Raw genomic sequence first — 56,103 nt, forward strand, 5'->3', positions numbered from 1 at the left:
GCGCTCGACTTCCAGATCCTGTCGACGTCGTGGAGGCCGACGGACCGCAGGATGCCCTCGGACCTCTCGATCGCCTCCTTCGCGCTCGTCTTCCGCACCCCGTTCAGCACGGCCGTGAACTGCTTGCCGATGGTCGAGACCGGGTCGAGCGACGACATGGCGTCCTGGAAGATCGTCACCACGCCCGGCACCCGCGGGGCGATCAGGGTCTTCTGCTTCGTCGCGCCGATCGGGACGCCCTGGAACGAGCGCTCCTCGGACGAGATCGTCGCGTTGCGCGGCAGGAACCCGGAGATCGCCATGCACACCGTGGTCTTGCCCGAGCCCGACTCGCCGATGATCGCGTAGCGCTCGCCGGAGGAGATGCTGAAGGTGACGTTCTGCACGGCAGGCTTGCCGTCGTACGAGACCGACAGGTTCGTCAGCTGCAGCATCGGGCTGGTCGACGTGCGGACGGGCGCCTCGATCGTCGCGGACGACATCAGAACGCCAGCAGGTTCTCGCGGAGGGTCTCGCCCTCGTACGACGAGCGGATGAGGCCGCGCTTGCGGAGGGCCGGGCACAGGCCGTCGGCGTACTCCGAGATCGTGCGGCGGGTCATCTCCGGGTAGAAGAGGAAGCCGTCGCCTCCCACGTAGTCCATGATCTCTCCCATCTTCTCGGCGACGGTGTCGGGGGAGCCGATGAGGCCCAGGTCGCCGATCTGGCGGATGCCGGTGGCCACCTCCCGCAGCGTCTTGTCCTCGTTGCCGGTCACGTACTGGCGCATCGACGACTGCTCGCCGTTGCCGACGATGTCGGGCATCTTCGCGTCGAGGTCGAACTTCGAGAAGTCGACCTCTCCGCCCGAGATGTACGACATGTTCCAGAGCACCTCGGCGATCGCCTCGGGCGTCGACGCGCGCTCGACACGGGCCCGCTCGCGCTCCTGGGCGTGCTCGTCGGTCTCGCCGAGCATCGGCGTGACCAGGAACATCACCTTGAGGTCGTCGGGGTTGCGGCCGTGGGCCGCGGCGCGAGCGCGCATGTCGTCACGGAACGCCTTCATCTGCTCGGGGTTGTGGCCCATCGCGAGCATGGTGTCGGCGTTGCGGGCGGCGATCTCGCGACCGGGCACCGAGTTGCCGGCCTGCGCGATCACCGGGCGACGCTGCGGGCCGGGGATCGTGTTGAGCGGGCCGCGGACCGAGAAGTGCTCGCCCACGTGGTCGATGGTGTGGACCTTGGTGTGGTCGGCGTAGACCACGTTCTCCTGGTCGTGGACCAGCGCGTCGTCCTCCCACGAGTTCCAGAGCTTCGAGACGACGTCCAGCCACTCCTCGGCGCGGGCGTAGCGCTCGTCGTGCGGCGGCAGCTTGTCGTAGCCGAAGTTCTGGCCGACGCGGTGCGTCACGCTCGTCACGATGTTCATGCCGAACCGGCCCTCGGTGAGGTGGTCGATGGTGACGCCCTGGCGGGCGGCGAGGTACGGCGGGTACTGGGTCGTCGAGATCGTCGAGATGACGCCGATGTGCTTCGAGCCCTGCACCATGAGCGGCACGAGCGGCATCGGGTCGTTCTTCGGGGCCATCTGGCCCTTCGACAGGGCGTGCTCGGCGGTGCCCTGGTAGGTGTCCTCGATCATGGCGGTGTCCTCGATGAAGACGAAGTCGAACCCTCCGCGCTCGAGGGACGAGGTGAGGTCGCGGTAGAGGTCGGGCTTCGTCCAGTCGGTCATGCTCGTGCCGGCGTACGTGCCGTGCCACGGCTGGATTCCGAATCCGTTGCCCAAGAACCATCCGAGGTGAAACATGCGGCGAGACCTTCCGAAAGACCGTTGAGGGGTGATGTCGAACGAGTCTGTCGGGGGCTCTGACGCCCACGTTTTCGATCCCTTTACTTTTCTATTGCGCGCCCAGGGGGCGTGGATTCCCGGGCCTCGGAGGGTTCTAACGCCGCGGAAGCGGTGTCTTGCGCGCGATTCAGACGGCGGTCGTCGCGGTCCGGATCGGCGATGTCGACGGCGCCGGCGTGTGCACGTGAGTGATCGGGAACGACACGATGTCGGCCCGGTAGTGAGAGAACGTGTACTCCTGCACGTCGCCGTCGACGTCGTACAGCTTCTGCTCGCGCATGAGCACGGTCGAGCCGGGTGCGATGCGCAGGATCCGAGCCGTCGCCTCATCCGACGCCACCGCGTCGACGATGGTCTCCACGAGCCCGAGCGCCTTGCCGAAGGCCCGCTCGAAGCCGACCGCGAGGCTCGGGCAGGTCGCCCACGAGACGGGCTGCTTGTGCTCCGGCCGGTAGTAGGCCGTGCGGAGGCCGACCGGCTCGGAGCCGTCGAGGGTGGTGTGCTCGAAGACGTGCTCGATCATCCCGACCATGTCGGTCGAGACGCCCAGCGCCATGCGGATCGACGGCATCGAGCGCACGAGGCGGTCGTCAAGGGTGCGCACCATGAACCCGGGAGGGGCGTCCTTCGGCAGGATGTCGTCGAGGGGGATCTGGTAGCAGGGGTGGCTGACCCGGGTGCCGAGGCGCCTCTGCCGGATCACCAGTCCCTCGTCGGCGAGTTGCACGAGGGCCTGCCGGATGTTGGCCCGCGAGAGGCCGAACATCTTGATGAGCTCGTCCTCGACCAGCTGGTCGTCGGAGACGAGCATGCCCGAGCGGATGAGAGAGCGGACCATCTCGTAGGCCCGTCTCGTGTGGTTCGCCGGCTGGTGGCGCGGGCTGGGGAACGTGGTGGGTGCTGCGGATGCTGTCGACACGCGGGGCTCCAGTGAGTTGGCGGTGCACGGATTCAGTTCTCTCGGTTACCGGTGTAATCGACGAGTGTTTCCTCCGCGGGCCATGTCGCGTTACGGCGCGATTAAGCGACCCGTGCGCAAACCGTCTTGCTTTATCGATTGAGCTGGGCTAATTTAATCGATCAAGCACGTGTTTAAACGTGTAAGCATCGGGTCGGCCCCTGATCCGCCGACCCGGTGCCCACACCCTCGAGGAGGCGGGCCATGGTCAAGAGCGTCACGCTCAAAGACGTCGCGAAGCGAGTCGGCGTCACCGCGGCCGCCGCGTCCATGGCGCTCTCCGGCAGCGACCGCATCAGCGACACGACCCGCGAGGCCGTGAAAGAGGCGGCGCGCGAGCTGGGCTACGTCCCGAGCTCGGCCGGCCGGGCCCTGCGCAACCAGCGCGCCGGAGCCGTCGCCCTCATCGTGCCGAACTCGTCGCAACACGTGTTCGGCCACATGTACTTCATGCACGTGCTCACCGGTGTCTCCGAGTCGGCGAACGCGCACGACACTCAGGTGCTCGTCTCGACCAACGCCGACGAGGCGCAGGGTGTCGCCGCGTACGAGCGCGTCATGCGCTCCCGCTCGGCCGACGGGGCCATCGTCACCAGCGCCGCGATCGACGACGACAACATCCAGCGCCTCGTCGCCTCCGGCCTTCCCGTCGTCCTCATCGGCAACTTCCCGTACCTCGACGACGCGGTGAGCGTGGGCATCGACGACGTCACCGCGACCCGTCGCATCACCGAGCACCTTGTCGAGGTCCACGGGCGCCGCAACCTCCTCCATGTGACCGGCACCCTCGACCACCAGACCGGCGTCGACCGCCGGCAGGGCTTCCTCGACGCCGTCCAGGCCGCAGGAGCCAGGGGCGACATCATCGAGGGCGACCTCAGCGAGCAGTCGGGCGCGCTCGCCGTCGAGCTGGCGCTGTCGTCGGCCGAGGCCGGTACCCCGGGTGTCTTCCCGTACGACGGCGTCGTGTTCGCCAACGACGACATGGCCCTCGGCGGCATGAGGATCCTGCGCTCGAAGGGGGTCGCCGTGCCGACCGATGTGAGCGTCGTCGGATTCGACGACTTCGGTCTCGCCCGCGTCACGACCCCCGGCATCACGACCATGCGGATCCCGGCCGAGGAGATGGCCCGCATCGCCACCGAGCGCCTCTTCGGCCTGATCGACGGCACCGCCGACCTGGCCGCGCCATCGCACCTCGAGCTTCCCGTCGAATTCATCGCCCGCGCATCGTGCGGGTGCGCCGACGGCTGAAGGCGGTTCCGCGACCGCACTCGCATCACCCGAATTCCCCCGCATCACATCACCGCAGAAAACGTGAAGGAGCGTTTCGCAATGAAGAAATCCCGCACGGCCGCCCTGGCCGTCGTCGGTGCGATGTCCGTCGCACTGGCTCTCTCCGGTTGCTCGTCGTCGTCAGGGTCGACGTCGTCGGGCCCCGTCACCCTTCAGCTCTGGACCGGCTTCACCGGCGGCGACCGCCCCGGCTACGCCCAGATCGTGAAGGACTTCAACGCCTCGCACAAGGATGTCCAGGTGAAGCTCACCGTCGAGTCGTGGGACACCATCACCCAGAAGCTGCCCTCGGCGTGGCTGACCGGCTCGGGCCCCGACATCGCCGCCCCGTCGAGCGACCCCAATGCGATCGCCGACTACGTGAAGACGAACTCGCTGCTGCCCATCACGAACACAGGGTCGGGCGACTCGAAGATCAACACCTCCGACCTCATCAAGTCGACGATCGACGAGTATACGTACAACGGCAAGCTCTACGCGGTGCCGGCGAACTACACGACGCTGAGCCTCTACTACAACAAGAAGCTCTTCGCGGCCGCCGGCATCACGAACCCGCCGACGACCGTGGCCGAGATGGCGACCGACGCGCAGAAGCTGACGAAGGGCGGCGTCTACGGCATCTCGCTCGCCGACAACGCGACGATCCAGATGTGGCCCGTGCTGCAGTGGCTCGAGGGCGGCGACATCGTCAACTCGAACAACTGCTCGGTAGTGCAGACCGCGGCCGGCCAGAAGAGCCTCGAGACGTGGGCCAACCTCGTCGCGAAGGACAAGGTGAGCCCGGTCGGCCAGACTGGCGCCCAGGCCGACTCGCTCTTCTCGGCGGGCAAGGCCGCGATGGAGATCAACGGCCCCTGGGCCGCGCCCGGCTACAAGTCGGCCGGCATCGACCTCGGCATCGCGACGATCCCCACCGGCGTCGACGGCAAGTCGGTCACGCTCGGTTCGACGGCTCCGCTCGCGATCAGCGCGAAGACGAAGTACCCGAAGCAGGCGCAGGAGTTCCTCGCGTACTACACGTCGAAGGCGGTCCAGAAGAAGTTCTCGCTGACGACCGGGTTCCCGTCGGTGCGCACCGACCTCAACGACGACCCGCAGATCAAGGCCGACCCCACGATCTCGACCTTCTCCTCGCAGGAGGCGGACGCCCGGCTGTACCTGCCCAAGGTGCCGAACGCGACCAAGGTCGACACCGACGGCGAGACCACCCTCATCGGTCAGATCACCCGCGGCACGTCGATCGCCACGGCCACCAAGGCGGCGCAGTCGACCATCAACGGTCTGACGGGCTGCTCGCAGTGACCAGTGAGATCACCGGCACGGCCCCGTCGCGCGTCACGCGCGGCGGGGCGGTGCCCCCCGCTTCCGCCGAGAGCCCCGCCCGTCGTCGGCGCAGGCGCCCCCGCATCGCGCCGTGGCTGTTCATGGCCCCGTCGGCGATCATCCTCGGCGTCTTCGTGCTCTTCCCGATCGTCCGCTCGCTGTACTACAGCTTCTTCGACTGGACCGTCGGCGCGTCCACCCAGCCGTTCGTGGGCTTCGGCAACTACATCAAGCTCTTCCACGACTCGCAGTTCTGGAACGCGCTCCGGGTCACGCTCGAGTACACCGTGGTGTCCGTGGTCCTGCTGCTGGTCCTCGGCTTCATCACCGCTCTGCTGCTGCAGGGCGAGTCTCTCGCCAACCGGATCGTCCGCTCGGTCTTCTTCTTCCCGACGATCGTCTCCCTCGTCACCATCGGCATGGTCTGGAAGTTCCTTCTCGACCCGTCGATCGGTCTCGTCGACGGTCTCGCCGCGACCCTCGGGCTGCCGAGCGTCGCCTGGCTCACCTCCGTGCACCTGGCCCTGCCGACCGTCATCTTCGTCGGCGTGTGGAAGAGCACCGGGTTCGCCATGATCCTCTTCATCGCCGGGCTCAAGGGCGTCCCGCAGGAACGCTACGAGGCGTCGAACCTCGACGGCGCCGGCCGCTGGCAGACCATCTGGTCGATCACGCTGCCGTCGATCCGCCCCACGCTCCTGTTCACCAGTCTGATCCTGACGATCCAGTCGTTCCAGGTCTTCGACCTCGTCTACGTCATGACCGGCGGCGGGCCCCTCTACGCCACCGACTCGCTGGTGAACCTGCTCTACCGCGACGGCTTCGTGAACTTCCAGACCGGGTACGCGTCCGCGATCTCGTGGGTGCTGTTCGCGATCATCATGATCATCTCGCTCCTCCAACTCAGATTGTTCCGGTACAACGATGTCGACTGACGTGACCCGCGCCCCCGCCGCGGTGCAGCCGAAGGCGCCCGCAGGGCGCCGCACCCCCAGCGGCGGCGACAGCGCCCGCTCCACCGCCAAGTGGATCTACCTCGGCATCGGCCTCGTGCTGGCCCTCGTGCCGTTCATCTGGATGGTCTCCGGCTCGTTCCGCTCCGAGGCCGACCTGTTCAAGAACCCGGCGAGTCTCTTCCCGACGAGCATCACGCTCCACGGCTACATCGGCGTCTGGCAGCAGCTGCCGTTCCTCCGGCTCCTGGTCAACTCGTTCGTCTTCGCCGGCGTGACGACCGCGCTCACGATCCTGTTCGACTCGATGTGCGCCTACGCCCTCGCGCGCCTGCGGTTCAAGGGCCGCAACATCGCCTTCATCCTGGTGCTCGCGTCGCTGATGGTGCCGTTCCAGGTGACGCTGATCCCCGTCTTCATCGAGCTGTTCCACTTCGGCTGGCTGAACACGTACCAGGGCCTCATCATCCCGCGCGCGACGAGCGCCTTCGGCATCTTCCTCTTCAGGCAGTTCTTCATCGACATTCCGCCGGAGCTCGACGAGGCCGCCCGCCTCGATGGCGCCTCGCACTGGCGCATCTACTGGCAGGTGATCCTGCCGCTCGCGAAGCCGGCGATCGCCACAGTTGCGGTGCTCAACGGCATGAACCTCTGGAACGACCTGCTCTGGCCGCTCGTCGTGTCGACGTCGAACACCATGCAGACGCTGCCGGCCGGGCTCACCCTCTTCGGCGGGAACCACGTGACCGACCACGCGATCCTGCTGGCCGGCGCCGTGATCTCGCTCGTGCCGATCGCCGTCGCGTTCTTCTTCGCCCAGAAGTACTTCGTCGCCGGCGTCGCGCAGACGGGCCTCAAGTGAGCGCCACACCCGTCGGGGGCGGGAGGCGTTCGGACATCGCCGGGAGCGAGGCGTTCCGTGCGGGCGCACTCACCTGGATCCTGGGCATCGAGGACACCTGCGTGTACCCGCCGTCGCGGTTCGACATGAGCCCGCTCGACGAGCACGCGCTCACCGGCCACGACGAGCACTGGCGCGACGACCTCGACCTGGCGCGCTCGCTGGGGGCGACGGCGCTGCGCTACGGCGTCGACTGGCCCCTCGTGCACACGGCGCCGGGGGAGTTCGACTGGTCGCGGCTCGACGAGCGTCTCGCCTACGCGCACGAGATCGGGCTCACCGTGATCGCCGACCTGGTCCACTACGGCACGCCGACCTGGCTGGACGGGTCGTTCGCCGACCCCGGCTACGCCGACGCGATCGCCTCGTTCGCCGGGGCCTTCGCGGCCCGCTACCGCGGCGTCGTCGACCACCTGACGCCGTGCAACGAGCCGATCACCACGGCGTCCTTCGCGGGGCTCCGAGGCGTCTGGCCGCCGGCGCTCACCGGCTGGGCAGGCTGGGTCTCGGTCGTGCTCGGCATCGCCGACGGCGTCGTCGCCACCGTCGACGCCGTGCGGCGCGCGAACCCCGAGGTCGTCGTCGTGCAGGTCGAGGCGTCGTCGATCTTCCGGGCCGGCCACGCCGACCTCGACGACCACGCCCGCCTCCTCACCGAGCTCGGCACCCTCCCGACCGACCTCGTGCTCGGCCTCGTCGACGCGACGCACCCGTCGTGGGCGTGGCTGCTGTCGCAGGGAGCCGACCCGAGTCGGCTCGCAGCGCTCCAGGCCAGGGCGCAGGAGCTCGCCGCACTCGCCCCCGTCATCGACGTCCTCGGCGTCAACTACTACCCCGACCTCTCGCCCCGCACCCTCGTGCAGGACGGACCCCGCGTCGCCCAGATCGCCACCAACGACTGGGCTGACGGCCTCCGCGAGAGCCTCACGGCGTTCGGCGCAAAGTACGGGCTGCCGATGATCGTCACCGAGACGAGCATCGAGGGCGACGACGACCTGCGTGCGGCGTGGGTGCGCGACTCGGCCCGCGAGGTCGCGGAACTGGCCGCCGAAGGGCTCGACATCCGCGGCTACACCTGGTGGCCGCTGTTCGACTTCGTCGACTGGTCGTACGCGTCGGGCGGGCGCAACGTCGAGGAGTTCGAGATCCCCGCGTCGGTCGTCGCCGCGCGGCAGGCCGTCGGCCCCGACGGCACGGTTCCGAAGGAGCCGTACCTTCGCCGCATGGGCATCGTCCGCCTGGAGGAGGGCCCGGACGGCGACCTCCGGCGGGTGCCGACGGCCGCGGCGGCCGAGTTCGCGCGTGCCGCCGGTGCCTCGGCGCCGATGGCCCCGCGGAGTAGCGTGGCGGGATGAGCACTCGGGCCACGACCGTCGTCGAGACCTCGTCGGGATCGGTGAAGGGCGTGGCTCGCGACGCCGGGGTGACGGCGTTCCTCGGCGTGCCGTACGCAGCGCCGCCGGTCGGCACTCTGCGGTTCGAGCCACCGGCCCCGCCCGCCCCGTGGAGCGACGTGCGCGACTGCACCGAGCACGGGGCGACGGCGCCGCAGCCCGCGGGCGAGGGGGAGGTCGCCGAGCTCCTGCCCAATCGGATCTCGCCGGGCGACGACCACCTGCTCGTGAACGTGTGGACGCCCGACGTCGACGGCAGCGCGCCGGTCATGGTCTTCGTGCACGGCGGATCGTTCGTGACGGGCTCAGGATCGGTGCCCCTCTACGACGGGGGCTCGTTCGCCCGCGACGGCGTCGTGCTCGTCACGATCAACTACCGTCTCGGCGCCGAGGGCTTCCTGTGGACCGGTACCGGCACGCCCAACCTCGGCCTGCTCGACCAGGTCGCCGCGCTCGAGTGGGTGCGCGACGAGATCGCGGCGTTCGGCGGCGACCCGGTGCGCGTCACCGTCTTCGGCGAATCGGCCGGCGCCATGAGCGTCGGAGCCCTCATGGCCATGCCTCGGGCCGCGGGACTGTTCTCGCGGGCGATCCTCGAGTCGGGCGCCGGCGTCAGCGCGATCGCCCCGGCATCGGCGCAGCGCGTCGCCGGGCGGTTGGCCTCGATTCTGGGAGTCGATGCGACCCTCGAGGGCTTCCGGACGGTGCCGCCCGCCGCCCTCGTGGCCGCGTCGTCTCAGCTGGCCGCCGAGGTGGCGCGCCGCCCCACCCGGAAGTACGGGCGCGACGTCGGCCGCAACCTCATGATCTTCGAGCCCGTGGTCGACGGCGACGTGCTGCCCGGCCTGCCGGAAGACGTCATCGCCGCAGGAGCCTCGCGCGACGTCTCGCTCATGGTCGGCACGAACGCCGACGAGGCGCGGCTGTTCTTCGTGCCGACCGGCGCCGACCGCCGGCTCTCCGGGCTCGCCGGCCGCCTGTTCGCCTGGACCTTCGGCGCCCGCGGCCCCGGCGTCGTCCGTCGGTACGCGCGGAATCGGCCCGGCGTCGCTCCGGGGCTGGTCGCGGCGGCGATCCTGACCGACGGGTACTACCGGGTGCCTGCTCTTCGTCTCGCGCTGGCGCACGGTCTCGCTCACGTGTACGAGTTCGCCTGGCAGGCCCCCGCCTACGACGGTCGGCTCGGCGCGTGCCACGCCCTCGAGCTGCCGTTCGTGTTCGACACGCTGGCCGAGCCGGGTGCCGCCGAGCTCGTGGGCGACGATGCACCGCAGGAGCTGGCGACTGCCGTCCACGACGCGTGGGTGGCCTTCGCGACCACCGGCGACCCGGGGTGGCCGCGGTACACGGCGTCGGAGCGCGCGAGCAGGCGGTTCGCGGGGCCCGGTGACGGTGCCGCCGGAGCCGACGGCGTCACGGTGGACGACCGGGCCGACGAGCGTCGTCTATGGCGCCGACCGCGCGGCCTGCCCGGAGAGTCGGCCGCGCGCCGGGGAGTCCGCGCATGAGGTTCGAGTTCTCCGGTGAGGTCTACCGCTGGGCGGCCCGCAAGGAGCTCTGGACCTTCGTCGCCCTTCCCGACGACGCCAGCGACCAGATCGTGGCGATCGTCGAGGACATGACGAACGGCTGGGGCTCGGTGCGCGTCGACGCGTCGGTCGGAGCGACCCGCTTCCGCACCTCGATCTTCCCCGACAGGGAGAAGGCGTCGTACGTGCTGCCGATCAAGAAGGCCGTGCGCGAGGCCGAGGGCGTCGGCGTGGGCGACACCGTGCGGGCGTCGGTGACGCTCGTCGACTTCTAGCCGGCGCCACGCCTCCCGAAAACGACTCCGCGCACGTGTTTCGCGTCTGCGGAGTCGTTTTCGGGAGGGCGCGCTCAGCGCAGGCGCGCGGCGAGCGCGGCGAGCTGCGCGTCGCGGACGGCGGACGTCTGCGCCTGGACGAGGAGGAAGTGGGCCGAGCGCAGGAAGTACTGCGCGTCGTCGTCCCGCGCGAACCCCCGGCCCGAGCGCGCCACCACCAGAGCCCTCGCCGCCGACGTGACCAGCTCGCCGACTTCGGCCCGGACGGCGAGGCGCTCGGGCACACGATCACGGCGGTCGGGCGAGTCGGCGAGGGCGTAGGCGCGCCTCCGCAGGGCGGCGATCCGGGCGGAGAAGGGCTCGGCGAGGTCGCGTGCCCGCTGCTCCTGCGACCGGGTGAGGCTCTCGACGATCGACCTGGCGAGTCCGAAGAGCTGGGGCTTGGCGTCGGGGGAGCTCTGCTCGTCGCTCGTGCGCCACTCGGCCAGCGGGATCGTGTCGACGACGAGGGCGTCGGGCACCGTGGCGCCGCGCAGCTCGACGCGGGCGGTGAGGCTGCCTCCGAGGGCCGCGAGGTCGAGTGGCGTCGCGTGCATCGCCGGCGAGACGGGCAGGAGCGCGAGTACCACCGTCTCGCTCGTCGGGTCGACGCCGGCGGTGAGCAGCACCGTGTTGAGACCCCAGCCGGTGACCCACGAGACCGTGCCGTCGAAGCGCCAGCCGGGGCCGTCGCCCGCTGCGTCCGTCGCGTCGGTGACGCGCGTCGCCCGAACGTACCGCTCGGGGTAGTGCCGCACGTCGCTGAGGGCTGCTCCGGCGAAGATCTCGCCGTGCAGGAGCCCGCGGGTCACCTCGTGCCCCGGCTCTGCGCCGCCGAGCCACGTCTCGAGCTGCCCGGGGAGAGGCGCGTGCTGGCACCAGACCAGCCAGGTCGACAGGCACGCCGCGGCGAGGTCTTCGTTGATGCGGCGGTCTTCGGCCGGCCCGAGTCCGGCGCCGCCGTGCTCGGGGCGCGCGAGGTGGTTGAGGGCGCCGAGGTCGCGGAGGCGGTCGATCGTCTCGGCGGTCACGCCGCTGCGATCCGTCTCGATGCGGCGCGGGGCGAGCTCGTCGCGGGCGAAGTCGGCGACGGCCGCCACGAGGGGTTGCTCGGCGGCCCGGTCGACGGCGTCGGCCGATGCCGAGGACACGTCGGAGTCCCCGTCGGCCCGGGCGTCGTCGCCAACCGGGTCGTCGAGTGCGGGGCCGGAGGTCACGGCTCCCATTCTCCTGCGGCTCGCGGTGTCGCCGTGTGCGCGTGACGCCCCGTTGCGCTTCGCCCGGCGCCGCTCGCTCGGCCCGCCCTCCGCGACAAAACGCGACACCTGCGACGTCGTGGGGCGTCGCAGGTGTCGCGTTTTGTCGCTGGGGCGGGGCGGAGCGGGGCGGAGCGGGGCGGACGGGGCGGGGATGGGATGGGGGAAGGCAGGGGCTCAGCGCACGACACGGATGTTGAAGTCGCCGCCGCGGAACTGCTGCATCATCGCCGCGAACAGCAGGAAGTAGTGCTCCGCCGCCTTCGCCGTCGCGATGCCGCCGAGGTCGATCTGCGCCTCCGCGGGCCAACCGAGGTCGACGAGGAGCGACGAGACGAGGGCCTTCGCATCCTGGTCGTCGCCCGAGAGGAAGACGCTGGTGGGCTCGGCGAGCGACCCCGGCGCGACGGCGATCGTGCCCGGGAGCGTGTTGAGCGACTTCACGACCTTGGTGTCGGGCAGCGCCTTCTGCAGGAGCTCGCCGAGACTCTCGTCGGGGTGCATCAGCTCGAACGCGGGCGTGACCGCGTTGCCGAGGTCGAGGAGCGTCTTGCCGGCGAGCTCGCTCGCGAGGCCGGGCAGCACGTCGAGCGTGAAGGCGGCCTGGAGGGCGTTGACGACGAGGTCGGCGTCGCGGATCGCGTCGGCGGTCGAGGCGACCGGGGAAGCGAGGTCGCCGTGCGACGACGGGTCGCGCGAGCCGAAGACGACATCGTGGCCGGCGGCGAGGAATCCGCCGGCGAGGGTGGTGGCCATGTGGCCGGTTCCGAGGACTGCGATGCGCATGGGGTTCTCCTCCTGCTAGGGTTTAGTCGTTCGAATTTGAACAACGTCGACGCTAGCACTAGTTCGAATTTGAATCAAAGTGTTTCGCCCGTTTTTTATTGGGAGACCCCATGGCCGACGCCCTCAACCCCGACGAACTCGGCGCCTACTTCGCGCTCGTCGCCGCCGGCGACCTCCTGCAGCGGGCCGTGTCGACGCAGCTGGCCGAGCACGGGCTGACCCCGCTGCAGTTCTCGATCCTGGCGACGCTGTTCGAGGCCTCGGGCGCAGCGCCCGAGAGCCCGGGGCTCCGCATGAGCGACCTCGCCGACACCCTCGTCGTCTCCCGCAGCGGTCTCACGTACCAGGTGACTCAGCTCGAAAAGGCCGGGCTCGTCTCGCGCTCCTCGTCGTCGGCCGACAGCCGCGGGGTGGTGGCGGCGCTGACGCCTGAGGGGCTGGCGTTGATCGAGGCGGTGTTCCCGGGGCACGTGGCTCTGGTACGGGCAAAGTTCCTCGATCTCGTGTCGGCCGACGAGCTCGCGACGATCCGCTCGGCACTCGGGAGGGTCTCCGCCTCGCTCCGCTGACGTCCGGCGCTCCGCTCCCGGCGCCTCTCGTGACGCCGTGTGACGCTGTCGGTCGCGACATGACGGGCGCAGGAGCAGCAGAGACCCGCCCGGTGTCAGCATGAGCGCATGAGCGACTACTTCGACCGCGACGCCGACAAGACCTACACCAGGGTGTACAAGGCGCAGACGCCCGACATCCTGCAGAAGTTCTCGGAGTTCGACGCCGCCGTGTTCCAGGCGGAAGGGCGTGAGATCCCGCTGAAGTACCGCGAGCTCATCGCGCTCGCCGTGGGCATCACGACGCAGTGCGTCTACTGCATCGACGCGCACAGCCAGAACGCCGTGAAGGCCGGCGCCACCGAGGGCGAGCTCGCGGAGGCCGCGTGGGTCGCGACCGCGATCCGGGCGGGCGGCGGGTACGCCCACGGGCGTCTCGCGTTCAAGCTGTCGGGGGCGTCCGAGCCCCACGCGCACGGGTGAGCGGATTCACGGCAGGAGCCCTGCCCGACGTCGCCAGGCGGCCGGCCGGCGAACCACGAGGAACGGTGCTCGTCGTGGGCGGCCTCGACGAGAGCTCTGACGACTTCGCGCTGCTCACGGACCTCCTGGTGCTCGCAGGATTCGCGGTGACGGTCTTCGGCGACGTGTCGGTCGACCCCGACTCGGGCCTCGGCGGCGTGCGGGCGGCCCTCGCCGAGGTGAGTATCGCCGCGCCCGTGACCGTGGTGGGGTCGGACTTCGGCGCCGTCCTGGCGCTCACGCTCCTCGTCGCGGAGCGGCGACCGATCGACGCCATCGTGATCGGAGGGCTCGTGACCCGGCTCTCGCGGGCGTCGACTGTGCCCGTGGCCGACTTCGAGGCGCTCGGCGGCGTCGACCGTGCGGGCGGGGGCGCCGACCCGGCGCTCGACGGCGCCGAAGCCGTGCCCGCGACCGTGTCGGTGGCGCGCATCCCCGCCGGCTTCCGCCTGCCGCAGCCCGCGGAGGTGCGGGTGCCGGTGCTCGTCTTCCACGGCGACGCGGACGACGTCACGCGGGTGGCCGATGCCGTGTCGTGGGCGTCGCTCCTGCCGTTCGGGTCGTTGCGGCTCGTGCCGGGCGGCGATCACCGGGTGCTGACCGGTGAGGCGCGGCGGACCGTCGCCGCCGCGATCGTGCTGTTCCTCGAGCGGCAGCGCGCCGGGCGGCCCGTGCTCGTCGACGGCTTCGCGTCGACCGGTGTCCGCGCGACGTAGCGACTGAGCGCCGCAATGAACCCCCGAGCGGCCAAGAAACCATCGCGCGCGGAGGTTCATCGGCCGCACGGAGGTTCCTAGCGGCGGGGAGCGCCGGGCGGGGTGCGCCGGGCGGGGCGCAGGAGCAGCGGTCAGCCCACGGGGTAGCCGACAAACGCGAAACGAGAGCTGTCGGGCGCCCAGCTGTTGACGTTGATCGTTCCCTGTCCGCCGAGCAGCGGGAACGAGGCCACGGGAGTCGACCAGTCACTCGTCCGCACGAGGTGCACGACGACGTCGAGGTCGGCGGGGTGGCCAAGCGTTCCGGCCGGGAACGAGATGTACGTCGCCCACTCGCCCGACGGCGACGGGTGCGGGAACCAGTCGACGGTCGTCGACGTCACGAGGCGCTCGACGTCCGCGGCGCCGTCGCCATCACGGATGCGGGCGAGCTGCGCGTGCCCGGGCTCGGTCGCCCAGCGCTCGGTGTTGAAGTAGATCCACTCGTCGTCGGCGCTCCACTCGGGGCCGTCGATGTGGCCCGGGCCGGTGTCGATTCGTGCGGGCGAGCCCTCGGATCCTGCGCCCTGAGTCGACCTCGCGCCGGGCACGGGCGCCACGACGAGACGCCCGGGCTCGTCGAACGTCGTGATCTCGACGTAGGCGAGGCGGGTGGCGTCGCGCGAGACGCCGTGGAGGAAGTGCCAGCGACCGTCGTCGGGCGAGACTCGGGTGACCGGGCCGCCGCTGAGCGACGCGCGGTAGATGTGCCGGTCGCCAGCCGAGAGGAAAATCGACTCGCCGTCGGGGGAGAGCACGTGGTCGTTGTTGATCGGCGGGAGGCCCTCGTGCGGGATCTCGACGAGGTCGCGCTCGGTCTGCGTGCCGCGACCGGCGTCGTCGTCGAGGTCGAGCCGCCACAGCCGCCCGTTGCCGTTGAGGTAGAGCGCGCGGCCGTCGCGCGACCAGTTCGGTGCCTCGACCAGGATCCGATCGCTCTCGAACACGAGTGTCGGCTCGTCGCCGTCGACCCCTGCCGTCCACACCTGGGAGAGCTGCCCGCCCGAGAGGGTCCGCCACGGACCGCCATTGTCGTCTGCCATATGTCGAGCGTAGCAACATATCGTTAGCACGTGCTAACTTCGGGGCATGATCCAGCACACCGTCTGCTTCTCGCTCGTCCACCCGCACGACAGCGCGGCCGAACGCGGGTTCCTCGAGACCGCGGCGGCGACGCTCGCGGGCATCCCCGGCGTGTCCGGCTTCCGCATCGCCTTGCAGGTGTCGACGCAGAGCGACCTCGAGTGGCAGTTCGCGATGGACTTCGACGATCAGGCGGCGTACGACGCGTACTCCGCGCACCCGTCGCACGTCGCGTTCGTCGAGTCGCGGTGGGTGCCTGAGGTGGCGCGGTTCACCGAGTTCGACTTCGTGCCGTGGGGCGACGAGCGGTGACCGGCTTCATCTTCCCGCAGGCGGCCCCGACCCCGCTGCGCGGCATGCCGGCCCTGCGCTGGGGCGTCGTCGGCGCCGGCGGCATCGCGGGCGACTTCATCGATGCCATGCACGCCCACACCGACCAGCGCGCGGTCGCGGTGGCGTCTCGCTCGCCCGAGAAGGGCGCCCGGTTCGCGGCAGCCCACGGCGTCGACCGCGTCGTCGAGACCGTCGAGCAGCTGGCGATGTCGCCCGACATCGACGTGGTCTACGTCGCCACCCCGCACACGGCTCACCGCGCCGGAGCCCTCGCGGCCATCGCCGGCGGCAAGTCGGTGCTCATCGAGAAGCCGATGGCCACGAGCGAGGCCGAGGCGCAGGAGATCGCCGACGCCGCCCGCGAGGCCTGCGTCTTCGCGATGGAGGCGATGTGGACCGTCTTCCGCCCCGACTTCGCCGCCGTCTCGGCGCTTCTTGACGAGCGTGTGCTCGGCGACGTGGTCCTGGCCGACGCGTCGGTGGCGTGGCGGCAAGACCTCGGCGCCGACTCCCGGATGACGAACCCGGCCCTCGGCGGAGGAGCGATCCTCGACATGGGTGTCTACGCCTACTGGTTCGCGCAGTACGCGACCGGGCGGGCGACCTCCGTCTCGGCTAAGGGTCGGATCCTGCCGAACGGGGTCGACCTCGACGCGGTCACCGCGCTCACGGGGGCCTCGGGCGCTCTGGCCACGGCCTCCACCAGCCTCCGCACGACGGCTGACGGCCGCGCGTCGATCAGCGGCACCGCGGGGTCGCTGCGGTTCGTCGACAACTTCGTGTTCCCGGCTCGGTTCGCCGTCACGGTGGCCGAGGGCGCAGGAGCCGGCACCCACGAGTGGTCCGACCCCGCGATGCTCCTCGGCCGCCAGGGTCTCGCGTACGAGGCGGCCGGGGTCGCGGCCCTCGTCGCCGCGGGCGCTGTCGAGGCGCCCCGGCACACCCTCGACGACGCCGTCGCGCTCGCGCGCACCTCCGACGCGGTGCGGGCGGCCCTCAGCGTCGTCGCTGCATGAGCGTGCGGCGTCGCGGCGCGGGGCCCCGGCCGGTGCCGCGCGGCCCGGCTCTGCCCGGCCCGACCCGGCGCGAGGTCTTGCCCGGCCCGGCTCGGCGCGAAGTCTTGCCCGGCCCGGCTCGGGGTGGTGCGCCGCTTTTTTCCCTCCTCAACTACGGAGTTGAGGACGGGAAAAAGCAGCGCAACACCCCGCCGAGTCCGGGCGCGACGCGGCGCGGAGCCTCGAGCGGCGCACACCCCGATGCGATAATCCGACCGTGACGCCAGCAGACGACAGCGCGACGAGCGCAGCCGCGCAGCGCGCCGCGGCCAGCCCGGCCAGCCCGGCCGGCGCGACGAGCCCGGCCGGCGCGCCGCCCGACGCAGGCGCGAGCGCGCACGCAGACGCCTCCCGCCCGCCGACGATGAGCGACGTCGCCCGCCACGCGGGGGTCTCCCGCCAGCTGGTGTCGATGGTGATGCGGGGTCTGCCCGGGCCGAGCGAGGCGTCCGCGCAGGCCGTGAGGGCGTCAGCGAGGGCCCTGGACTTCAGGCCGAATGCGTCTGCCCGGCTCCTGCGGCAGAAGCGCACCCGCCTGATCGGGTTCATGGTGCAGACCCGGAACGTGTTCGAGCTGCGCGTGGTCGAGCGCATGCTGGAGCGCGCCGCGGAGGAGGGGTTCCACGTCGTGCTCGGACCGGTCAGCGCGACCCGGACCACCGACGTCGTCGTCTCCGAGCTGCTCGAGCAGCGCGTCGAGGCGCTCTGCTGCTACAACCCCGACCCCGAGTCGCTGGCGCTCCACCGCGCGCTCGAGACCATGCCCGTGGTGTGGCTCGGCGAGCGGTCGAGCGATCCGCGGGCCGACGTGGTCCGGACCGACGACGACACCGGGCTCCGGCTGCTCGTCGAGCACCTCGTCGCGCTCGGCCACACCGAGATCGCCTACGCCGGTGGCCTCGACGGGACAGTGGGCCCCGACCGAGCCGACACGTACCGCCGTGCGATGTCGTCCGCCGGGCGAGCCGACAGCATCGACGTGATCGAGGTGGGGTTCGGCGAGGAGGACGGCGCCGAGGCCGCGCGTCGGATCCTGCGCCGTGATCATCTGCCGACCGCCGTGATCGGCTCGAGCGACCAGTGCGGCGCCGGCGTGCGCGCGGTGCTGGCGCAGCACGGCGTCGAGGTGCCGGGCGACGTCTCGGTGACGGGCTACGACGACAGCGACGTCGCGAGCATCTCGTACAACTCGCTGACGTCAGTGAGGCAGGATGTGGAGCTCACCGTCGACGCCACCCTCTCGGCCGTGCTCCGTCGGCTCGGCGACCCGTCGCTCGCGCCCCGCGAGACGCCGACGCGCGCCACCCTCGTCGTCCGTTCCTCCACGGGCCCCGCCCGCTCATAGCCCGTAGCCGCCCCTGCCTCCGGCCCCGCCTCCTGCGACAAAACGCGACACCTGCGACGTGCGGGTGCGTCGCAGGTGTCGCGTTTTGTCGCGCGGGCGACCGTGCGGCCGGGGAACCTAATGTGAGCCGGCTAGCGCGCGAGGTGCTCGTCGAGCACCTCGACCACGAGGTCGTGCTCGACGAAGTCGTTCACGCCCGACGCCACCATCACGCCGACCTGCGTCGGCCCGATCCGCAGCGGCACGGCGCCGCCGTTGAACGCATACGCCATCGGATCGACCATGCGCGCGCGGGCGGGGTCGTCGACGCCGTACGCCTCCATCCGCTTCATGATGAGCAGCGACGACACGTCGAACCGACGCACGGTGGCGCACTTGCGGTCCATCCACCCGTCGTTGTCGGCCGAGGTGCCGGCGAGAGCCGCTTGGAAGACGCGCTGCTCGCCGAGCCAGATCGACGTCGAGATCGTGAGACCCCGCGAGCGCGCGAGGTCGATGAGCCGGCTGCCGACGGTGTAGGCGTCGTCGTGACCGAAGCTCGCGAACCGGAGCCGCGCCTCCTGCTCGTCGAGGGTCACCAGCATGGCGGGCAGGTCGGGGGAGTCGAGGATGGGCACGGGAGGCTCCTGTCGTCGTGTCTTGTCTCGTGCTAAAGTCGCCGCACGTGCTCAACTTAGCACGTGCTAACAAGGACGCGCCGACCACGACCGACATACGCGCACGACCGACACGCGCCCCCACGATGAACGACAAGGAGCCCCGTGCCCACCCTCACCTTCCCCGACGCCGACGTCTTCCGCGCGGGCGGCGGCGAGCCCGCCCTGCGCTGGGGCCTCGTCTCTCCGGGCTGGATCGCGGGGGAGTTCGTCCGCAACGTCCACGCGCACACCTTCCAGCGCTTCACCGCGGTGGCCTCCAGGTCGCAGGATCGCGCGGAAGCCTTCGCCCGCGAGCACTCCCTGGCCGCCGCCTACGCCTCGGTCGAGGAACTCGCGGCCGACCGTGCGGTGGACGTCGTCTACATCGCCTCGCCCCCGAGCGAGCACCTGCCCCAGGCGCTCGTCGCGATCGCCGCGGGCAAGCACGTGATGATCGAGAAGCCGCTCACGTCGACCGCCGCCGAGGCGCAGACGCTCGCCGACGCCGCCCGGGCGGCGGGAGTGCTGCTCATGGAGGCGATGTGGTCGCGGTACCTGCCGCAGGCGAGCGTGACGCGCGCACTGCTGGCCGACGGGGCGCTCGGCGACGTGCACGCGGTGATGGCCGACCACGGGCAGGCGATCTCGCCTGCTCCTGCGCACCGGCTGTCGCAGCCCGCGCTCGGTGGCGGGGCCCTGCTCGACCTCGCCATCTACCCGGTGCAGTTCGCGTCGATGGTGCTCGGCACGCCGACGAGCGTCACGGCGGTCGGCGCGCTCGCGGCGTCGGGCGTGGACGAGTCGGCGGCGCTCGTGCTGCGGTACGGCGGGGCTGACGCTGCGGGGGAGTCCGGCGCGTGGTCGACGCTCAACACCTCGATGACGACCAGGCTGCCCAACCGGGCAGTGATCGCAGGAGCAGACGCCCACCTCGAGTTCGCCCCCTACTTCTACAACCCGACCACGCTCACCCTCGGCAGCAACGACCACGGCGCCGAGACCGCGACCTGGGTCGACGCCGAGGGCCTCGTCGGCTTCGAGGCGCTGTCGTACGAGGCCACCGCCCTGGCGCGCTACGTCGGCGAGGGCCGTGGAGAGTCGCCGCTGCACACCCTCGACGAGACGGTGGCGATCCTCGCGACGATCGACGCGGCGAGGCAGCAGCTCGAGGCGGCGGCGGGCGTCGCGCCGTGGTCGTCGGTCGGTCAGGCCCGGTAGCTCCCATGCAGGCCTTCGCCACGCGCCACGAGGTCGACACCGACGTCGACATCTCGAGCGTGGCGTTCTGGTCGCAGACGTTCGACGAGCGCGACCGGGCGTTCGCACGCCTTCGCGCCGACGCTCCGGTGTCGTGGCATGAGCCGCTCGAGACGCCCGGCTACCCGAAGGCGATGCACGGCGAAGAGGGGTTCTGGGCGCTGACGACCGTCGCCGACATCCGGGCGGTGAGCCGTGCCCCCGAGCAGTTCTCGAGCGCGGTGGGGCAGGTCGCGCTGCGCCCGGCGCCGTTCCGGATCCAGCGCAACATGCTCGTCATGGACCCTCCCGACCACGAGGTGTACCGCCGAATCGTGTCGAAGGCGTTCACGACCCGCAGCGTCGCGGCGCTCACCCGGCGCATCGAGCGCCGCGCCAAGCAGGTGGTTGCGAGGGCGGCCCTCGCCGACGAGTTCGACTTCGTGCCAGCGATATCGGCGCAGCTGCCGCTCCGGACGATCGCCGACCTGCTCGGCCTGCCCGAGACGGTGCACGACGAGTTCGTCGTCGCGGCCGACGCGTACGTCGGTGCTGCGTTCCCGGGCGTGCTCGCGCCGGGCGACACCTTCGAGGCGTTCCACGACCGGCAGGTGGCGTGGCTGCGAGATCTGGTGGTCGCCTTCGCAGCTTTCCGCCGTCGAGAGCCCGGCGACGACCTCATGACGGCGCTGGTCTCGGCTCGGGTCGACGGGCGGCCGCTCGGCGATGACGCGATCCTGTCGACTGTTCTGCTGCTGATCGTCGCCGGAGACGACACGACCAAGCAGGCCACCACGCTCGCCGTCCTCGCGCTGCACGAGCAACCGGAACAGCTCGCCTGGCTGGTCGGCGATTTCGAGAGCAGGATCGAGGCCGCGCTCGACGAGCTCCTGCGCTGGGCCTCGCCCGTTCTCACGTTCGCCCGCACCGCGACCGTCGACACCGTGATCGGCGGCCGCTCGATCGCCGCCGGAGACAAGGTCGGACTCTTCTACTGCTCGGGCAACCGCGACGCCCGCGTCTTCGACGAGCCGCAGACGCTGCGACTCGACCGGCCGCGCGCCCAGCACGTCGCCTTCGGCGGAGGAGGCGTGCACTTCTGCCTCGGGAGCGCCGTCGCGCGGGCCGAGCTCACCGCGGTGCTCCGCGAGGTGGTGCGCAGGATGCCGCGAATCACCCTCGGCGAGCCGGTCTTCCGCGGCGGCGAGTTCGTCCACGCGGTGGAGTCGCTGCCCGCGCGCGTCCGCTGACCCCGCCCCGCCGCCCCGCCCCGCCCTCGTCCCGTTGCCCCGCCCCGCTCGCCGCGCCGCCGCCCGCCCGCCCGCCCCTTGCGACAAAACGCGACACCTGCGACGCGCCGGGGCGTCGCAGGTGTCGCGTTTTGTCGCGGGAGAACCCGGGAAGGCAGGGCCCTACGCGTGCATCACCTCGTCGACGTCGTCGACCCCGGCGGCGTGCGCCGCGGCGAGCCGCTTCCGCAGCCCCGGCGCCGCGATCGCCGCGACGATCGCCAGCGCACCGACTCCGGCGCACGCCCAGAACCCGATCTGGAACGCCGCGTCGGCCGGCAGCGCGAGCTTCCCGGTCGGCAGCGCGAACACCTTCGTCTGCGACGAGATCAGTGCGGCGATGACGGCCGTGCCGACGCTCGACCCGATGGTGCGGACCACCGTGTTGGCGCTGATCGCCTCGCCGGTCTGCGCCGCGGGAACGCTCTCGATGATCGCGTTCGACGCCGCCGAGAGGCCGAAGCCGATTCCGGCGCCGGTGAGGATTCCCGAGACGACGATCTGCCAGAGGTGCGCGTGCGACAGCGCGGGCAGCACGAACGCGGCGGCGATGAAGAGCCCGCCGATGACGAGCGGCGGCTTCGGTCCGAAGCGGCGCACGAGGGCTCCGGCGGCGGCCGAGACCACGATCATCATGAGCACCGTCGGCAGCAGGAACAGACCCGCCTGCGAGGCGTCCTTCCCGAACCCGTAGCCCGTGAAGGTCGGCAGCTGCAGCAGCGTCGGCACGAGCACGAACGTGCCGTACATCGCGAAGCCGAACACGAGCGCGACGACGTGCGCCGTCCATACCCCGCGCACCCGGAAGAGCCTCACGTCGATCAGCGGCTCCTTGACGCGCAGCTCGACGACGACGAATACCACGAGAGCGACGGCACCCAGGATCAGAAGGCCGACCGTCTTGACGTCTCCCCAGCCCCAGGTCTCGCCCTCGCTTACGGCGAGCAGCACGGCCACGAGCCCGATCGACAGGATCGCCGTGCCCGCGAGGTCGAGGCGACCCGGCTTGCGGACGTTCGACTCGGGCATGCCGAAGACGATGCCGGCGAGGCCGATCACGATCAGCACGAGCGGCAGCCAGAACAGCCAGTGGTAGTTGAGGTGCTGCACGATCGGGCCGGCGGCGACGATGCCGATGCCGGCGCCGATGCCGAAGATGCCCGAGAGGAGGCCGATGACGACGCTCACGCGCTCCTTCGGCAGCTCGTCGCGCACGATGCCGATCGACAGCGGCAGCACGGCGCCCGCGGCACCCTGCAGGATGCGCGCGACGATCAGCACGGTGAGGTTCGGCGCGAGGGCGGCGACGAGGGTGCCGACGAGGAGCAGGCTCATGACGACGATGAGAGTCCTGCGCTTGCCCCACATGTCGCCCATGCGGCCGAAGATCGGCGTGAGCACGGAGGCCGAGAGCAGGTAGGCCGTGATGACCCAGCTGACGCTGGAGGTCGACGCGCCGAGGTCTTTGCCGATCGTCGACAGCGCCGGGGCGACGAGAGATTGCAGCACGGCGTAGGCGAGGCCGCCGAGCGCCAGGTAGACGACGATGAGCGTCGTGTTCGGGCCCTTGTTCAGGCCTGCGGTGGGCACGGAGCCGGTGCGGGGGCTCTCGACTGTCTGCGTCATTCTTCTCCGATGTAAACAAATGCTGACTTGTCGAGCCTAGCCACTCTCGCGCTTAAGTCAATGCTTGTTTACATACGGCCGAGACGGCGTTACGTTCGTCGGGAAGCCCGGACCGATCTGGAAGAGTGGAGTCATGCCCGTCACCGCCACCCGCGACGCGATCAAGACGCGCCAGCTGCTGCTCGAGGCTGCTCGGCGACGGTTCGCGTACGACGGCTACGGCGCGACGACGGTCCGCGACATCGCTACCGACGCCGGGGTCAACGTCGCCCTCATCAACCGCTACTTCGAGTCGAAGGAGGGGCTCTTCGAGGCGTGCCTCACGCGCGCCGTCGAAGACCTCGACGAGCCCGCGTCTCGCGCAGGGGACGGCGCCGGGCTCTCGTTCGACGAGGCCGTCGCCGACCTCGTGGCGCGGGTCGTCGACAGGCCCGGTGGCGATCAGCCGCTCGAGCTCCTGCTGCTCCTGCGGTCGTCGGGAGATGAACGTGCCGACGTGGTGCGGCGCCGCACCCTGCGGAAGTACAGCGAGCAGCTCGCCCGCATCGCGGGGTGGGCGCCGGGCGGGTCGGACGACCTCGTGCTGCGCGCGCAGCTCGTGCTGTCGACGATCTTCGGCGTGGTGATCGTGCGGGCGTCCACCGGCCTCGATCTGCAACCCCTCGCGGGCGCAGGATCCGATCGCCTCTCGGGGCCGCTGCGCGACGTCGTGGCGACGCTCCTCCGCCCTCGTCCTTGAATGCTCCTCGTCGGACTTCCTATTCCTCCCAAAAACGACTCTGCGCACGTGAAATCGCGTGTGCAGAGGCGTTTTTGGGAGGGTTTGCGGGGCGGGTGAGTGCCCGGCCGCGACGGGACGGTACGTCGCCGCGGCCGAGCGACGGGGCCGGAGCCCCGCCGGCCGGGGCACACGCTCAAATGCCCCCGGCGGTCTGCGGTCAGGGGGCGGCGCGCGCCCCCGTCCGGCGGGGCGCGGTCACAGCGCGGCCCCGAGGGGGAGTCCGGCGGGGCGCGGTCACAGCGCGGCCCCGAGGGCGAGTCCGAGTGCCGCGGCGAACGCGGCGACGACGAGGGTGCCTGCGCCGTTGGCGAGGGCGGGTCCGATCCTGCACTCGGCAGCCAGTCGATAGGTCTCGAGACTGGCTGTGCTGAACGTGGTGTAGCCGCCCATGAGGCCGCCGCCGAGCACGAGGAGCAGCGCATGCGACAGGGCGCCGTGCAACGCGGCGCCGGTGAGGGCGCCCAGCACGAACGAGCCCGACACGTTGATGAGCACTGTTCCGAGGGGGAAAGCGAGGCTCCATCGGCTCCTGACCGCGCCGTCGACCACGAAGCGCAGGGCCGCGCCGACGCCGCCGGCCAGGCAGACCAGGGCGAAGGCGAGGGCGGGGTTCATCGGGAGGCTCCCGTCGAGCGGGTCGTCTCACCGGGCGCAGGCTCGAGGGTCGCGCGCCTGCGGGCCGTCTCGTGGATCCGCGAGCCGAGCGCGACGCCCAGGGCCGACGCGGCCACTCCGACGAGCAGCGACGCGGCCGCGTAGGCGAGCGCCACGCCCAGGGCGTGGTCGGTGACGGCGAGGTTCGCGGTGTCGGTCATGAAGGTGCTGTAGGTCGTGAATCCGCCGAGAACACCGGTTCCGAGCAGGAGCCGCGCCGCTCGCCGCCGCCCCTCGTCCGAGCCGCGTCGTCCGAGGAACTCGAGCAGCACCCCGAGCACGAACGCCCCCACGATGTTGATGGCGAAGATCGTGACGGGGAAGCCGCCCGCGGCGGTCGGCCAGGTGAGTGCGAGAGCCTCGCGGACGCCGGTGCCGGCGGCGCCGCCGAGCGCGACGAGGCCGACCGCGCGCGGCCGGAGGTGCACCGGGCGAAGGCCGCGAGGGGCGTCGGCGACGTCGATATCGGCGTCGAGGGGGAGTGCGGCGGCATGGTCGACGTGCGCCGTGGCACGGTCGTCGTGCGCGGTGCGGCCTCGCTCGGGGGCGGTCGGGCGTGCGGCGTCAGCGCTCGAAGACGGCGCGGTGTCGGTGGGCGGCTCGGTGCTCATGGGTCTCCTATCTCGTGGTCGAACAGCACCGCGCGGCCCATCGCGGGGTCGCGCCGTGACGCGTCGCCCACGAGGGGAGGGGTGCTGCCATGAGATAGGGACTGTTGTCGTCGCCTGGCCGGGTGCCAGATCGTCGAGGTTGGTGTCGGTGAGCCCCACCGCCGAGTCGCGCGAACACGACCTCGCCAGTAAAGCAGGTCCGGCGGGCAGGCGCTACGCGGCCCGGCCGGAATGCGCGCTAGGCCGGCGTCGCCACGGTGGCCGTCGCGCAGCGTCCGGCGGCGGGCGGTGCGCCGACGCCGCGGCTATGCCGCGGCTACGCCGGAACGGCCAGCAGCTGCGCCACCGCGTCGAGCGACCCGTCGGCGAGCGCGTAGTACGCCCAGGTGCCGCGCTTGCTCCGCGTGAGGAACCCTGCGTCGACCAGCACTTTCAGGTGGTGCGACACTGTCGGCTGCGAGAGACCGAGCGGTTCGGTGAGGTCGCACACGCAGGCTTCACGATCCTGGTGCGCGGCCACCATCGAGAGCAGACGGAGCCGGGCAGGATCGGCCAGCGCCTTGAGCGTCTTCGCCAAGCTCTCGGCGTGCTGAGCGCTCATCACCTCGCCCGTGACGGGGGAGCAGCACGACTGCAGGTCGCGGAGGGGAAGCAGCTCGATCGTGGGCATGCAGCCATTCTGCCGCATACATTGACAACCGTCGATGTTTAACGAAAGACTCGCCTCCATCGATGCTCGTCAATGGATGCGAGGGGAGGTGACACGATGGAGAATCTCTGCGAGGAGGTGGGCTGTCCGCCCGAACTCCAGCTCGACTGCTGCTCGACCGGCTGCTGCTGACGCGGCCTCGGCTCGGGTCTGCACCCGAGCCCGTCGCTCCTGAGTGCACCAGGGGCGGCGCCCCACCCACCTGGCACCCGTCCGACCCCACCCACCCGACTCACCCATCCGACCCGCCCGTCCGCCCCGCCCCGTGAGGAACCCCGTGACCGACACCCCCGCCGTCCTCTTCGTCTGCGTCCACAACGCCGGCCGCTCGCAGATGGCCGCGGCCTTCCTGCAGGATCGCGGAGCCCACCGGGTCGACGTCTTCTCGGCCGGCAGCGAGCCCGCCGACCGGATCAACCCGATCGCCGTCGAGGCGATGCTCGAGGAGGGGATCGACCTCCGCGCGGCCGTGCCCGCGATCCTCACGACGGACGCCGTCCGGGCCGCCGACGTCGTCATCACGATGGGGTGCGGCGACGCCTGCCCCGTGTTTCCGGGCAAGCGGTACGAAGACTGGGAGCTCGACGACCCCGCTGGCCGACCGCTCGACGAGGTGCGCGTGATTCGCGACGAGATCCGTCGTCGCGTCGAGGCGCTCGCGGAGTCGCTCGGGGTCTGAGCGCGCGGCGCTCTCTGCGCCGGGCAGCGTTTCACTGTATCGAGCGCGGGGCGCGCTCTGCGCCGGGCCGCGTTTCACGGGACGCGGCGCGTTTTCCGTGATGCGGCGCGTTTCCGGTGCCGGCACTGAGCGATGCGGCGCGTTTCACGCGATGCGGCGTGACGCGTCGCGCCGTGAAGCGTGAAACGCGCCGCGACGCTGCGCCTCGGGCTTCGGGGCAGGGCCACGGCGCTGGCGCTGGGCGCGGGGTGCTGGGCACGAGCGGCGGGGCGGCCCGCGCGGCGGGTCAGTGCGCCAGCAGCTCCAGCGCGATGACGGCGGCGCCCACCACGAGCTCGCCCAGCATGATGAGGAGCTTCTGCCAGGCGGGCAGTCTGATCCTGCGCACCGCCAGGTAGCCGACCACCACGAGGGTGGCCAGCAGGATCCCGATACTTCCGCCCAGCGCCACCGGCAGCCCCCACAGACCCAGGGCCGCGAGCCCGAGCAGGGCCATCGGCACCACGATCACGGCGATCGCTCCGAGCGACACGGCCACCATGTGCCGGAACTCCGGCCCCGTCGGCACGTGCGCGTGCACCGTGAGGTGGCTGAGGAAATCCGCGAGGAACACCGCGAGCAGCGTCCCCACCACCCCGATCAGCAGGGTGAGCGCCGCCTCTCCGACACCGCCGTGCGGATGCGTCTGCAGCGTGAGCACGATGGCGAGGGCCGTGAAGGTGACGTAGATGCGCTCCTTCAGGCTCTCGGCGCGCTGCTCGGCGTTCGGCTCGGGCGTGCGCGTGGGGCTGCTGTCGGACCGCGGGCTGCCGTCGGGCCCTGGGGTGCGGTCGGGGCCGTGGTCGGCTCTGGCTCCGGGCGCAGGATCGGCAGGCATCGGCGGGGTTACGTCGGTCACCCTCCGACTCTCTCACGGGGTGGGGCGGAGGTGTGCGGGTGGGGTTGTGGCGCCCGGCCGCCCCGCCGCGCCCCGCGCCGACGTTCGGGAGGAAGTTTCCGGGGCTCGGGAGGGATTCCGTGCCCCCGCGGACCTCCCGGGAGGAAGAACGACTCGTGCGTGCGGTCAGGGAGGAACGATTGCGCGAGAATCCTCCCGAATTCGCCGCCCTCAGGCTCCCGCGCGCGCTCGGGAGGACTTTTCGCCTCCCGAGGCGCTGACGCGCACGTTCGGGAGGAACCCGGCGCTCGAATCGCGCCCCCGCGAACGCGGCAATCCCGTCGGGGCGGAAGAGTTTCCTCCCCGCGCGACGAAACCGGCAGGAGGAGCAGACGGCGGCACGCGGCGTACGCCGAACTGCGTATTGGCGCCGCGCGGGGGCGGCGCTACCGTCTCGGCATGCAGCGGCGTCGGCGCGGAATCAGGCTCCGAGCGATCGTGACCACCCTCGCGCTCGCCGGGGTGCTCGGCGTCGCCGCGGCGATGCCGGCTGCGTGTGCACCAGGCGCATTCGCCGCCGCCACCGAGGCGGGCACACCCGCCGCCGCCCGTGTCGGCACGCTCGCCGCAGCCACTGAGGCCGGCACGTCGACCCCCACCGCCGTCGCAGCACGCGCGAACCCGTCGCCGGCGCCGAATGTTCCGCCGGTCGCGCCGCGCCTCGCTCCCGGGGAGCCTCTGTGGCCCCTCGTGTCGATCGGCTTCGGGGCGTGGGCGGTGCTGATCCTGGTGCTCGTCGCCCACATCGTCTGGCGTCGGCACCGCGACGTGGTCGACGAGCGTGCCCGCGGCGGCCGCCCGTCCCGCGGCGGGCCGCGCCCAGTGCGCTAGCGGCCCCTCGCCCGCCCCGCGCCCCGCGCCCTAGCGCCGACCCGCCCCGCCCTCACCCACGAACCCACCCCCACCACGGCAGACTGGCACCATGCCGACGACGCCACACGAATCCCCGCGCACCCTCTCGAACCTCCGGGAGGTGGGCGGCGACGGCCTGCAGGCGCGACTGCGGCCGGGGCGGCGACGCGTGTTCCGGGCGAACACGGAGACGGTGCCCGCCGACGCCTACCCGTCGACCGTCTCGCACGTCGTGGATCTGCGGCGGGCCGATGAGGCGGAGGCCACGCCGCATCCTCTGGCCGGGATGCCGGGGTACGTGAGCGCGCCGCTGTTCGATCCGTCGTCGGGCGTGGAGGCGGATCCTGCGGCCCTCAGCCTCGAACAGCAGTACGACGACTGGATCGAGCGCCACAGCTCCACCATCGCTGAAGCGCTGCGGGCCGTGGCGCGGACGGGCGGCGACGACACCGCAGCAGGAGCAGGCGAACACGCCGACGTCCTCATCTGCTGCGCCGCCGGCAAAGACCGCACCGGGGTGATGAGCCTCCTGCTCGCCTCCGTCTGGGGAGCCGACGACTCCACCATCGCCGCCGACTACGCCGCCACCGGGCCGAACCTCCGCGAGCGCTTCGCCCGCGAGCTCGCCGAGTCGACCGACCGCGAGCACACCCTGCGCATGCACCGCTGCGTGCCCGAGATCGCCGAGCACCTCCTCGCCACCCTCGAGGAGCGGCATGGCGGCGCCCGCGGCTACCTCCGTGCGATCGGCCTCACCGACGACGAGGTCGCGGCGCTCTGACCCTCGGCCGTCCGCGCGGCCGGGCGGCGCGTACGGGCGTGGGGCGCAGGATCGGGAACAGCTCCCGATCCTGAGCCCCACACCCCGCTAGCCCTCTACAGCCACCGCTTCACGCCGCCGTGGCCGGAGCACGTGCCCTGACGGTGTTCGCTGAAGCTGTAGGTTCCGTCGTTGCACTGCGCGGTCGCGCCGGCGGGCGGGCTCGGTGCGGCCTCGGGGCGGCACACCGTGTGACCGGAGCTGTTGACGTACGTGCCATTGGTGCACGTGGGCGCCGGTGCCGCCGGCTTCGGCACCGCCTTGCCGCCCGACACGCGGGCGACCGAGGTGTACCCGGACTTCGACCCCGTCGCGACGAAGGTCAGCGTCTTGCCGGCGTCGGACGACCGGATCGTGTACGTGAGCCCGTTCGCTCCCGAGATGTTCGCCCCGTTGAGGCGCCACTGCTTCGTGATGCCGACTCCGGCGGGCCATGAGCCGAGGCTGGCGGTGACCTTGTGGCCGACGGCGACGGTTCCGGTGATGACGGGCGCAGGAGCAGGGCTGATCGTTCCCAGCCCCGGCTTCACCGCCGCGCTCGTCTCGGCGATGGAGGCGTACCCGGACTTCGATCCGGTGACCGTGACGGTCACGGCCTGGTGCACGTCTGCTGCCGTGAGGCGGTACTGCGACTTCACGGCGTCCGTGATCGGCACGCCGTTGCGGTACCACCGGTACGCGAACGAGATGCCCGACGGGTGCCAGGTTCCGACGGTCGCCGACAGCACGGCGCCGGTGACGGCGTGGCCGCTGATGCCGGGCTTCGAGGCCTTCGTGAGGGAGGCGGGGTTCACGCCGACCTTCGCCGACATTACCGTGAGCGTGGCGTAGTTCGCTCGCGAGAGGGTCACGGAGACCGAGATGCCGTGCGCAGCGTCGGCGGCTGTCAGCGTGTACGTCGACCGCGTCGCACCCTTGATGGGTGCTCCCGCCCGGTACCACTGGTACCTCGTGGTCGTGGGCGTCGGCCACCAGTCGTCGCCCGCGATGCTCAGAGTCCTGAAGACGGTGGGGGTGCCGGAGACGGAGATGGTGTTGTCCAGCGTGCCGTTGAGGAAGCCAGCAGCGATCGGGATGCTGTTGCTGCCGTCGGAGTAGTCCTGGTAGCCGTCCCGCGAACCGGTGATGTTGAGCGAGATCAGGTCGCCGGCCAGGGAGGCGGGCACCGTGAATGTCGGGTTCGTCGCTCCCTCGATGGGCGTGCCGCCCTCGTACCACTGGTAGGCGATGTGAGTCGCGGCTGGGGTCCACTGCGGCACCGACGACGTGAGAGTCCCGCCGATCAGCCCGACGCCGCCGATCGACGGGAAGGGAGTGGCGTCGAAAGTCAGGAGGGCGCTGAAGCTCAGGGTGACCTGCAGCGACGAGCTCGGGGATCCGAAGACGAGCGATCCACTCGCACCCGTGGGCGTGGCTTCCCACGCGCTGTTGTCGTAGGTGGCGCCCGTCGCAGCCGTGATCGCCAGCGGTGTGCCCGTCTGGTCGAACGAGACGGGAGGCTCGAACCGGGTGCCTCTCACCAGCGGAAGCCCGGCGTAGGTCGTCGTCTGCGCGCCCGCGTTCGCGTTGACCTGCAGCGAGCTCAACGGCCTCAGGTCAGTGATGTGGTTGCCCACGAGGTCGAGGCTGCCCAGGTCGGTAAGACTCGCGAGCGGCGACACGTCGCTGATGGCGTTGTGCGACAGGTCGATGCTCGTCAGCTGCGTGAGACCGCTCAGCGGCGACACGTCATCGATCGAGCCGTTCGTCAGGCTCAGCGATGTAAGGCCGGTGAAGTCGACGAGCGCACTGTCGTCGGCGACGCCGGAACACTCGAGCGTGGTGACCGCGGCGAGCTCGTCTGTGGTGAACGTGTCCGTGCCGGCGGGCTCGTCGGTCGCGGTCGCGGTGCAGGCAGCGAGCGCAGGATCCGAGATGGTTACGGTCGACGGCGGCTGCGGCGGCTGCGGCGGGATCGGCGCGTCGGCGAAGGCTGTCGATGCGCCGATACCGGTCAGTGCGGCGGCGATCACGGCGATCGTGGTGCCGATGGCGAGCCTGCGGTGGCGCGTGCGGGTGTCTGATCCTGCGATCGAGCGGGCGCGACTGTGCGCCGGGGTGGTGCGGTGCATGGTGCTGATCCTTGTCGGGAGGGTCGTCGCGCGGCGCTGTGCAGCACGCCGGGGCGTGCTGCGAGGCTTCGGGGCCGCGTTCGCGCGAGGTGTGATCGTCGCTCACGTCTGTGGGCGTGAGGGAAGTGTAGGGCGGCGCGGCGCGCGGCACGCCGGTCGTGGCGGCCCCCGTTCGGGGGTCGTGGCGCCGGGTCGCCCCTCTGGCCCATGGCCGCAAGGGTCGGAGGGGTTCTCACCGGCGTACTTCAGGTTCGCCTGAATTCAGGCGAACCTGAAGTACGCCGGCACGATGTACCCGTTCCTCTCGTCGCCCGGGGCCCTCGCAGGCAGCCCTGGCCCCGCCACCACCGCCCGGCAGTGCGCGCCGTGACGGCACGACGCACAACGCACGACGGCCCCGGCGACACGCGTCACCGGGGCCGTCGTGGCTGCGTCGTGGGCAGCCTCAGCGCGCTACTTCGTCTGCGTCGTCCAGGTGCCTCCGTCGGCGCCGATGACGAGCACCGCGGGGCCTGACATCATCGGAACCGTGCCGGAGTACGTGCCGATCTCGTTGATCAGCAGCGGGTCGGAGAAGGCCTTGCCGGTCTCCTCCTCGACGGTGAAGTTGCTGTCGCCCTTGTACGAGGCGGTGAGGGTTCCGGCGCTGCCCGTGTAGAGGTAGACGCCGTCGCCTGCTCCTGAGCCCGAGGCTCCGATGGTCTGGGCGCTCGACACCGGCGAGATCGTGATGGTCCAGCCCGCGTCGGCGCTGACCTGCATCGTGACGCCCTTGTTCAGCTCGGTGAAGCCGTAGGCGGTCGTTCCGCCGTACGACCCGATCGTGTTGACGAGCAGTTCGCCGGTCGACTGGTTCGACGAGTCGAGGATCGAGATCGAGAAGTTGCCCGAACCCGTGTACGTGGCCTTGACGATGCCCGCGGTGGCGCCGGTCGGCAGGGTGATGACGTCGTCGCCCGCGCCCGACTTCGTGATCGGCGCGAAGGTGCCGTACTTCTTGGTCGCCCAGGCGGCGGGCGAGTTCGAGTCGCTCTTGGGGGCGGCGGCCTTGCTCGGGGTGGTCGCCTTCGAGGGCGCAGGAGCAGCGGGAGTCTTCGCCGCGGCCGGTGTCTCGGCCGCCGGAGCCGAGTGCGTGGTGGCCACACCCTCGTCGAACGCGGCTTTGGTGCTCGAAGCGCTGCTCGTCCCCGTCGCGATGCTGATGATGAGCGACACCAGGACGACGGCCCCGGTGACGATCCACGCGGTGCGCGCGACCTTCGGTGTGCGGCCCGCGAGCGGGCGGCCCTGCTTGTCGCGGGTGGATCCGGTGAGCACGAGGATCAGGTCGATCAGCGCCCAGATGCCGAGACCGCCCCAGGTGATCAGCTTCAGGATGCCCGTGCCCACCTTGCCGAGGTAGAACCGGTCGATGCCGAGACCGCCGAGGAGGAGCGACAGGAGCCACGTGGTGACGAACGACTTCGACGACTCGCCCGGCTGCTGAGGCTGCATGCCGTACGGCGCGCCGTAGGGCTGGCCGGGGGCGGGCGGGACCGCGCCGGGCTGGCCGTACTGCGGCGGGGCGGCCTGCGCGGTGGCGGGCTGGCCGTACGTGGGCGCGCCGGGCTGGCCGGGCTGCACGTAGGGCGGCGGGGTCGTCGGCGCGCCCGAGGAGGTCGCGTCGGGAGTCTCGTTGGTCATGGATGATCCTTGCTGTGTGTGATCTGATTCGGGTCGTGCGGGCGCGACGAGGAGACCCACCTTCGAGGACCTGTCAGCGGCGCCCCCGGGGCGCTGACGACTCGAACATCAAGGTGAGTAGCTTTCACTAGTTGACCATCGACCGCCGACGTTCCGAAACGACCCGTTCGGGGGCGGCGCTCGTAGCGCACGGTCACGACCCCAACCCCCACTCGCGGGCGAGCAGCCCGACGAGCTCCCGCTGCCGCACCTCGAGCGTCGCCGGGTTCCACTGCGGGTAGCGCAGCACCTGGCTGGTCAGCGCGAAGGCGACGGCGCCGCCTCGGCCGCTGAAGTAGGCGGCCTTCTTGCGTTCGAAGTCGTAGTTCTGGGCTTCGGAGTTCTTCATCCGGCCGAGCAGCACGAGGTTCGCGAGACGGTGGGTCCAGCGGGCGCGGTCGGCGTCGGAGAACGACTCGAGCCACGTGGACCCTGCCCGCGGGTTCTGCGGCAGCACGTGCTCGACGGTGATGACTCGGTGCTGGTAGGTGACTTCCGTTGCTCCTGCGACCGTGTCGTCGAGTCGCAGCAGGAGGTACTTGCGGATCTTGCTCGCGAGGTAGACGTCGCCGTCGATCACCGCGAGGGTGTCGCGGCGTTCGGCGGGCGTGAGCTCGAACGCGGGCGCGTCGAGGGGGTCGGTGCCGTGCTGGTCGGCCGCGTCGAGTTGGCGCAGCAGTTCGATGTGGCGGGTGACGCGCGGCGTGGTCCACACCCGCCTGATGTAGAGGCTCGCGGCGAGGCGTTCGAGCTTCGCGAAGAACCGGTCGAGCCAGGGGGCGTCGCCCGGGCGGGTGCGGAGGGCCCAGAGCGCAGGAGCCCGCCAATCGCGGTTGTCGAGCACGTCGAGGCGGCTGAGCCACGTGTTCACAGGGTGAGACCCGGGCCGAGACGTCTGCGCGGGTGACACCGCGTACGCCCGGTCGCGGATCTGCTGGTACGCCCGCGCGTACGGCACCAGCACGTCGTCGACGAACTCGGTGGCGCGGTCGGGCAGGTAGCGGCTGAGGACCTGCTCGGGGAACTCGCGGAGGAGCGAGGCGCGAGCACGCTGCTTCGATTCGACGAGTCGGATCTGCAGGAAGAGGTCGGCGAAGTCGTCGCGGCCGATGGACTCTTCGGCGTCTTCCCATTTGGCGGCGTAGCGCTCGGCGAGGGCGTGGCTGTCGTCAGAGGTGCTGCGAGCGGAGGTGCTGTCGGCGGAGGTGCTGCCGGTACCCGGGCTGTCGCGGCCTGGGCTGTCGCGGATCGCGCCGATGACGCGGGATTTCACGATGTCGGCGGGGGAGAGGTCGAGGCCGCGGGCGTTCATGACGCCGAAGATGCGGTGGGCGCTGTCGAGGTCGGCGGTGGAGACGGCGACGAGGTAGGTGCGGCTGGCGAGCTTCTGGGCGAGGTGGCGGCGTCGGTCGTCGCTCCAGCCGGCGAGCACGCGCTGCAGGGCCCGCGTGTTGGCGTGCAGGGCGCGCTGCGAGTCGGTCTCGAGCTGACCGGGCGTCAGGTGCAGGAGCCGCGTGGTCGCCCCGAGTTCCTGCACCTGCCGGGCGAAGAAGTCGGCGTCTTTCGATCGCAGCGCCACCCGCGGCTTGGCCGCGATGTCGAGCAGCGGGTCCTGGGGCTGGCGCACCATGTCGTCGAGGCGGGTGCGGAGGTCGTCGGTTTCGGACAGGTCGCGGAGCACCGCGAGCAGGATCGTGAGTGTCGTCAGCCGTTGCTGCCCGTCGATGACCTCGGCGCGCGGTCGCCCCTTCTCTTTGACGAGGACGAGCGACCCGAGGAAGTACGGCTCCTGCGGCGAGTGCTCGCACGCCTCCGCGAGGTCGTCGAGCAGTTCGAGCGCCTGCTCGGTGCCCCACGCGTAGGGGCGCTGGTACGAGGGGATCACGAACTCGTAGTCGCTGGAGAACACCTTGTGCAGGGCGACTTCGTGTGCGGCGAGTTCGGTCATGGTGTCGGTGCCGTGTCGCCGACGGGCGCGGGTGACGGTGTCGCGGTTGCCTTCTGCTCGCGGTGGGCGATGATCCGGTCGATCATGTCGTCGGCGTTCCCGGGAATGCAGGCCATGACGATCGAGACGGACGAACGATGAGGGTCGGCCGTGAACATGATGTCGACGTCATCGCTCGTGCCGTGTGTCCGCCACTGAGGGTCGCTCGGGGTCGACGGCGCGAGGCTCTGCACGTGCAGCCCGAGCGCACGCCAGAGTCCGGCCACCTCATGGGCAGTGCGCTGCCGCGATGTGATACCCGGCCCGAAGAGCACGTCGGCGTATCGAATGCCGGTCGAACCGTCTGAGAGCTTGCAGTCTTGAGGCGTGATGTCGAGGTCGTTCGACCCCACCGGTGCGGGCTGCCACCGCGCGTCACCCGCGTTCGCGAGCGTTCGCTCGTAGAGCTCGTACATGGCGTCGATGGACTCGTTCGGCGTCATGGAGTTCGTCGTCACGGATGCGCTCGGAATCTCGTTCGTGCAGCCGGCGAGCCCAGCAGTCGTCGCGAGTCCGAGAACGAGGCTGATGGCAAGCGTTCTCAGTCTCATGGCGCGCCGCCCGTGGACAGCTCGTCGGTGTCGATGCGCAAGGTCGCTATCGCGGACTCACTCGAAGAGGTGGGCGGCGCGAGGGTCGCGACGAGGCCGGCGAGGAGCCCCATCGAAGGGGTCCGTTTCGGTGAGGTGACGGCGGCATTTCTGCTCCGCGGCTGTCGCATCATTGCGGCTCGGGTGTTGGTGAGGGCGTATCGCCCGCCTCGAGTGCTTCTTTCTCTCGGTGCGCGATGACTCGGTCGATCATGCGGTCGACGTCGCCGGTGATGCAGGGCATCACGATGGAGAGCGATGCCGTGCGGGGATTGTCGGTGAACATCACGTTGTAGTGCGCGTCGGCACCACGGACGTCCCATTCGTCGTCGTTCGTGTGCGGCGCGGTCACGGCGACGGTCAGTCCGCGTGACTTCCAGTATTTCGAGACGAGGCGTGCGCTCGCCCCGGGGTCGACGGTTGGCGGGCCGTAGAGCCAGTCCGTGTAGCGAATACCCGCGTCTCCGTTCGAAAGCCGGCAGCTTTCGGGGGTGACGTCGAGATCGGTCGCGGGAGACGGGGGAGCGTCCCAACCACTGGCGCCAAGGGCTCCGACCGTTGCCTGGTAGAAGCCGTACAGTGCGGCGAGCGACTGGTCGGGCGTCGTCGTCGACTCTTGTGTCGAGGGCGCTGTTGAGCAACTCGAGAGCAAGACAGAAGTGGCAAGACTCAAGAACGCCACCGCCCATGGTTGTGAAACTCGAGAGACGTTCATGGCGTGCCTCCGTATCCGATATATCTGCCGAGAAGGATCTACTCGAAAGGGTCAAAACTGGGGCGGTTTAGTGAGCCACTGAGCCCGTCCGAAATCGGCGTGCGTTGTTGTTCATTTCGTGGCATCGTGGCCGGCGATGAGATCGAAGACATGTTCTTCGTGTTTCACGGCTCGGGAGAGGGGGCGTCGGTCGGGAATGCGCTGGCGCCGCCTGTAGGCGACCGTTTCTCCCGTTCGGCGATGACCTTGAGAGCCCACTCGTCGGAGTTGCCTCGAATGCACGGCATCACGAATGACATCGTTCTCGTGCGCGGGCTACTCGAGTAGACGATGCTGATATCCGGGCTGACCCCGCGAACATTCCATTCGTCATCGCTCGCCGTTACGGGTGGCTCAACCTTGACGTCCAGGCCTCGCGATCGCCAGTAGGACGCAACTTTCTCAGCATCGGTTTCTGACGTCTGGGACGGCGGCCCGAAGAGCCAGTCGGAGTATTGCATCCCGTCTTCGCCGTCAGAAAGTAGGCAGCTGTCGGGAATGATTCCGAGTGAGTCGGCATGTCTAGGGCGACTCTCCCAGCCGGTTTGATGCGTCGATTTCAGCGTGGCTTCGTACGTCGCATACATCAATGCAATCGATTCGTCGGGATTCTGCACGGTGGTGCCTTTTCCGGTCTCATGGGGGGCGCAGGCCGTCAGGGCGATCCCGATGGCCACGATCAATGCCGTCGCCTGGATCATGCTTCGCGGTTTCACGATCATGGCGATACCTCGGGTTCTGCACTCTGCTTCAGGAGAATCTGCTCCAAGAGAGTGCGTCGCGGTGGCGTGAATTTCACGAGCGCATTCTCGTGCCCCGTAGTCGCACGCGCGATATTGCGCAGTGACAGCGTCTGGTTGTCGAAGTACCCATAGCCGACACTCGGGTCCGGGCGAGTCTCGCTCTGCAGGAGGCCATCGTGTGCCGTCACCCCGGCGATCCCATCTGCCGCAGCCTCGTCGCCCACCGCGAGGCGAGTTGCGCCGAACATGGGGTCCATGGGGTTCTCGCGGCCACTTCCCAAGCGACCCGTCCACGCGTATTCGTCGCCTTCGCCGTGCTCGATGACAGGCAACACATTCTGTGCCTGCTCCGCATAGACGTGCGTCGCGTGAATGGCGGTGGCGTCGGGAACACTTGTGTCAATGCCGGCCGAGGCGACGCTCACAAAGTTATCGACGGCGAGGTCGCGCTGAGCGAGCGCGAGAGAGGCTGTGGTCGTGCCGTATGAGTGGGCCACCACGTTCAGGCGGAAGTTTCCCGGTTGCCGTGTCGCATTAAGTCCGGCGAGGTCGCGAGCAAGGGCGTCGGCCCCAGCTTGCGCCTTCGACGAACCTAAGACGGCAAGTGAGGGCGTCTCGAGCGACGGCACGGGCGGTGACTTGTATCCGACCCAAGCGACGACAGCTGGCGGCATCCCACCCGCTGCTTTCCGCTGCGCTTCGTAGACGTTTGCCGATGCTCGCACCCAACCGCGCATCTCGCGCGTCGATGATCCCATTCCCGGAACCATGTAGGTGACCGTAGGAGACGTGTCCATGTCGCCCAGAGCAACCGCGGCCAACGGGGGCTCGTCGCTGGTGAGCGAGATCAGTTGACGGCTGGGATCGGAATGTCTTCGCGTCGCCAGACTGATTTTGATGTCTTGGAGTGACGCTTTACGGACCTGGAGTCGTGTGAGGCAAGACCGGTAGGTCACCGCGAGGTCGGGCTGGCCCGGCGAACCTTCGCGAATCATGACGGCGAGCTCCGCAGACGTCTCATCAAGCCTCCGCGCGAGCTCCGCACGGTTCGCGGTGTCGCGCGCCCAGTAGGCGACGCCGTTGAGGTTGCCGATGGCCGTAGGAGCGGCGGCGACCAGCGCATTCTGCGCTGCCGAGTGATCCGTGCCGTCACCGAGCGATCGCCACCACTCGGCCACGACGGCAGGGCCGACGCCGCCGAGGGCAGACCCGAGCGCCGGGTGTGCGCGAAGAAGCGAGGTGACCTGCGCAGGATCCAGGTCGCCACGCGTCGTCAGCACGAGCAGGGTCGTCGCGTCGCCGGTGTCGTACGAGGAGGCATGCTCCAGCCCGGCAACGAACGACGAGACGGCGGCGTCCACGTAGTGCGAGCTCGCCGTCAGCGGGTGCGTGACGCCGAGCGAGGCGAATGCGGCGAGCTGCGCCGGCCACGTGTCGGGCAGAGCCGTGCGGAGGGCGGCGACGAAGGCGTCGTCGGCGTGCTGGCGTTCCAGGGTGAGGGAGGCAAGGGTGGCGGTCGCGGCGGAGATGGTGGCGAGCGACTCTGCGTGCTCCTGCGCCCTGAGGTCGACGGTGCTCGGGGCGGCGGTGCCGGAGCCCTCGAGGGGGAGGAGGTCGAGCGTGGAGCGGCTCTCGGTGAGGAGGGCGATCTGGGTGCGGGCGCGACGCTGGATGTCGTCGACTGCGGCGGAGTAGGCCCGGGCAGCGCGCGAGCACGTCTCGAGTGTGGTGTGGAGGCGGGCGAGCGCCGCCGTCTGGCGGGAGAGGCGGCCCGACCATGCGGTGGCGCCGCTGCCGCGCCAGAACGAGGGAACGGCGCTGAGGCTCGACGCCACGGTCGTGGAAATCGACGAAGCTGCCGCCGCGTCGCGCGTGAGTCGGGCGGCGAAGGTGTCGATGACGGTCGTGTCGCCGAGGCCTGGGTCGTCGGTGCTCCAGTCGCGCATCAGTGGACCGCCACACGGGAGGAGTCGGCCGCCGCCGCAACGCCATCGTCGGCCGTGGCGTACAGGTGTGCTGCGGACATCGCCCCGGCGCTCGCCGCATGGAGGGCCGACTCGATCTCGCACCACGTCACGTGGTACCAGACCGCGAACTCGTGGGCGGCGCTCGCGACCGCACGGCTGCCGCACCCCTCGAGGTCGGGCGGGGACGTGGAAGGCACCGTGTCGGCACACAGCCCGACGGCCGATGCCATGGCCTGGATCGCTGCAGGGTCAACCGCAAAAGTCGTCACTCGTCGTACTCCATCGTCGTTCCCTGCGGCGATGGGTAGAACCTAGCACATCACGTAGACATTCTCAGCGGGTACGAGTGGGCTGTGGATGACTGCGCGTCAGCGTCCCGTCATCCCACTCCACGACCCACCTCGCCGCATCGGCGAAGTGCAGCGTCGCGAGCGACGGCACGCACACATCGGGCGCAGCGCAGCGCCGCAGAGGCGCACCGGACGCTTACGCACAACTGCGTATTCCGATGGCGTTCGGCCCGCCGCTACGGTGCTCCCGACATCCCGGAGGCGTGAACGGGCGTCTCCGATTCCATCCGAGCAAGCAGGAGCCACCCGTGGACCTCGATCAACTCGCCGTCAAAGTCGTCACGTTCGCCGCGAATCGCGCGATGCCGGGGCTGGGAGCCCCGTTGGAGATGATCCTGAACGACCTGCTCGGTGTGCAAGACAGTCAGGTGGTCGTGCTCGCATCGATCGATTCACATGTGCAGGCATTGATCGACGGACCGTGGAAAACAGGCCGACGTTACCTCCGAGAGGCTGCGCTGCCGGGACGCACCGCTGATCAGGCCGCTGCCGCACTCGTCGAGGCGCAGGCCCATTTTCGCTCCGCCGTCGACCTCCAAACCCCGTCGACATTCGCCCGCGCTTCGGCTTGCCTCGACCTCGCGATGGTGTGCCAGCTCCTGGGAGACTCCGAGCTGGCCACGCTGTATGCGACCGAGTGCGCGCGCGAGGCCGACGCGGCTGTCCGTCCGTCGCGTGATCGGGCTGCGCGTTCCGGTGGACTGACCTCGCGGGTCGCGAACATGACTTCCACCGATCGATCGACGGCCGTGACGCTCATGGTGTTCGGCGCGGGCGGCTACCTGATCTCGAAGCGTGCGAAGCGCTCGCTCGAGTCCAAGACTGACGGCGGCTCAGAGCACCGCGGCCCCGAGTTCGACCAGAACGAGATGCTGAAGCGCGCTGCCGAAGCTCTCGGCGCTCCACCGGAGCCGCAGCCGTCGCTACCTGCCGGCACGTAGCCCATCCGACTCTCAGAGCTGGCCGCGCGACCGAAATCGCTCGTTCCGGGGTCGCAGGATGCGCGGGTCGACGCGCCAGTGGCGTGTGCGCCCCTACGGGGCTCGCGATCGTCCCTAGTGGAACGTCGGCTTCACCGCGGGGCTCGTGCGCGAGGTGGTGGCGTAGCCGCTCTTGGCGCCGGTGACCGTCACAGTGATGGCGTGGTGCGCGTCGGCGGAGGTGAGCTTGTAGGTCGACTTCGTGGCTCCGGCGATGGGCTTGCCGTCGCGGTTCCAGCGGTAGGTGAACGAGATGCCAGCAGGAGACCACGGACCGCGCGTCGCCGTCACGATGTGGCCGACGCGCGTGGTGCCGTTGATCGCCGGAGCCGACGTCTTCGTGAACGGCCGGCCGGCGACCCTGTAGGTCGGCGACGTGCGGGTCTGGGTGGCGTAGTCGGGCAGGCTGACGGTCACGACGTACGACAGCTTCGCGCCGAGGTCGCTGCTCTTCGGCGTGTACGACCCGGAGGTCGCTCCGGGGATGGCCACGCCGTTGCGGAACCACTGGTAGCCGTAGTTCACCTGGTAAGGCAGCCAGACTCCGGGCGCGGCATGCGTCTTCACGGTGACCGCGGGCAGCTGCGCGACGCCGGGCCCGGTGGTCGGCGGCGTGAGGATGCCGAGGGCGGAGGCGAAGCTGTAGGTGCCGGTGAAGCCGGGGAAGCTGCTGGTCCACGTGAGCGAGCCCGAGGTCGTGCTCGTGACGACGAAGTCGTTGTTGGTCTGGAGCTTGTACTCCGTGCCTGGCCCCGTGTAGAACTCGACGCGGCTGTCCCATCGGTCGTACATGACCGGTTCGTGCAGTGTCGCCCCGAAAGTCTCAGCGGGCCCGGTAACGGTCTGGTCGGTCGCAGTGATCGTCGCCACGTTGAGGAAGAGCAGCGGCGAGAGGTCGCTGATGTGGTTGCCCTCGAGGTCGAGGTGCTGCAGCTGCTGCAGCGGCCGGAGGGGCTTCACATCGCTGAGGCCGTCGTCGGCGAGCGACAGTGTGGTGAGGTTCGTGAGCGATCCGAGGGGCGTGAGGTCGCCGATCGCTCCGTCGTTGTCGAGGGCGCTGTCGTCGTCGAGCGACAGGCTGATCAGGCCGGTCAGCGTGCCGATCGCCGTGAGGTCGCCGATGGGGGAGCCGTCGAGGTCGAGGCTGGTGAGCCCGCTGTAGAGCCCGAGCTGGCTCGCGTCGCCGACTCCTGCGCAGGTGAGCGCAGTGAGTGACTCGAGGTCGGAGGTAGCGAACGTCGTCGTCGAGGGGTCGTCCCCCAGTGCGTCGGCCGTGCACGAGGCGAGTGCCGCGTCGCCGATGGTGACCTGGCTGCCCGTGTCGGTGCCCGTGCCCGTGCCGTCGGCGAAGGCGCTCGCCGGCGCGGCGGCGAGCCCGACGGTGCCGATGGCGATTGCCGCGGCGAGTGCTACGGTGCGGGCGCGGGGGAGTGCGGCTCGGGGCATGACGTTCCTCGGGTCGTGCTGTGATCGTGACGCGATGCCCTTGACGTGGCGCACCGCTCAAGCCGCAGGAGCGGCGAGTCTCCCGATCATAAGCGCCGCGGGCACCCGTCGTAGCCCGTCCCACCGCCCGATCGTCTCCTGTGTCGCCCCCAGTGCGGGGCACTCGTCTGTCCTGCCCGGCTCGGCTGCCCGCCGGCGCCCCGCGGAGCGGCTCGCCTGCCCACCCGCGCCCGCGCCCGCGGCTACCCCAACGGCTCGCCCCGCTGCGCGGCACGCCGCCGAGCGGTGCTCTCAAGCCGCGTGGAATGCGCGCCGCAGACAGTTTGAGACTGCAGTGACATCGACCCCGACCCCTACAGCCCTACCGATCCCCGCCACCATCTTCTTCGGCCACACCACGTCCACCCCGCGCACCGCGAACGAGCCCCCGAACAGCGGCCAGTCCGCCTCCACAAAGCACAGCATCCCGCGTACCGGAACCTGGTCACCCACGACGGAACTGACCCGCGCGACCTGCCCGAGCACCCCGTCGACGAGCTTCGTCTGATCGCGCCTCCCGACGACGAGTTTCTCGATCCGACGCCGCAGAATCCCGCCTTCGGCGACCAGCGCGGGCCGCTGATCCTTGTACCGCTTCGCGTCGACGACCCACACCCCAGCAGGAGTCACGACCACGTGATCAATGTTGGCCCGACTCCCCGGGATGCGCCGGTCGTGCAGCACCCGCACCGTCTCCGACGCCATCGCGTCGAGCCGCGCGCCCACGATTCGCTCGCCGTTCGCGCCCGACGCCCACGCTCGCGTGCTCTGCTTCTCGTTGCTCAGTGCCACGGCGATGCCGCCGAAGCGCCCCCACTCGGCCCGCAGCTTCGCCTCATCGTTGGCCCGTCGCCGCTCGTATTCGCGCTGCGCCGATCCTCCGGCCGTGCCGGCCCCGTCGTTCCCCATTCCCCAATTGACGCAGGATCGGGAGGTCCGCCGGAAGCCCCTTTTCGCCCGCAGCCAACTAACTCTTGCGATACCAGAATGTTTAACGCGAGTATTGGTGCATGCTCCGGGACTTCTCCGCCACCCACATCGTCGTCATGTTCCTGTCGCTGGCCCTGTTCGTCGCCACGATCTGGGCGACGATCAGCGTCGTCCGATTCAGCGTGATGTCCGTCCCGACCAAGGTGATCTGGGTGATCGTCCTGTGGGTTGCTCCGCCTCTCGGCGTGCTGGCATTCGGCCTGGATGCACTGTTCCGGTTACATCGCCGGCCGGCTATGCCGAAGGGATGAACGTCGCCAGGTACTCGCGCAGCGCTGGGTCGCACACGTAGACGAAGGTCCCCCGGATTCCGCGAGTCAGCAGCACGGTGTAGACGTTGCAGACGAACCGAAGGATGTCGTCATCGCTGTACGTGATGCCGAGAGCCTTGTTCTTCTCGGTGCCCTTGGGGTCGAAGTACGACTCGCGGTGGAAGACGAGTCGTCCGAGTCGCTTGTCGTAGCGAAGATCGGGGCCGATGATCACGCCCGCGTAATTCAGGTCGTAACCCTGCACGGTGTGGATCGAACCGACCTCGTCGAGTGCGCCGGGTGACGCAATCCAATCGACGGCGGTACCGTTCCAGCGAGCTTCGTATTCGCCGATCCTGATGTCTATCGCGGACTTGTCGTTCTTCGAGCTCCACTTCCACGCGAAGCCCGCGACCATTCGAGCCAGCCCGACCTCGTCGTCCAGCCTGCGGATCTCATCGTGCATGGCCTGAACGTCCTCGAACATCCTGAAGTCGTAGCCTTCGAAGGCTTCCGGTGTCTTCGGAATGCCGTCATCGTCCTGTTTCGGCTGCAGGATCCGACGGACGAACGAGACATAGTCCGATCCCGCCTGAACACGCATCTGTGACCGCAGCGGATACAAGCGGCCACCGGCGCGTGCGTCCTCCACCAGTCTTCGGACCGTGGCCGGGGCCAGGTCCGCAGGCCGAACGCTTTGCTCCGCGTCAACGAGAAAGATCGAATGCTGACTCTTCGCGCGGATCCAATCAAGCTGCGTCCGTGTGACGTCGTCCTCGCCGAAGAGATCCTCGTTGATCGTCTTGAACTTCGCGTTGAGCACGCCGGTGGGCTGATTCGCGCGTTGATTGAGCCGGTGAGCCTCATCGACGATGAGGAGGTCCCACGTGCCAACAGATTCGGCAGCCTGGAATGCCGTCATGACGGTGTCTGGATCCAGGCCCGGAGTCTTTCTGAAGACGCTCTGCACTGACTTGCGCAACGACTGCTGGGGGATGACCAACCCGACTCTCAGACCGGTCAGCAACTGGCGGTTGCCCTCCACGAAGAACTCTGCGAATCGACTGTCAGGGTCGATCTCGTCTGTCGACGCTGTGCCGGCGATATCGACGAGCAGCTTGAGGAGGAAGATCGCGACGACCGTCTTGCCTGTGCCCGGTGCACCCTGGATGACGATCGAGTTGGTCGCTCCGGATTCCACATCGGTCAACAATCCTTCGACGATGTCTTCGACGGCTGCTGCCTGATCTTCGTTGAGGGCCTTGAACGGCGACAACTTGAAGAGGGCGCCGTTCTCGATCTCAGGCAGCGCCCGACTGAAGATGCCCTCGGCGCGTAGGGCTTCGAAGACCTCCCGGAACGACTCGCGGTAGATCGCGCGGTCGTAGTAATTCGCTTCGGTGATCCCGTCGTTCCGATTAAGAACTCGCAACGAACCGTCGCCCGAAAGTAAAGAGATCAGATACGACTCGAGGTCTAGGCAGACGGACTTGTTGAATGTCGGGTCGAGCAGAACTCGCACGGTCGAGAGAGTGTCCTTCGAGCGGGACGACAGATGCTGGCGCATCCTCGAGGCTGCGTTGAGGGTCTCGCCGACGTAGACATCGCGGAGAGCGAGCCCCCTTTTCCCTGTCTCAGAGATCGCTCGTTCGGAGTTGAGCACGTAGACGACCGGCCAGTTGGTGAAGCGCTTGTCGGCCCTCTCCCACTCGGCAACTGACTCTCGAGAGAAGTCGAGGCGCTCGACGCTAAAGCCGGTCATACTTCGTGCTTCGGCCTCGCGCCTTGTCGACCGGGTACTTCTGGCGAGTGATCTCGAGCTTCTCGCGGACGATGGCCTCAGGGTCGAACCCCATCTTGTCGGCGAGGAGAAGGCAGTACGTCAGTACGTCGGCAAGTTCGCTCTTGACTCGCTCGATGTCGGCATCGTCGGTCCACTGGAAGCACTCCAGGAGTTCGCCTGCCTCGATGGAGATGCTCTTTGCGAGGTTCGCGGGGGAGTGGAACTGGTCCCAGTCGCGTTCGGCGGTGAATGTTCGCAGTTCGTCTCCGAGGCCTTGAGTTGTCACACTCTGACGGTAGCCGACGATGCGGAAGGGCCGGGAGTCGCGAGGCGTCGTGTTGATTCAATGGCGGGCGGCACCGGCCTACACGAAGTAAGCGTTCCACGCCGCCAGATAGCCGGCTTCGTCGGACGGCTTCATCGTGCCGGTGACGCGGAGCACCGCGTTGCCGTGCGCGTAGTCGTACTCGGTGCCGAGGATCGGGTTTGCCTTCAGTTCGGTCTGAATGTAGTTCACTCGGTTCGTCGCGAGAGCAGCCGACGGCCAGATCTCGATCGTAGCTCCGCAGTCCGCGCCGATGTCGGTGCAGGGCGTGCGCGAGTCGTAGAGCGTCGCCGCCTGCGTGTACTCGTTGGGGCGCCCGATGAGGTTGTTCGGATCGTTGTCCTCGGTGATCTGGAGAACATGCGTCACCTGCGGGATCTTCGACTGCAGGTCGGCCGAGATCGCCGCGGCCGTGACGACCGGTGCTGCCTTGGTCGGCGTCGGCGTCACGACCGGCGTAGCGGACGCGACGGACGAATTGTTGGAGCTCGCATGCTGCGCTTGCGACGAGGCAGACGTGCCGGTGGCCGCGCAGCCACTCAGAGTCAGGAGTGCGGCGCCGACGGCAACGACGGAGATGAGTTTCACGATCAATCCTTCGGGAGGCGCAACCAGGCTGCCCCCGACGAAGAGGTCGAGCGGCGCCCCCGAGGCGCTGACCCTCCGAGTATTCAAGGTGCGTTGCACTCACCAGTACACCAGTCCGCGCGCCCGACCGAAATCGCTCGTTCGGGGGTCGGAAGATGTGGCGCTCGCTCGTCCGACGCGGGCGTGACCCGCACTCACCAGCGCTAAGCAGCGTGGACCGTCCGCTCAATCAAGGCCGCAGTCGCTCCACACCGACCTAACCCCCGCAGCTCGACCAATCCGGTCAGGCCCGTTTGCGGTGTTGCGCTCGAGACGCAAATGGAATTGTCCACAAATTCAAACGGAGTTACGGGCATGGCGAGGGACCGCCCAGCCCACCCGGATATGCGCGCGAGTGGTCAATCTTGTGTGACCGCCGGGCGAGGCATCCACAACCGACGTTGTCGGTTCAATCGTCGTAGACGGTCAGGTCGATTGAGCCGAGTTGACCACTTCAGCTGGCGAACTGCGTGAGATCGAGTTCGGTTGCGGGCGATGCGACGGATGAATCAAGCCACGGCAGGATGTGCGTCGCGATCGCACTGGCGAGGCTCACCGGTACCGCATTTCCGATCTGTTTGGCGATTTGGGTCTTGCTCCCGTACCAGCGAAAGTCGTCCGGGAAGCCTTGAATCCGGGCCGCCTCAAGGTGGGTGATCGGTCGATGTTCGGTCGGGTGAAGGTATCGACCTTTTTCCGGCTTAAAGAATTCAGTGCGAATAGTCACCGACGGTCGGTCGAACCACAGACGACCCATCACGTCACCCGAACCCGACTTGTGCTTTCGCCAGCCGGGCGTAGATAGTTCGTCAGGCAAATCGTTCCGATTCCCTCCGGGCGGAATGGCTCGGTAACGGCGGATCGACGTATCGGTCGGATTGCGCGTCAAGTGCAATTCCGTTGTCAGATACGGACCACGTCTCAACGCTCTGTCCGGCGGTAGTTCCGTATCGACGACCCTTCTTGCTAGGCCCTCGAACGCGTCCTCGACAGTTGCTCGACGAATTGAAGTGGGGGGCGGGCCCAACGGTGGAAGTCCGCGCTGGCGGCCTATGACAAAAACTCGTCGTCGCGTCTGTGGGACGCCGTACTCGGCAGCATTCAAGACGAAGGGCTCGATCTCGAAATTTGCGAGGCCTCCATCAGGCCGCACCTCCTTCTTCAAATCTTCGAACTGCGGTGAGCGAAGGAACTGAGGCACGTTTTCGATGATGAACGCCTTCGGCTGCATGCGTTCGAGCGCATGCACGTACTCGCGCCAGAGCACGTTTCTCGGGTCGAGTGGGTTCTGCTTCCCGAGCGCTGAGAAACCCTGGCATGGAGGCCCACCGATGACGACATCGGCAGACGCGGGGAGTTCGCCCCGGAGCCAGTCTCGGATGTCGCCACTGAAGACATGATCGCCAAAGTTTGCGGCATAGGTCTTGGCCGCCATTCGATCGATCTCGACGGCCGCAACTGGCAAATAGCGGCCCGTCTCGACGAAACCTTGGGTCATCCCCCCACACCCGGCAAAGAGGTCCACGAGGTCGAAGATCGGCATGGCGCGATATTAGATCGAGCCACTGACTATCCGCGCGCCGGCGCGCCGAACCAGCACGAGTGCTTCGATCGCGTCGGTCGCAGAATCGGGGTTCTCGTGCTCCCAGACTCGGATCACCGCCCATCCCGTTGTTTCGAGCGAGTGGCGAGTGTCAAGATCCCGCGCCGAGTTGGTGGCAAGTTTCGCCTCCCACCAATCGTGATTCGTTCGCGGCGACGTCCGGTGCAGCGGACAGGCGTGCCAGAAACAACCATCGACCAGGACCGCGACTCGCTCGCGAGGGAACGCGATGTCGATAGACCTACGTGGCCGGTCGGGAACCGGAACGACCAGCCTGAAGCGGAATCCGTGAGCGTGCAGTCGTCGCCGGATGTCGATCTCGATCTCCGTATCGCGACGCCGTTGCTTGGCAAAACGCGCGCTAACGGTCTCATCGCGCGGCAGAGGACGCATGGCCGATATTCTACGTCTTTTTTGACCCGCACTTCGGGTCTCGGGGCCTTCGATGTGTAGGCGCGACACCTCCTCATGTTATGAAGGACTGCTGTTATCACTGAGGAGTCATCTTGGATCTGTACCCGCTGTTCGGAACCTGGGCAAAACAGTTCGGGCTCGAGGCGGCCGTCACGAAGTTCGCGGCTGTCGGTGGTCCGGAGCTCGCGGCGACATACAAGGAGCAGTTCGAGTCCGATCTCGAGACAGTCCAACTCGGTGGTCCAGCCATCGTCGCAGCAGGCAACGAATCCTGGTATTCGGGTTCGTCCGACGGCTCGATGTTCTGGCCACCTCTCCGGGCGCATTTCCGCGATGACCAGAAGTGGGGGGCGGAACGACTCAACGATCTCGAGGGGGCTGCGAACAAGGTCGTCGCGCACACGCCGCGACCTGATCGGACGCGTTATCAGGCCCGAGGTCTGGTCGTCGGGTATGTCCAAAGTGGCAAAACCACGAATTTCACTTCTGTTATCGCGAAGCTTGCTGATGAGCAGTACAAGTTCATCATCGTTCTTTCGGGCATTCACAATGGGCTGCGAAAACAGACACAGGCCCGTCTGAACAGTCAACTCAAGGGCCTGAACAACGAGCACTGGATCACGCTGACTGACGAGGACCGTGACTTCGGCCCGCAGGCTTCCGATGCGGTGAGCTTGCTCAAATCTACGGAGAAGGTCGTACTCGCGGTCGTCAAGAAGAATGCAACCGTGCTCGAGCGCCTCATCACTTGGCTGAGTGCTGATGGGGCGCGAGGCGCGCTCGAGAAGCTTCGGGTGCTGATCATCGACGACGAGGCCGATCAGGCGTCCGTAGCCACCGGACGCATCAATCCATTGATTCGTGACCTGCTCGCCCTTTTCCCGAGGAACACCTACATCGGGTACACGGCGACGCCGTTCGCAAATGTGTTCATCGATCCTGCATCCGCGGACCTCTACCCGAAGGACTTCATTCTCAATTTGCCTCGGCCCGAGGGATACTTCGGGACGGAGATGATCTTCGGGGTCGATGTCGTCGAGGAAGAGAACGAGAGTCCGGCTCCCGACGGTTACGACATGGTGCGGATCGTCCCCGAAGACGACGTCCAACTACTACGACCGGCCGGAAGGGCGAGTGCAGCGGGCTTCGTCCCCACCATGACTCCGGACTTGGTCGACGCCGTCAACTGGTTCTGGCTCGCAACCGCGGCTCGCCGTGCACGAGGCGATCGCTCGCACAGCACCATGCTCATTCACACTTCCGTAAAGATTGACGTTCAGGAATCCTTCAGGGATCCTCTCGAAGACTTGCGTTCCCGGGCTCTTGCTGCGATTCGCGCCGGAGACGAGGAATTCATCGGGACCCTTCGAACACTGTGGGATCGAGAGACGGCTCGGGTCGACTCGGCTAATTGGAATGGACGACAGCAAAACTCCTTCGAGTCCGTTCTTCGTGAACTCGGCGACGTGCTGGAAGCGCAACGTGTTGTCCTCGACAATTATCGGAGTACGGACCGACTCGACTACTCGTCGGGGCCGGTGGTGGCCATCGCGGTCGGTGGTAACACCTTGTCTCGTGGACTGACGCTCGAAGGTCTCGTCGTTAGCTTCTTCGTCCGAACGGCATCCGCGTACGACACTTTGCTTCAGATGGCACGGTGGTTCGGCTTCCGCCCCGGATACGAGGACCTGCCTCGAATATGGATGACCAACGCGCTCGAGCGAGCGTTTCGGCACCTGGCGACCGTCGAACGCGAGATGCGGGACGACATTGACCAGTATCAGCGCCAGAACCTTCGGCCGACGGACGTCGCGGTCCGGATCAGGACACATCCCTCCCTAGCTATTACAGCAAAGATGGGGGCAGCAGCCCCCGCAAAGGTGTCCTATGCTGGACGCCGGCTTCAGACCAGGTATTTTCTACGAGAGGACAGTGATTGGCTTAAGGACAACGTTGCTGCCGCATCCGACCTCGTACAAGACATCTCATCCAGCGGACGTGAGCCGGAGCAGCGCGGTACTGCCGTGCTTTACCGCGACGTGCCGGCGCATCTGGTAGTCGCGTTCCTCCGTCGTTACAAAGTGCACGAGGATTCTGCGGACCTGATGCCTCGGCAGCTCATGCGGTACATCGACGGCCAGCGGAACGGTGATCAGCCGGCGCTCGAAGAGTGGACTGTGGCCGTCGCGCAGAGCTCCGGGGCGCCGATCGAGCTCGGCGGCAAATCGTTTAGATCCGTCATTCGATCACGACTCGACACGGGAGTCGACTCCATCGCCGACATCAAAACCCTCATGAGCAAGCGAGACCGCGTGCTCGACCTCAGCACGTGGGAGAGCTACGACGCCGCCAAGCCCGAGAACGAACTCGTTCAGCAGCGCGAGCGCGATACGGAGTACCGTTCACGCGGCTTGCTCGTGCTGTATCCAATCGACGCGCGCAGTGAGCCTGTGGCGCCCGCGCGTGGAAGCGTGGCTCGAGTCCCGATGGATGCGGTCGCTCCAGTGATCGGATACGGCATCGTCTTCCCTGGCACCGTCGGGGGCGGGACATCGGTCGAAGTGACCCACATGGCGGTCGACCTCACTGGGGCCACCGGTAGCGCTTGGGACGAGGATGAGGAACAGCGAGAAGACCTGCAGGACGCCTTGTACTCGGTGGAGGGCGACGAATCATGACGACCGGTTCTCACGCGGTTTCGACACTTATGCGCGCCTGGGCCGTCCTGGAGCCGCCACGTACCGCCGAATTCTCATCCTTCGCGCTGCGTCTGCGAGCGGGGGAATCTGGACCACGCGCCGCGGTCGATCGTGAGGGTCGCCGGCATCTCCTCGTTCCGTATAGCGACGACGCCTCGATCCTCGTCGCCGAGCCGAATTCGGTGCTTACCTCGAGCTCGCGATCGCTGGCTTTCGGCGCCAGTGCTCTTGACTACGTAGACGTCACGTGTCATGACCCGTCGTTGCAACGGGAGTTCGATCAGGTCTGCGCCGATATCCTCGAAGCTTTCGACGAGGACGGTGCGGCGCGTGCCGCGACGCGTAGTGCACAGGTGATCGGCCGTTGGAGACGACTCCTTCGGACAGTGCGCTCTCGTGCCTTGAGCCCGGAGCAGCGGATAGGACTGTTCGCAGAGCTCAACATCCTGCGTGCCCTTGCTTCGGAAGGCCTGGCGGATGCCGACAGCTGGACGGGTCCGGAGGCCACGCCGCACGACTTCGAGTTCGAGGCTGCCTCCATTGAGGTTAAGGGTGTCGGGACGGACGCAGATCATATTGTTATCCACGGCGTCGAACAGCTGGACGCACTGGACGGCAAGCGCTTGCACCTCATCGTCGTAGAGGTCCGCGAGGACGCGGGCGGCGAGCGACTGGCCGACGTCCTCGCGGAAGCTGAATCGGTCGTCGCGACGCCGAGCGTTCTTCGATCAAAGGTCAACAAGCTCGGTTACAGTTCCGACGATGACGAGATCCGGTATTCGCTCGGACAGCTCTTCATGGTCTCTGTGAACTCGGATTTCCCTCGGATCGTGCCTGACGACCTCGTGGCAGGCGTCCCCTACGGACTTTCACGCCTTTCTTATCACCTCGACCGTGCAGTGGTCGTCGGGCACATGCGGCCGGCCGGGTTGGGCGAGATCAGAAACGCGATCTCGTGACCGCCCGATGGTGGTCGCAGCCTTTCGCCGAGGAAGGATCCGCCACGGCGGAGGGCATCATCAATCAACTTGGGCGGCCCGCACTCGACGAGTTGACGGTACTCGTGCGCGAGGCAGCGCAGAACAGCTGGGACGCGCGCACTGGTACGCCGAAGGTCGACTTCTCCGTCCGCGTCGCGCGCCTTGGTGACTTCGCATCCGCGTGGACGAAGCACCTTATGCCCGCTCCCGAAGGGGGTGCCGTCGCTCAACTAGCGCAGTATTTGCAACCCGACTCAGTCATCGTGACGGTCTCGGATCGGAACACACGGGGCCTGGGCGGACCCATGAGGGCAGGGTCGAAGGCTCCCGATGGAACGAGAAGTGATTTCGTTCAGTTTTTACGCAACGTTGGAGAGGCCCGCGACAGCGAACTTGGCGGAGGAACTTACGGATTTGGGAAAGGTATTTTCTACAGGCTGAGTGGGGCCTCGACGATCGTCGTCGACAGTTACTTGGCGGACGGATCCGACTCGGAACGCCGGCTCATGGGGGCAGCCCTCGGCGCGAGCTTCTACAACGACGAAGCGCGGCGCTTCACAGGCCGACATTGGTGGGGCGACGTCCGTGACGGCATTCCAGACCCTGTCCTCGGCGACAAGGCCGCATCAATCGCCCAGGAACTCGGGCTGCCTGGGTTCGCGGATGGGCGTACCGGGACCGATGTCGTCATCGTCGGAGCGCAGCTCGATGCCCCGGGCTCCGAGCTCGACTCTCTGACGGCGGTCGGTGAATTCCTCGCTTCGTCCATCCTCTGGAATCTCTGGCCCAAGCTCGTTCGATTCAAAGGGGAGGAGACGCCGATGAGTTTCTCCGTCGAAGTGGACGGCCATCCGATCGAAGTCCCGGATCCTTTGAGCGTGCCCCATCTTCGACCCTTCGCAGAGGCCCTTCAGGTAGTCCGGGCGGGCGAAGGCGTCTCGCACACGAGAAAGTCCCCACCGCGTGACGTGGGGCGGCTGGCTGTCGAAGTGGGCGTAGCCGATGCGCCGTCTTCGCCCATCGTTGATCGTGCCCGACCATTCGAGGGTGCTCCGCACCACGTTGCACGCATGCGCCTGGCGGAGTTGGTGGTCGACTATCTTCCGGGTCCCGCGCATCCGGATCCGATTTTCTCGTATGGCGGAGTCTTTCGTTCGACCGTCGACTCCGACGAGCACTTCGCCGCCGCTGAACCGCCGACCCACGACGATTGGGTCGAGGCAGGACTGCGCGGTACGAATCGGGGCGTCGTGCAGAACGCGCGCCATTTCATCCGTCGCGTACTCGACGATAAGTTCGACGCCACTGTCAGGGCGGAGGCTCGAGGCGCCGCCGGACTTGGAGTTGTTGCGTCGCGACTGGCCCGGCTGACCCCGGGCATCTCGGCCGGCGGAGCAACGCGGAAATCCAGTCGAACCGCCCCTTCGGGTGGTCGACGTCGCGAAGGCGCACCATTCAGAAGTGCGCGAATTCTCGATGGGCCCGCTCTTCACGTGTTCGGCGACCGGACCTTCGTCGTCACCAGAGTGTCGATCCCGGACCACACGTCCCAGAGCGTCTGGTACGCCGAGGCGTCGGTCGTGCTCGACGGCGGTGGTCGCGAGTCCGCGACGTTCGCCGGAGCGCGCACACCGGCCATCCTTGAGTGGCGGCCCGTGAATGGCGGGCCGTCGGTCGCGGGCAGCGCGATCATGATCGGTCCCGGGGCAGATTCTGAATGGTGGGTGTACGCGACCTACGTGGAGGACGCCGTCGTACGTGTCAACATCAGGCGGTCGAACGATGCCGCATGAGGTCAAGCCGTTTCGAATCCCTTTCTCGGAGACGTGGCGAGTAGGTGAGTGGCAGCTCTTCAGAGACGGCAATTGGCAAGCGTTGCCCGACCTCCTTGAGGATTGGGATGCCGACACCGATCTCCACGTTCGTCAAATGATCGACGTCGACCGTGAGGCCGTCATCGAGCAGTCAGGTCTTCATCCAGGTGCCGCGCTCGTGCTCACCGCGTCATGGTCGAGCTCGAGCAATCAGATGACCGATCTCATCGATCGCGTCTCCGTGCTTGAGCGTGTTGTCACGCTGGAGGCGACGCTGCCGTCGGGGCGCATCGGGGGCGTCCTCACCATCACCACAACACTCGCGCTGGGGAGATCGGAGGATGCAGGGGCCGTGGCATCAGCCCATGAACCCGGATCAGTCCTTCTGGACTCGACCACGACTCTCGCGCTCGAGGGAGATGGCGCGATGTTCCCTGTCGCGGTGATCGACTTCGCGGCAACACCGTTCGACGTTGATTCGAGCTGGTTTCTCGAAGTCTCGAGTGACCTGGACGCTCCATTCCTCGGAGTCTTTCAGTTACTCGTCAACGAGCGTGACGAAGAGCTCGTCCGCGCGATCACCCGGCCGTCCTCGGACGCCGGCGATCGGCAGCTGGTTTTCGGATTGGAGGAAGGCGTGGCGGGGGTGCTGGCCGAAGCGGCCCTGGCGATGCGAACCGAGCTCCGCGACGGCGGAACTTGGGAGGCAGGAACTGTTGGATCGGTGCTCGAGTCAATGCTCGATGACGTCGAAAGTCGTGGACTCTCGCTTCCGGGTTCTGGCCCGGAGGCTGCGTCCGACTTCAGGAGCCGCCTTAGCGGCGTCGTGCGCTCGCTTGGATACGGTAGGACCTTCACATGAGCGTCTTATGGCCACGACTAACGGCTTCGGTGGCAGCGGCTATGTACGTCGAAGCACGTCGAGGAACTCTTCGACCTTCGGATAGCCATCCGGCACAGATATTCGCGCCTGTTGGTGGACGGCGCGCGACGCCAAGCGAGGTCGCGGACCTAGCCTCTACTGTCCGACAGCTCGCTGAGCGCTTCGGATTCCCGGATCGAAGCGAGGTGACTTCGCGTATCGCGTTCGACCGCGCGGCAGTGCCACTGATCGGTACGAAGCTGGATCTCAGCTGGTCTGAGGCTGCCTCTAGGGACGTGTGGTCTTTCCTCGCGCTCGTCGCCCTGCCCGATGTCACGTCTTGGCGATTTGGGACCGACAATGTGGAGCGGTGGGTCGCCTCGGATCCGAACCGTCACACGTGGTCTCGACTGTGGTGGCAGGCCGTGGTCTTCGAGGGCGATTTGGCGCTTCTGGCCGAACTTACGGAAAGTGACCTCAATCAGGTTTTTGAACGCCGTCGAATCGGTGGTGACCCGCGCCTCGCATGTGCAATCGCACGTGCGGTCGTTTCGCGCACGATCGGCGGTGAGGGGCGGCGTGACATCATCCGTGACGTTACGGCGCGAGTCCGCCGACGCCTGGCATGGGCGGACATGTACTCGCTCGAGGCGAGCGTGCTGGACTCGGTGATATCGGGATTCGTTGATGAATCGATTCGGAGGATTCGGGTGTCCTAGCGCATCGCCCCGCCTGCGGGACAGGCTCACTGGGCCGCGTCTAAACGAATCGACGGCTCGATCGGGTGATTGCGGGCTATGTGCTCGAAGTCGCTTGCGCATCGTTAGTGAATCGCACGATTGGGACCGCTGAATGTTTCTTCTGGGAGGTCAACATCAAAGACAGAATGACAGGCGTCCTCGCAGGCATGGCCGCGGGCGACGCACTGGGGGCGGGGTACGAGTTCGGCCCCGCGCTTCCGGACGACGAGGCTGTCGCCATGCGGGGCGGGGGCGTGTTCAACTGGGCTCCGGGGGAGTGGACGGACGACACTTCCATGGCGGTGCCGATCGGCCGGGCTTTGGCTCGGGGGGACGATCTCGCTGCTCCTGCGACCCTGGGGTTGATCGTCGACGAGTGGGCGGTGTGGGCCCAGACCGCTCCGGACGTGGGGAATCAGACGCGAGCCGTGCTCGGGATGCTGGCGACGCAGGGCTCGAGCGAAGACGATGCGCGGCGCGCAGCCGAAGCGGTGCACCGGAGCCAGGGGCAGTCGGCTGGGAACGGGTCGCTGATGCGGACTGCTCCGGTGGCGCTCGGGTACCTCGACGACCCCGCCGGGCTGGCTTCCGTCGCACGTCGAGTGAGCGACCTCACGCACTTCGACCCGGAGGCCGGGGATGCGTGTGTGCTGTGGTGCTTGGCGATCCGGCGGGCTGTCGTCGACGGGGAGCACTCGTTGCGGGACGGTCTTTCGGCTCTGCCTGCTGCGCGGCAGTCGCTGTGGGCCTCGCGCATCGACGTGGCCGAGGCGTCGCAGCCGCGCGACTTCGAGCACAACGGGTGGGTCGTCGAGGCGCTGCAGGGGGCGTGGTCGGCGATCACGCACGGGTCGTCGCTCGTCGACGTGCTTTCGCGCGCGGTGCGGGGCGGGAACGACACGGACACGGTGGCGGCTATCGCTGGGGGGTTGGCGGGGGCGTACTACGGGGTCGGCGGGGTGCCGTCCGCGTGGCGCGAGGTGTTGCACGGGTGGCCGGGGTTGGACTTTGGGGGGTTGGTGGAGCTGGCGGGGGCTGCCGCTCTGGGTGGTGCGCCCCGGCGCTAGCGAATTCGACCCGAGCGCATCAAATACCGGACGCGTAGTCGGAGCGGACATCGGCCAGGGTCCGAGTCAGCGTCTCGTCGACGCACCAGAAATTCCAGCCGGCAACCGTGCCGCCGCCCTGCAGGAATCGCGCGGCACCGCTGACCGTCGCGAAGACTCGATCGGCCATCGCAAGGTGGCCGTTCTCTTCGACGATTGCGGTGGAGCCGCGATAGGCGGCGGGCTTGGCGTAGAGGACAGCG

Annotated in this window: 55 protein-coding genes (2 of these 55 only partly in view); 27 read left to right on the forward strand and 28 right to left on the reverse strand. The window is 68.6% G+C overall.

All coding sequences use genetic code 11. From position 1 onward, the window contains the following. From C8E83_RS02620 to C8E83_RS02630, 3 genes are all read right to left on the reverse strand, one after another. Positions 1-482, reverse strand: the 5' portion of a protein-coding gene (locus tag C8E83_RS02620; protein ID WP_121368303.1) for an ATP-binding cassette domain-containing protein. The gene continues 391 nt to the left of window position 1, outside the view; 482 of the gene's 873 nt are visible here — the first part of the coding sequence; the start codon lies at positions 480-482; its stop codon lies off the left edge, out of view. Further along, a complete protein-coding gene (locus C8E83_RS02625; RefSeq protein ID WP_121368304.1) occupies positions 482-1,792 on the reverse strand; it encodes an NtaA/DmoA family FMN-dependent monooxygenase in 1,311 nt (436 codons plus the stop codon). The genes C8E83_RS02620 and C8E83_RS02625 overlap by 1 nt, the downstream gene beginning before the upstream one ends. A gap of 169 nt (positions 1,793-1,961) precedes the next feature. Continuing rightward, positions 1,962-2,753 (reverse strand): GntR family transcriptional regulator, encoded by a 792-nt coding sequence (locus C8E83_RS02630; RefSeq protein WP_211331649.1) that lies wholly within the window; start codon positions 2,751-2,753, stop codon positions 1,962-1,964. A gap of 243 nt (positions 2,754-2,996) precedes the next feature. Here C8E83_RS02630 and C8E83_RS02635 point away from each other — a divergent pair, with 243 nt between their 5' ends. The 7 genes from C8E83_RS02635 to C8E83_RS02665 all read left to right on the forward strand — a co-directional run bounded on the left by C8E83_RS02635 (position 2,997) and on the right by C8E83_RS02665 (position 10,463). Next, positions 2,997-4,046: a LacI family DNA-binding transcriptional regulator gene (locus tag C8E83_RS02635; RefSeq protein WP_121368306.1), complete on the forward strand. Its 1,050-nt coding sequence runs from the start codon at positions 2,997-2,999 to the stop codon at positions 4,044-4,046. A gap of 81 nt (positions 4,047-4,127) precedes the next feature. Further along, on the forward strand, positions 4,128-5,390 hold the full coding sequence (locus C8E83_RS02640) for a sugar ABC transporter substrate-binding protein (protein WP_121368307.1): 1,263 nt from the start codon (positions 4,128-4,130) through the stop codon (positions 5,388-5,390). Further along, on the forward strand, positions 5,387-6,346 hold the full coding sequence (locus C8E83_RS02645) for a carbohydrate ABC transporter permease (protein WP_211331650.1): 960 nt from the start codon (positions 5,387-5,389) through the stop codon (positions 6,344-6,346). The genes C8E83_RS02640 and C8E83_RS02645 overlap by 4 nt, the downstream gene beginning before the upstream one ends. Next, positions 6,336-7,226, forward strand: a complete 891-nt coding sequence (locus C8E83_RS02650) for a carbohydrate ABC transporter permease (protein WP_121368308.1) — start codon at positions 6,336-6,338, stop codon at positions 7,224-7,226. The genes C8E83_RS02645 and C8E83_RS02650 overlap by 11 nt, the downstream gene beginning before the upstream one ends. Beyond that, on the forward strand, positions 7,223-8,620 hold the full coding sequence (locus C8E83_RS02655) for a family 1 glycosylhydrolase (RefSeq protein WP_121368309.1): 1,398 nt from the start codon (positions 7,223-7,225) through the stop codon (positions 8,618-8,620). The genes C8E83_RS02650 and C8E83_RS02655 overlap by 4 nt, the downstream gene beginning before the upstream one ends. Continuing rightward, entirely contained in the window at positions 8,617-10,167 is a 1,551-nt protein-coding gene (locus C8E83_RS02660) for a carboxylesterase/lipase family protein (protein ID WP_121368310.1), read from the forward strand. The genes C8E83_RS02655 and C8E83_RS02660 overlap by 4 nt, the downstream gene beginning before the upstream one ends. After that, entirely contained in the window at positions 10,164-10,463 is a 300-nt protein-coding gene (locus tag C8E83_RS02665) for a DUF1905 domain-containing protein (protein WP_121368311.1), read from the forward strand. Before C8E83_RS02660 ends, C8E83_RS02665 begins: the two co-directional genes overlap by 4 nt. Positions 10,464-10,537: 74 nt before the next feature. Here the strand turns inward: C8E83_RS02665 and C8E83_RS02670 are convergent, their stop codons facing one another. Continuing rightward, entirely contained in the window at positions 10,538-11,719 is a 1,182-nt protein-coding gene (locus tag C8E83_RS02670; RefSeq protein ID WP_170159824.1) for an acyl-CoA dehydrogenase family protein, read from the reverse strand. Positions 11,720-11,935: 216 nt separating this feature from the next. After that, complete coding sequence (locus tag C8E83_RS02675) at positions 11,936-12,544, reverse strand: NADPH-dependent F420 reductase (RefSeq protein WP_121368313.1); 609 nt, start codon at positions 12,542-12,544, stop codon at positions 11,936-11,938. Between the two features lie 110 nt (positions 12,545-12,654). Between C8E83_RS02675 and C8E83_RS02680 the strand changes: the two genes are divergently transcribed. The 3 genes from C8E83_RS02680 (at position 12,655) to C8E83_RS02690 (ending at position 14,330) form a co-directional block, all read left to right on the forward strand. Continuing rightward, positions 12,655-13,113 (forward strand): MarR family winged helix-turn-helix transcriptional regulator, encoded by a 459-nt coding sequence (locus C8E83_RS02680; RefSeq protein ID WP_121368314.1) that lies wholly within the window; start codon positions 12,655-12,657, stop codon positions 13,111-13,113. Positions 13,114-13,221: 108 nt separating this feature from the next. Then, positions 13,222-13,575, forward strand: a complete 354-nt coding sequence (locus C8E83_RS02685) for a carboxymuconolactone decarboxylase family protein (protein WP_121368315.1) — start codon at positions 13,222-13,224, stop codon at positions 13,573-13,575. Then, positions 13,572-14,330, forward strand: coding sequence for an alpha/beta hydrolase (locus C8E83_RS02690; RefSeq protein ID WP_147430056.1), 759 nt, complete (start codon positions 13,572-13,574; stop codon positions 14,328-14,330). The genes C8E83_RS02685 and C8E83_RS02690 overlap by 4 nt, the downstream gene beginning before the upstream one ends. A gap of 131 nt (positions 14,331-14,461) precedes the next feature. Here the strand turns inward: C8E83_RS02690 and C8E83_RS02695 are convergent, their stop codons facing one another. Next, positions 14,462-15,412: a TolB family protein gene (locus C8E83_RS02695; protein ID WP_121368317.1), complete on the reverse strand. Its 951-nt coding sequence runs from the start codon at positions 15,410-15,412 to the stop codon at positions 14,462-14,464. 46 nt (positions 15,413-15,458) lie between these two features. On the opposite strand from C8E83_RS02695, the gene C8E83_RS02700 reads away from it, so the two are divergent. The 3 genes from C8E83_RS02700 to C8E83_RS02710 all read left to right on the forward strand — a co-directional run bounded on the left by C8E83_RS02700 (position 15,459) and on the right by C8E83_RS02710 (position 18,185). Continuing rightward, positions 15,459-15,764: a Dabb family protein gene (locus tag C8E83_RS02700; RefSeq protein WP_121368318.1), complete on the forward strand. Its 306-nt coding sequence runs from the start codon at positions 15,459-15,461 to the stop codon at positions 15,762-15,764. Next, positions 15,746-16,801 (forward strand): Gfo/Idh/MocA family protein, encoded by a 1,056-nt coding sequence (locus C8E83_RS02705; RefSeq protein WP_147430057.1) that lies wholly within the window; start codon positions 15,746-15,748, stop codon positions 16,799-16,801. Before C8E83_RS02700 ends, C8E83_RS02705 begins: the two co-directional genes overlap by 19 nt. Before the next feature lie 256 nt (positions 16,802-17,057). Beyond that, a complete protein-coding gene (locus C8E83_RS02710; protein WP_211331651.1) occupies positions 17,058-18,185 on the forward strand; it encodes a LacI family DNA-binding transcriptional regulator in 1,128 nt (375 codons plus the stop codon). Positions 18,186-18,316: 131 nt separating this feature from the next. Here C8E83_RS02710 and C8E83_RS02715 read toward each other — a convergent pair whose 3' ends face one another. Beyond that, positions 18,317-18,802, reverse strand: a complete 486-nt coding sequence (locus tag C8E83_RS02715; RefSeq protein ID WP_121368320.1) for a heme-degrading domain-containing protein — start codon at positions 18,800-18,802, stop codon at positions 18,317-18,319. A 144-nt stretch (positions 18,803-18,946) separates the two neighbouring features. Between C8E83_RS02715 and C8E83_RS02720 the strand changes: the two genes are divergently transcribed. Together C8E83_RS02720 and C8E83_RS02725 are read left to right on the forward strand one after the other, a co-directional pair. Then, positions 18,947-20,041, forward strand: a complete 1,095-nt coding sequence (locus C8E83_RS02720; protein ID WP_121368321.1) for a Gfo/Idh/MocA family protein — start codon at positions 18,947-18,949, stop codon at positions 20,039-20,041. A gap of 5 nt (positions 20,042-20,046) precedes the next feature. Then, a complete protein-coding gene (locus tag C8E83_RS02725) occupies positions 20,047-21,309 on the forward strand; it encodes a cytochrome P450 (RefSeq protein ID WP_121368322.1) in 1,263 nt (420 codons plus the stop codon). 162 nt (positions 21,310-21,471) lie between these two features. On the opposite strand, the gene C8E83_RS02730 is transcribed toward C8E83_RS02725, so the two are convergent. Continuing rightward, positions 21,472-22,974 (reverse strand): MFS transporter, encoded by a 1,503-nt coding sequence (locus C8E83_RS02730; RefSeq protein WP_121368323.1) that lies wholly within the window; start codon positions 22,972-22,974, stop codon positions 21,472-21,474. Positions 22,975-23,107: 133 nt separating this feature from the next. Between C8E83_RS02730 and C8E83_RS02735 the strand changes: the two genes are divergently transcribed. Next, a complete protein-coding gene (locus tag C8E83_RS02735) occupies positions 23,108-23,713 on the forward strand; it encodes a TetR/AcrR family transcriptional regulator (protein ID WP_170159825.1) in 606 nt (201 codons plus the stop codon). Positions 23,714-23,989: 276 nt separating this feature from the next. Here C8E83_RS02735 and C8E83_RS02740 read toward each other — a convergent pair whose 3' ends face one another. The 3 genes from C8E83_RS02740 to C8E83_RS02750 form a co-directional block, all read right to left on the reverse strand. Next, positions 23,990-24,370, reverse strand: a complete 381-nt coding sequence (locus C8E83_RS02740; RefSeq protein ID WP_121368324.1) for a fluoride efflux transporter FluC — start codon at positions 24,368-24,370, stop codon at positions 23,990-23,992. Further along, positions 24,367-25,020, reverse strand: a complete 654-nt coding sequence (locus tag C8E83_RS02745; protein ID WP_121368325.1) for a fluoride efflux transporter FluC — start codon at positions 25,018-25,020, stop codon at positions 24,367-24,369. Before C8E83_RS02745 ends, C8E83_RS02740 begins: the two co-directional genes overlap by 4 nt. Before the next feature lie 316 nt (positions 25,021-25,336). Then, entirely contained in the window at positions 25,337-25,690 is a 354-nt protein-coding gene (locus C8E83_RS02750) for an ArsR/SmtB family transcription factor (RefSeq protein ID WP_121368326.1), read from the reverse strand. 316 nt (positions 25,691-26,006) lie between these two features. On the opposite strand from C8E83_RS02750, the gene C8E83_RS02760 reads away from it, so the two are divergent. Next, positions 26,007-26,408 carry an arsenate reductase ArsC gene (locus C8E83_RS02760; protein WP_121368328.1) on the forward strand — a complete coding sequence of 134 codons (402 nt, stop codon included), beginning with the start codon at positions 26,007-26,009 and terminating at the stop codon, positions 26,406-26,408. A 286-nt stretch (positions 26,409-26,694) separates the two neighbouring features. Here C8E83_RS02760 and C8E83_RS02765 read toward each other — a convergent pair whose 3' ends face one another. Continuing rightward, positions 26,695-27,306: a hypothetical protein gene (locus C8E83_RS02765; protein ID WP_245981371.1), complete on the reverse strand. Its 612-nt coding sequence runs from the start codon at positions 27,304-27,306 to the stop codon at positions 26,695-26,697. Between the two features lie 477 nt (positions 27,307-27,783). On the opposite strand from C8E83_RS02765, the gene C8E83_RS02770 reads away from it, so the two are divergent. Both C8E83_RS02770 and C8E83_RS02775 read left to right on the forward strand, forming a co-directional pair. After that, the gene (locus tag C8E83_RS02770; protein WP_121368329.1) at positions 27,784-28,176 is read left to right on the forward strand and encodes a hypothetical protein; all 393 of its coding nucleotides are present in this window, start codon (positions 27,784-27,786) and stop codon (positions 28,174-28,176) included. A gap of 91 nt (positions 28,177-28,267) precedes the next feature. Further along, positions 28,268-28,978 carry a tyrosine-protein phosphatase gene (locus C8E83_RS02775; RefSeq protein ID WP_121368330.1) on the forward strand — a complete coding sequence of 237 codons (711 nt, stop codon included), beginning with the start codon at positions 28,268-28,270 and terminating at the stop codon, positions 28,976-28,978. Positions 28,979-29,073: 95 nt separating this feature from the next. Here the strand turns inward: C8E83_RS02775 and C8E83_RS02780 are convergent, their stop codons facing one another. The 8 genes from C8E83_RS02780 to C8E83_RS02815 form a co-directional block, all read right to left on the reverse strand. Beyond that, a complete protein-coding gene (locus C8E83_RS02780) occupies positions 29,074-31,128 on the reverse strand; it encodes a DUF3761 domain-containing protein (protein ID WP_121368331.1) in 2,055 nt (684 codons plus the stop codon). Between the two features lie 453 nt (positions 31,129-31,581). Then, positions 31,582-32,811 carry a TM2 domain-containing protein gene (locus C8E83_RS02785; protein WP_121368332.1) on the reverse strand — a complete coding sequence of 410 codons (1,230 nt, stop codon included), beginning with the start codon at positions 32,809-32,811 and terminating at the stop codon, positions 31,582-31,584. A 193-nt stretch (positions 32,812-33,004) separates the two neighbouring features. Further along, positions 33,005-34,798 (reverse strand): DUF262 domain-containing protein, encoded by a 1,794-nt coding sequence (locus C8E83_RS02790; RefSeq protein WP_121368333.1) that lies wholly within the window; start codon positions 34,796-34,798, stop codon positions 33,005-33,007. Beyond that, on the reverse strand, positions 34,795-35,388 hold the full coding sequence (locus tag C8E83_RS02795) for a hypothetical protein (RefSeq protein ID WP_147430058.1): 594 nt from the start codon (positions 35,386-35,388) through the stop codon (positions 34,795-34,797). The genes C8E83_RS02790 and C8E83_RS02795 overlap by 4 nt, the downstream gene beginning before the upstream one ends. 169 nt (positions 35,389-35,557) lie before the next feature. Beyond that, on the reverse strand, positions 35,558-36,142 hold the full coding sequence (locus C8E83_RS19125; RefSeq protein WP_147430059.1) for a hypothetical protein: 585 nt from the start codon (positions 36,140-36,142) through the stop codon (positions 35,558-35,560). A 164-nt stretch (positions 36,143-36,306) separates the two neighbouring features. Then, positions 36,307-36,903, reverse strand: a complete 597-nt coding sequence (locus tag C8E83_RS19130) for a hypothetical protein (RefSeq protein WP_147430060.1) — start codon at positions 36,901-36,903, stop codon at positions 36,307-36,309. Next, positions 36,900-38,870, reverse strand: a complete 1,971-nt coding sequence (locus C8E83_RS02810; protein WP_121368337.1) for an alpha/beta hydrolase — start codon at positions 38,868-38,870, stop codon at positions 36,900-36,902. The genes C8E83_RS19130 and C8E83_RS02810 overlap by 4 nt, the downstream gene beginning before the upstream one ends. Then, complete coding sequence (locus C8E83_RS02815; protein ID WP_147430061.1) at positions 38,870-39,121, reverse strand: hypothetical protein; 252 nt, start codon at positions 39,119-39,121, stop codon at positions 38,870-38,872. Before C8E83_RS02815 ends, C8E83_RS02810 begins: the two co-directional genes overlap by 1 nt. A gap of 368 nt (positions 39,122-39,489) precedes the next feature. On the opposite strand from C8E83_RS02815, the gene C8E83_RS02820 reads away from it, so the two are divergent. Next, positions 39,490-40,182 carry a hypothetical protein gene (locus tag C8E83_RS02820; RefSeq protein WP_121368339.1) on the forward strand — a complete coding sequence of 231 codons (693 nt, stop codon included), beginning with the start codon at positions 39,490-39,492 and terminating at the stop codon, positions 40,180-40,182. A 114-nt stretch (positions 40,183-40,296) separates the two neighbouring features. On the opposite strand, the gene C8E83_RS02825 is transcribed toward C8E83_RS02820, so the two are convergent. Further along, complete coding sequence (locus C8E83_RS02825) at positions 40,297-41,667, reverse strand: leucine-rich repeat domain-containing protein (RefSeq protein ID WP_147430062.1); 1,371 nt, start codon at positions 41,665-41,667, stop codon at positions 40,297-40,299. Between the two features lie 291 nt (positions 41,668-41,958). After that, entirely contained in the window at positions 41,959-42,615 is a 657-nt protein-coding gene (locus tag C8E83_RS02830; RefSeq protein ID WP_121368341.1) for a nuclease-related domain-containing protein, read from the reverse strand. 101 nt (positions 42,616-42,716) lie between these two features. Between C8E83_RS02830 and C8E83_RS02835 the strand changes: the two genes are divergently transcribed. Then, entirely contained in the window at positions 42,717-42,947 is a 231-nt protein-coding gene (locus C8E83_RS02835) for a hypothetical protein (RefSeq protein WP_121368342.1), read from the forward strand. Here the strand turns inward: C8E83_RS02835 and C8E83_RS02840 are convergent. The 5 genes from C8E83_RS02840 to C8E83_RS02860 all read right to left on the reverse strand — a co-directional run bounded on the left by C8E83_RS02840 (position 42,931) and on the right by C8E83_RS02860 (position 47,678). Then, complete coding sequence (locus C8E83_RS02840; protein ID WP_121368343.1) at positions 42,931-44,709, reverse strand: DUF2075 domain-containing protein; 1,779 nt, start codon at positions 44,707-44,709, stop codon at positions 42,931-42,933. The two genes, C8E83_RS02835 and C8E83_RS02840, sit on opposite strands and share 17 nt — an antisense overlap. Then, the gene (locus tag C8E83_RS02845; protein WP_121368344.1) at positions 44,696-45,016 is read right to left on the reverse strand and encodes a nucleotide pyrophosphohydrolase; all 321 of its coding nucleotides are present in this window, start codon (positions 45,014-45,016) and stop codon (positions 44,696-44,698) included. The genes C8E83_RS02840 and C8E83_RS02845 overlap by 14 nt, the downstream gene beginning before the upstream one ends. Before the next feature lie 78 nt (positions 45,017-45,094). Then, a complete protein-coding gene (locus C8E83_RS02850) occupies positions 45,095-45,742 on the reverse strand; it encodes a hypothetical protein (protein ID WP_147430063.1) in 648 nt (215 codons plus the stop codon). Between the two features lie 394 nt (positions 45,743-46,136). Next, positions 46,137-47,225: a DNA cytosine methyltransferase gene (locus C8E83_RS02855; protein WP_121368346.1), complete on the reverse strand. Its 1,089-nt coding sequence runs from the start codon at positions 47,223-47,225 to the stop codon at positions 46,137-46,139. Between the two features lie 9 nt (positions 47,226-47,234). Beyond that, positions 47,235-47,678: a very short patch repair endonuclease gene (locus C8E83_RS02860; RefSeq protein WP_121368347.1), complete on the reverse strand. Its 444-nt coding sequence runs from the start codon at positions 47,676-47,678 to the stop codon at positions 47,235-47,237. A gap of 113 nt (positions 47,679-47,791) precedes the next feature. On the opposite strand from C8E83_RS02860, the gene C8E83_RS02865 reads away from it, so the two are divergent. The 6 genes from C8E83_RS02865 to C8E83_RS02895 all read left to right on the forward strand — a co-directional run bounded on the left by C8E83_RS02865 (position 47,792) and on the right by C8E83_RS02895 (position 55,861). Next, on the forward strand, positions 47,792-50,377 hold the full coding sequence (locus tag C8E83_RS02865; RefSeq protein WP_121368348.1) for a Z1 domain-containing protein: 2,586 nt from the start codon (positions 47,792-47,794) through the stop codon (positions 50,375-50,377). Next, positions 50,374-51,357: a PD-(D/E)XK motif protein gene (locus C8E83_RS02870; protein WP_121368349.1), complete on the forward strand. Its 984-nt coding sequence runs from the start codon at positions 50,374-50,376 to the stop codon at positions 51,355-51,357. Before C8E83_RS02865 ends, C8E83_RS02870 begins: the two co-directional genes overlap by 4 nt. Beyond that, complete coding sequence (locus C8E83_RS19135; protein WP_147430064.1) at positions 51,354-53,171, forward strand: hypothetical protein; 1,818 nt, start codon at positions 51,354-51,356, stop codon at positions 53,169-53,171. The genes C8E83_RS02870 and C8E83_RS19135 overlap by 4 nt, the downstream gene beginning before the upstream one ends. Before the next feature lie 136 nt (positions 53,172-53,307). Next, entirely contained in the window at positions 53,308-54,054 is a 747-nt protein-coding gene (locus C8E83_RS02885) for a hypothetical protein (protein ID WP_147430065.1), read from the forward strand. Continuing rightward, entirely contained in the window at positions 54,051-54,773 is a 723-nt protein-coding gene (locus tag C8E83_RS02890) for a DUF6339 family protein (protein WP_484103572.1), read from the forward strand. The genes C8E83_RS02885 and C8E83_RS02890 overlap by 4 nt, the downstream gene beginning before the upstream one ends. 167 nt (positions 54,774-54,940) lie before the next feature. Further along, positions 54,941-55,861, forward strand: coding sequence for an ADP-ribosylglycohydrolase family protein (locus C8E83_RS02895; protein WP_121371700.1), 921 nt, complete (start codon positions 54,941-54,943; stop codon positions 55,859-55,861). Positions 55,862-55,880: 19 nt separating this feature from the next. Here the strand turns inward: C8E83_RS02895 and C8E83_RS02900 are convergent, their stop codons facing one another. Then, on the reverse strand, positions 55,881-56,103 hold the 3' portion of the coding sequence (locus tag C8E83_RS02900; protein WP_121368354.1) for a DUF262 domain-containing protein. 1,898 nt of this gene lie beyond the right edge of the window; only the last 223 of its 2,121 coding nucleotides appear in the window; the start codon falls outside the window, past its right edge — the gene reads right to left on this strand; the stop codon is at positions 55,881-55,883.

The sequence above is a fragment of the Frondihabitans australicus genome (assembly GCF_003634555.1).
GTDB classification, from domain to species: domain Bacteria; phylum Actinomycetota; class Actinomycetes; order Actinomycetales; family Microbacteriaceae; genus Frondihabitans; species Frondihabitans australicus.

Excerpts from the sequence above, each read along its gene's own strand:
- C8E83_RS02625 (WP_121368304.1), bottom strand. The coding sequence starts at position 1,792 with ATGTTTCACCTCGGATGGTTCTTGGGCAACGGATTCGGAATCCAGCCG.
- C8E83_RS02635 (WP_121368306.1), top strand. The coding sequence starts at position 2,997 with ATGGTCAAGAGCGTCACGCTCAAAGACGTCGCGAAGCGAGTCGGCGTC.
- C8E83_RS02640 (WP_121368307.1), top strand. The coding sequence starts at position 4,128 with ATGAAGAAATCCCGCACGGCCGCCCTGGCCGTCGTCGGTGCGATGTCC.
- C8E83_RS02650 (WP_121368308.1), top strand. The coding sequence starts at position 6,336 with ATGTCGACTGACGTGACCCGCGCCCCCGCCGCGGTGCAGCCGAAGGCG.
- C8E83_RS02660 (WP_121368310.1), top strand. The coding sequence starts at position 8,617 with ATGAGCACTCGGGCCACGACCGTCGTCGAGACCTCGTCGGGATCGGTG.
- C8E83_RS02665 (WP_121368311.1), top strand. The coding sequence starts at position 10,164 with ATGAGGTTCGAGTTCTCCGGTGAGGTCTACCGCTGGGCGGCCCGCAAG.
- C8E83_RS02675 (WP_121368313.1), bottom strand. The coding sequence starts at position 12,544 with ATGCGCATCGCAGTCCTCGGAACCGGCCACATGGCCACCACCCTCGCC.
- C8E83_RS02680 (WP_121368314.1), top strand. The coding sequence starts at position 12,655 with ATGGCCGACGCCCTCAACCCCGACGAACTCGGCGCCTACTTCGCGCTC.
- C8E83_RS02685 (WP_121368315.1), top strand. The coding sequence starts at position 13,222 with ATGAGCGACTACTTCGACCGCGACGCCGACAAGACCTACACCAGGGTG.
- C8E83_RS02695 (WP_121368317.1), bottom strand. The coding sequence starts at position 15,412 with ATGGCAGACGACAATGGCGGTCCGTGGCGGACCCTCTCGGGCGGGCAG.
- C8E83_RS02700 (WP_121368318.1), top strand. The coding sequence starts at position 15,459 with ATGATCCAGCACACCGTCTGCTTCTCGCTCGTCCACCCGCACGACAGC.
- C8E83_RS02725 (WP_121368322.1), top strand. The coding sequence starts at position 20,047 with ATGCAGGCCTTCGCCACGCGCCACGAGGTCGACACCGACGTCGACATC.
- C8E83_RS02730 (WP_121368323.1), bottom strand. The coding sequence starts at position 22,974 with ATGACGCAGACAGTCGAGAGCCCCCGCACCGGCTCCGTGCCCACCGCA.
- C8E83_RS02735 (WP_170159825.1), top strand. The coding sequence starts at position 23,108 with ATGCCCGTCACCGCCACCCGCGACGCGATCAAGACGCGCCAGCTGCTG.
- C8E83_RS02740 (WP_121368324.1), bottom strand. The coding sequence starts at position 24,370 with ATGAACCCCGCCCTCGCCTTCGCCCTGGTCTGCCTGGCCGGCGGCGTC.
- C8E83_RS02745 (WP_121368325.1), bottom strand. The coding sequence starts at position 25,020 with ATGAGCACCGAGCCGCCCACCGACACCGCGCCGTCTTCGAGCGCTGAC.
- C8E83_RS02750 (WP_121368326.1), bottom strand. The coding sequence starts at position 25,690 with ATGCCCACGATCGAGCTGCTTCCCCTCCGCGACCTGCAGTCGTGCTGC.
- C8E83_RS02775 (WP_121368330.1), top strand. The coding sequence starts at position 28,268 with ATGCCGACGACGCCACACGAATCCCCGCGCACCCTCTCGAACCTCCGG.
- C8E83_RS02780 (WP_121368331.1), bottom strand. The coding sequence starts at position 31,128 with ATGCACCGCACCACCCCGGCGCACAGTCGCGCCCGCTCGATCGCAGGA.
- C8E83_RS02785 (WP_121368332.1), bottom strand. The coding sequence starts at position 32,811 with ATGACCAACGAGACTCCCGACGCGACCTCCTCGGGCGCGCCGACGACC.
- C8E83_RS02790 (WP_121368333.1), bottom strand. The coding sequence starts at position 34,798 with ATGACCGAACTCGCCGCACACGAAGTCGCCCTGCACAAGGTGTTCTCC.
- C8E83_RS02795 (WP_147430058.1), bottom strand. The coding sequence starts at position 35,388 with ATGAGACTGAGAACGCTTGCCATCAGCCTCGTTCTCGGACTCGCGACG.
- C8E83_RS19125 (WP_147430059.1), bottom strand. The coding sequence starts at position 36,142 with ATGAACGTCTCTCGAGTTTCACAACCATGGGCGGTGGCGTTCTTGAGT.
- C8E83_RS19130 (WP_147430060.1), bottom strand. The coding sequence starts at position 36,903 with ATGATCGTGAAACCGCGAAGCATGATCCAGGCGACGGCATTGATCGTG.
- C8E83_RS02810 (WP_121368337.1), bottom strand. The coding sequence starts at position 38,870 with ATGCGCGACTGGAGCACCGACGACCCAGGCCTCGGCGACACGACCGTC.
- C8E83_RS02815 (WP_147430061.1), bottom strand. The coding sequence starts at position 39,121 with ATGGCATCGGCCGTCGGGCTGTGTGCCGACACGGTGCCTTCCACGTCC.
- C8E83_RS02825 (WP_147430062.1), bottom strand. The coding sequence starts at position 41,667 with ATGCCCCGAGCCGCACTCCCCCGCGCCCGCACCGTAGCACTCGCCGCG.
- C8E83_RS02830 (WP_121368341.1), bottom strand. The coding sequence starts at position 42,615 with ATGGGGAACGACGGGGCCGGCACGGCCGGAGGATCGGCGCAGCGCGAA.
- C8E83_RS02835 (WP_121368342.1), top strand. The coding sequence starts at position 42,717 with ATGCTCCGGGACTTCTCCGCCACCCACATCGTCGTCATGTTCCTGTCG.
- C8E83_RS02840 (WP_121368343.1), bottom strand. The coding sequence starts at position 44,709 with ATGACCGGCTTTAGCGTCGAGCGCCTCGACTTCTCTCGAGAGTCAGTT.
- C8E83_RS02855 (WP_121368346.1), bottom strand. The coding sequence starts at position 47,225 with ATGCCGATCTTCGACCTCGTGGACCTCTTTGCCGGGTGTGGGGGGATG.
- C8E83_RS02860 (WP_121368347.1), bottom strand. The coding sequence starts at position 47,678 with ATGCGTCCTCTGCCGCGCGATGAGACCGTTAGCGCGCGTTTTGCCAAG.
- C8E83_RS02870 (WP_121368349.1), top strand. The coding sequence starts at position 50,374 with ATGACGACCGGTTCTCACGCGGTTTCGACACTTATGCGCGCCTGGGCC.
- C8E83_RS02885 (WP_147430065.1), top strand. The coding sequence starts at position 53,308 with ATGATCGACGTCGACCGTGAGGCCGTCATCGAGCAGTCAGGTCTTCAT.
- C8E83_RS02890 (WP_484103572.1), top strand. The coding sequence starts at position 54,051 with ATGAGCGTCTTATGGCCACGACTAACGGCTTCGGTGGCAGCGGCTATG.
- C8E83_RS02895 (WP_121371700.1), top strand. The coding sequence starts at position 54,941 with ATGACAGGCGTCCTCGCAGGCATGGCCGCGGGCGACGCACTGGGGGCG.